Below are 57,671 nucleotides of genomic sequence, written 5' to 3' on the forward strand. Positions count from 1 at the left end.
CGGCCGTTGCCTGGTGGAAACCAAGCATACGGTTCGCACAATAGCCAAGGAGTTCGGTGTTTCCAAGAGCACGGTGCACAAGGATCTCACGGAGCGTCTGCCGGAAATCAATCCGGAGCTTGCCAATCAGGTCAAGCACATTCTGGAGTACCACAAGTCGATCCGTCACCTGCGCGGGGGAGAAGCGACGAAAATCAAGTATCGCAAAACGCGCAGCCCGAAATCGCAAGATAAGCTTGTGACGGTAAAGTAAACGCTCCCGGCGCGACGCGCCGAGGTGGGAAACCGCTGTACGGGCGAAGCCGAGTCACTGTCCTCTCTCCCGAACCAGCCCGCCCGTGAAGCGAGATTTGTCGAAAAACCATTTGCAAAAAAGAGGAATTTCCGATTTAACGTCGAAATTAAATAGGAAACGTATATCATTCGTAGTGCCGCTTCTATTAATGAAGGATGGACGGTTGGTTAGGGAGGATAAGATTGGAATGTTAAGTAAGGATATCGGCATAGATCTGGGGACCGCTAACGTCCTGATTCATGTGAAAGGTCGGGGCGTGGTCCTGGATGAACCGTCCGTTGTCGCGATTGAAAGCGAGACAAAACGGGTGCTCGCCGTCGGCGAAGAGGCCCGCCGCATGGTGGGGCGGACGCCGGGTAACATCGTCGCCATTCGTCCGTTGAGAGACGGTGTTATCGCCGATTTCGAAATAACGGAAATGATGTTGAAGTACTTCATTCAAAAAGTTGGCGGAAGAAAGTGGTACAGCCATCCCCGCATTCTGATCTGCGCCCCGACGAACATTACGTCCGTCGAGCAGAAGGCCATACGGGAAGCTGCCGAGCGGAGCGGGGCGCGGGAGGTTTTTCTGGAGGAAGAACCCAAGGCTGCGGCGATCGGCGCCGGCATGGATATTTTTCAGCCGAGCGGCAACATGGTCGTCGATATCGGGGGAGGGACTACGGACGTCGCCGTGTTGTCTATGGGCGACATCGTCACCTCCTCCTCCATCAAGATCGCGGGGGACAAGTTCGACTCTTCCATCATGAAATATATTAAAAGCAAGTACAAGCTCCTGATCGGTGAACGGACAAGCGAGGATATCAAGATTAAGGTTGGAACGGTACATCCGGACGGCAAACGGGAAGAGATGGATATTCGCGGGCGGGATATGGTAAGCGGGCTGCCGTTGACCATTACCATCGACTCGAAGGAAATCCAGGAGGCGTTGTGGGAACCGGTATCCTCTATCGTAACGGCTGCGAAGACCGTATTGGAACGGACGCCGCCGGAGCTGTCGGCGGACATCATCGACCGTGGCGTCATCTTAACCGGCGGCGGGGCCATGCTGCATGGTATCGATCAATTGCTGGCGGACGAGCTCAAGGTCCCGGTTCTGATTGCCGAAGACCCGATGCACTGCGTCGTCGAAGGGACAGGCATCATGCTCGACAACCTGGATAAAGTAACCAAGCGTAAATTCTAGGGAGGTACGGACCCCGATGTTAAGAGGCTTGTATACCGCTGCTTCCGGCATGATCGCCCAGCAGCGCAAGCATGATATCGTGACGAACAACATCGCCAATATCAATACGCCAGGCTTTAAGGGTGGGACAGGTATCAACCGCTCTTTCCCCGAGCTGCTTATTGCTCGGGTGCGCAGCGGTAAGGACGAGCCCGGTTCAGCTACGGTCGGCCGGATCAACACCGGCGTCATGGCTGAAGAGAACGTCTCTCTTCATGCGCAAGGGGATGTGCAGGAGACGAATAATCCGTTCGATTTTGCGCTTGTTTCGAACATTGTAGTGCCCGGGGCCACGTTCGACAGCTCGGGTAAATATGTCGATGAGAACGGACAACGCATCATTCAACCGCAGGCGTTCTTCACGATTCTGAATGCCGAGGGAGAGGAACGGTACTCGCTGAACGGGAAGTTCTCGCTGGATGCGAACGGGCAAATGATCGATTCCGAGGGTCATCGGGTGCTTGGCCGCGACGGTCAGCCTATCGTGCTGGTAGAGCCGGGGACCCGGACCCCGATCACGAACTTTCGCATCACGCAAACGGGCATATTTACGAACGTCGACGGACAACCCATTGCCGGGGAGAACGGAGACCCGATGGCGATGATGATTATGCGTATCGAGAATCCGAATGAACTGGTTCGCGAAGGGAACGGTCTGTATCGGTTAAGCAATCCCGATGAAGGCGGGTTCCGCCCGATAGATGCCGCCGACCAGGTCGAAGTGCGGCAAGGGTACGTGGAGCGTTCTAACGTCGACGCCGGTCAGTCCATGATCGACATGATGTCGGCATTGCGTGCGTATGAAGCGAACCAGAAGATGGTCCAATTTTATGATAAAAGCATGGAAAAAGCGGTTAACGAGATCGGGCGAATCTAGGATCCGCTGGACCTCCGCTTCCGGTTGGAGCCGGGCCTGACGCTTGATACGATTCAGGAGGATCACACATGAACAACTCGATGATTAATTCATCTGTTAGTATGCGTTCGATTCAGCAAAAGCTCGACTTGATCGCCAACAACATCGCCAACGTAAATACGACAGGCTATAAGCGCAAAGAAGCGTCCTTTCAGGACGTGCTTACTAGCGTGAAGCAGCAGCCCGGCAGCTTCCAGAAGGAAGGCCGTTTGACGCCGCTCGGCTATAATCAAGGCTGGGGGAGCAAGCTGGTTGAAGCGCATGTGAACATGGAGCAGGGCTCGCTGCAGGCGACGGACAACCCGCTGGATTTCGCGATCGAAGGCAATGGCTTGTTTGAGATCGCCGAGGTGACGCTCGATACGACTAACGTCCCGGTGACCACGACGCATTGGACGCGCAATGGGGCATTCGAAATTTCGCCTTCGATCGATCCTGAAGATCCGGACGGTTACTTGACGACCAAAGACGGGCATTACATCGTCGGCGCGGATAATAACCCGATTCGGGTGCCGAACAGCCACCGCATAGACGTTCAGCCGAATGGCGTAGTCTTGGCTTATAACGAAGTGGACAAGACCGCTATGCCGATCGAGATAGGACAGATCAAGACGGTTCGCGTCGTTCGCCCGCAGCTGCTTCAGCAAGTCGGCGATAACCTGTATGGCTTAGCGGCCGACATCACGCCTCAGCAGCGGGAAGAAATTTTACAGACGGTCACCGCAGATAACAACAACATCGACCCGATCACGGTACGGCAAGGATTTATTGAGCAATCCAATGTCCGGTTAGCGGACGAAATGACCGAGCTGCTGACGATTCAGCGCACCTTCACCTTGAATTCTCGCGCGGTGACCTCAGCGGATCAAATGACGAATCTGGCCAACAATTTGCGCGTATAAGGGCCATACGTAAAGTGAGGTAGGGCGCTTGAGCGATAACCGACAAAAGGCGACGCCCCCCACGAAACGATGGAAAAAAATAGTCATCGGCCTCATCCGATGGACTTGGATACCGATCGTATGCGTGGTGGCGCTTTTCATAGGACTTTCGATAGGGTATGTGTATATAGGCAAGCAGCCAATGAGCGAAGTGTTTGATTTGGCCACCTGGCGTCATTTGTTCGACCTGATTTTTGCTAGTACATAAAACGGCGTGATGATTACGAAGACTCCCGATATGGGAGTTTTATTTTTTAGGTGATAAAGGTATAATGAATGGAATGGGAACACCAAGGCCTGATTGCTCATAGGGGGAACGAGTGTTGTGTGGAATTTGCCCAATGTTTTGACGCTATCCCGCTTTCTGCTGATTCCCGTTTATTGGTTTGTATTTGAGGCTGGATTCGTCAAAAGCGCTTTTTTTGTGCTGCTCGCCGCCGGTTTGACCGATGTATTGGACGGGTATATCGCCCGGAAGAACAACCTCGTAACACCTATCGGGAGCATGCTCGATCCGCTGGCCGACAAGGCGATGCTGATTGCGGTGATTTTATCGCTCGTTCTGTCCCATATGATTTCATGGGAGGCGGCGTTGGCGATGTTTTTACGGGATGCGGGTATGATCATTGGATCGGCCGTCTCTCACTTCCGCGGGAAGAAGACGGTGCCGGCGAACGCAATGGGTAAGCTGACGACGGTATTGTACTACTTGGCCATCCTGATGATTGTCTTTGAGCTGCCGTATGCGCAAGCCTATTTGTGGTTTGTGATCGTCGTTTCCCTCGTAACCTCGATCATCTACATCCTGCAGTTCAACTTGTTAAATAAACGAAGCGTCAGCTCATGACATCGCTGCTTTTCAATATAAAGAGCTTATGTACGGGTTTGCTGCTTGCGCCGTAAACCTTAACATAAGCTCCCTTATATCAACCTTCATTACTGCAGATCATGAAGGGGACATCCGTTAGGGTATGTCGAACCTCGAATTATTATCCGAATGAACCGAAAATCGCTATGGAAGGAGCATCATCATGTTGAACGCCGAACAAGTGCAAGCTATTATTCCCCATCGGTACCCGTTCCTATTGGTAGATCGAATTTTGGAGGTCGAAGCCGGAGTTCGAGCTGTCGGTCTTAAGAACGTCACGATCAACGAACCGTTCTTTCAAGGTCATTTCCCGGGATATCCGGTCATGCCGGGCGTCCTTATTACGGAAGCGCTCGCTCAAGTCGGGGCTGTCGCCTTATTGCAAGCCGAAGCGAACCGAGGTAAAATCGGACTGCTTGCCGGCGTGGACGGCTTCCGTTTTCGGGATCAGGTGAAACCGGGGGACACGCTGCTGCTGGAGGTTGTCATTACCCGAATGAAGGGTGCGGTCGGCAAAGGGCAGGCAACCGCAAAGGTAGGGGATCGCGTGGTCGCGGAAGGTGAAATCATGTTCGCGCTAGCCGATAAAAATTGAGACCGATCATACTTTACATACATCGAATACATGGGTAGAGGGAGATGGGAGAACATGAGTACACAGACACGCGTACAGGAACAGTATGAATTGTGGTTGAACGATCAAGCGATTGACCAAGCAACGAAAGAGGAGCTTCGCTCCATTTCGGAAGACGCCAAAGAAATCGAAGATCGATTCTATCGCGATCTGGAGTTCGGAACTGGGGGACTTCGCGGTGTCATCGGTGCGGGAACGAACCGGATGAACGCGTACACGGTCGCTAGGGCTACGCAGGGGTTGGCGCAATTTTTGTTGAAGTCGGACGCGGCTGCGCCTTCGGTTGTGATTGCTTATGACTCCCGGAATCAATCACCGGAGTTTGCGCTTGAAGCGGCGAAAGTGCTGGCCGGCAACGGGATCAAAGCGTACGTGTTCGAATCGCTCCGTACGACGCCGGAGCTTTCGTTCGCGGTCCGGTACCTGAAGGCCGACGCTGGGATCGTTATTACGGCCAGCCACAACCCGCCGGAATATAACGGCTATAAAGTATACGGCAACGACGGAGGACAGCTCGTCCCGGATCAGGCGGAACAAGTGATTGCCGAGATTCGCGGCGTTCAATCTTTCGCCGACGTGCTGCGCTTGTCCAGAGCGGAAGCGGAAAGACAAGGTCTCCTTCGATGGATCGGCGACGACGTCGACGCGGCGTATATTCGCGCCGTTACGTCGGTTAGCCTGAATCCGGAGCTTGTGCAGCGGATCAGCGATGATTTCCGCATTGTCTTTACGCCACTGCATGGGGCGGGCAACCTGTCAGTGCGTGCGGCGCTGGCCACCATCGGATTCAGCCAAGTGCATGTGGTGTCTGAGCAGGAGCTGCCGGATGCGAACTTCTCCACCGTGAAATCGCCGAATCCGGAAGAGCGCGAAGCGTTCACGCTGGCCATCCGGGAAGCGAAGAAAATTAACGCCGACATTATTATCGGCACGGACCCGGACTGCGACCGGATGGGGGCCGTTGTGAAGGACGCGCAAGGCGAATATTTCGTCTTATCGGGCAACCAATCGGGTGCGATTATGGTCGATTACCTGCTGCGGAGCCTGCAAGAGCGAGGCGAGCTGCCGGCGAACGGCGTTGTCGTCAAAACCATCGTGACGAGCGAGATGGGTGCGGTTGTCGCGCAAAACTATGGTACCCAAGTCGTAAACACGCTAACGGGATTCAAGTACATCGGCGAAAAAATGACGCAATACGAACGGACAGGCGAGGCGCAGTTCTTGTTCGGTTACGAGGAGAGCTACGGTTACCTCGCGGGTACGTATGCGCGCGATAAGGATGCGGTCATCGCGTCCATGCTGATTTGTGAAGCGGCCGCTTATTACAAGAGTCAAGGAAAGACGCTATACGACGTGCTGCAGGAGCTTTACGGCAAGTACGGTTATTTCTTGGAGAAATTGGAGTCCCGTACCTTGAAGGGTAAAGACGGCGTAGAGAAAATCCAGTCGATTATGCAGGATTGGCGCGCGAATGCACCGGTCGAGCTCAACGGACTGCAGGTCGTGAAGGTCGAAGACTTCTCTCAAGGGCTGTACGGGCTGCCGGTAGAGAACGTCCTGAAGTATACGCTCGAGGACGATTCCTGGTTTTGCCTGCGTCCGTCGGGGACCGAGCCGAAAATTAAAGTGTATTTCGCCGTTCGCGGAACTTCCGGCGAGGGCGCTGCGAGTGCCATTCAAGGTCTCGTTCAAACCGTAATGTCCCGCGTCGATCAATTTCATTGATATAATTTGGGAGCTGACAGCGTGAAGGAAAGGTATTTGCGATTCAATCAACTGGCGATGAAAGGTTTGTGGTGGCTGGTCATCCTCGGGATGATGGCCTCCCTTCCCGTGGCGTATGAACGACATCAGACGGAGCAGGGATCAGGACGAAATGTAGAAGTCGTCTTCGACTATCGGGATTTGCTTGAAATATCCGATACGCAGCCCGATCCCCGCAGGTTTATCGAAGAACAATTGAAGCTTCTTGGGCAGCATGGCGTTCGCTCGCTTGCGGTGTATGAATCGACATTGAACGAGCTGAAGCTGGGCCGCCGTATCGAAGTATTCTCTTCCCACGAAGCGACTGCGCTGACCCAAACGCCGATTTCTCCGAATGAGAATTTTACGTACATTTTATTCACGGAGAAGGAATCGGTCGGGCAGCTGCAGCAAACCATCACGGAAGCGTTCAGTGCGCAGAATGTGAAGCTTCGTCCGTGGAGCTACAAGAATCAACCGGGCATGATCATTGAGATGGGCATGGAAGAAGCGCTCATGCAAACGATGGACCCGGACTTGACCACGATGAAGAAGTTGAAAGATCAAGGGTTCTCGTTAGTCGTTCGGATGTCGAATCGCCGGCCTTTCCAAACGAACCCGATGGACAAGCTGCTGGGCGAGCTTCAGAAGCTCGGCGTCAAGTGGTTTATCGTAGACGGGGATGCGGTTCCTGGCTTTGTCAGTGCGGAAGATACGGTGAATTTGGATAAAATGGGCGAGATGATGCGCAAACATCGCATCGGTTTAGCCGCCATTGAAATGCAGAAGACGCCGCAAAAGGGCTTTAATGGACTGGCGAAGCGTATTCATCACAATGTCGTTCGCCTGCACTCCTTTACAGAAACGGACTCGACCAAGCTGACCGAGAACATTACGCCGGAAGAGATGGACGGACGGATTCAAGGCGTAGCTGACCGGTTGGTCCTGGCTGTGAAGGATCGCAACATTCGCATGATCTTTCTAAATGCGCGAGCCGTGAAGAGTGCTGAGAAAGGCAAGATCGTCAATCCTCTGGATGCCATGTATCAGGCGCTCGACAGGCAAGAAGACGGCGCGCTTCCGCGCATAGAGGCCGCCGGGTATAAATTCGGAACGGCGCAGAGCTTCCAGCTCGTCCACTCGAGTTGGCAGACGGTGGCCAAGCTTCTCTTGTGGCTTGGAGCGGTCGCGCTTATTGCGCTTACGATATCGTATTTTATTCCGGAGATTGCCTTAGCGGTATTTGTGCTTGGCATGATCGGATCGGCCGGACTGTTCGTGCTGAGCTCAAGCTTGTTTGCACAAGCCTTGGCGCTGGGGGCCGGAACGTGTGCGTCTTCGCTGGCCATCATGTTCGCACTCCAAGCGGCCCGGCGCCGGCGGGAGAAGCCGGTAGGGTCGCGTCTGGGTTTTGCGATAGGACTGCTGCTGCGCTCGTCGCTTATCTCGGTTATCGGGCTGTTGTTTATCGTCGGCTTGCTTAACCAAATTACGTATATGCTTGTACTGGAACAATTCCGCGGAGTCAGCCTGCTTCATCTGGCGCCAATCGCTATCGTGGGCATTTACTGGCTGCTCTTCCTGGAACCGATGAATTACAGGGAACGAATCAAGCGGACTCGGGCACTGTTATCCAAACATATCAGCGTGCTGTGGATCATCGCCGCCGCGCTGGTGGCTGCGGCCGGATTTTATTACTTATCCCGGACCGGGAATGAAGGCCAGGCGTCGGCCTTCGAGCGATACTTCCGCTCGTTCCTGGAGAACACGCTGGGCGTGCGTCCGCGTACCAAGGAATTCCTGATCGCGCATCCGCTCTTCTTATTAGGCGCTTATTTAAGCTATAAATACAGGAACGCGTTGATTCTGATCATGATCGGAGTCATCGGACAAGCGTCGATCGTCGATACGTTCGCGCATCTGCATACACCGCTTGTCATTTCCTCCATCCGTGTCGTATACGGGCTTGCGTTCGGCACCTTGATCGGGCTCGTTCTGATCGCGGTTTGGGAGATTGTTGTAAGGAGTTGGCGTCGTTGGGTACCCCGGTTAAACGAATCGTAATATCCGGCTACTACGGATTTAACAACAGTGGCGACGAAGCGGTGCTTCAATCGATTTTGCTTGCTTTGCAGGAACAAGGAGAACGACAGGGTGTGCGCCTGACCCCTGTCGTTTTGTCCGTCAATCCGGAATGGACCTCGAACACATACGGCGTGGAAGCCGTCCACCGTATGAGGATTCGTGACGTCTGGGGGGCTTTGCGCAGCGCCGATGGACTCATTAGCGGCGGCGGAAGCTTGCTGCAGGATGAAACGAGTCCGAAGACGATCCCTTACTATATCGCCGTTATCCGACTGGCCCAGTGGCTGGGCAAACCTGTGTTTATTTACGCGCAAGGCATCGGACCGGTTCACCGCAAGCTGTTCTATGGCTGGATTCGTTCCGCTTTCCGGCGTTCCGAGGCGATCACCGTGCGGGATGAGGAGTCCAAAGCACTGCTTGGCCGGATGGGAATTAGCGCGTCCAGCGTCGATGTCGTACCGGATCCGGTTATGGGGCTGTCGCTTCGCGGCGGCGGGCAACCGACTGAAACCAGGTCGCTCGCTGCGAATCCTGTAATTGGCGTTTCCGTCCGATTCTGGAACGAAGACCGATCCGAGCTGCACGCGGCAGCGGATGCGCTTAGAACGGTGTTGGAGCGAAGCGGGGCCAGCATTCGTTTTCTGCCGTTCCATCTGCCGGCGGACGAACAAGCCTCCTTGTATGTGCAAGACCTTCTAGGGGAAATCTATAAACACCGGATTTCGGTTGTCCGGAATGTCACGCATCCGCAGGATATGCTGGCGGAAGTGGCCTCCTGCGACATACTTCTCGGTATGAGGCTGCACGCCTTGATTTATGCGGCAGGCCGGTCCGTCCCGATGGTCGGGCTGTCCTACGATCCGAAGATCGATCAGTTCCTGAATCGACTCGGTATGAAATCGGCCGCGAATACGAAACAACCGAACGCGGACGCTTTAGCCGCGGAGATGCTTCGCCTTTTATCTGAGCGCGAGGCCTGGCGGCGGGAGAAGCAGCCAGCGATCGAGCGCTTGAAACAAGAAGCCCAACGTCCGGCTGAACGAATCGCTGCATTTTATGCGAAAGGACGTGGGAACGTATGAGTTTTCCCAAAGTGACCATATTCGGCGTGCCGATCTCTAAGATGAATATGAAGGAAACGGTCGCCTACTTAACGAAGATCATTGAGACGGGCAAGCCGCATCAAATTATTACCGCGAATCCGATCATGGTCATGACCGCACTGGAAGACCCGCGTTATATGACGATGATGAAGCAAGCCGAGCTTGTCGTTCCGGACGGAGCGGGCGTTGTATGGGCCGCAGGGTATGTGGGCAATCCGGTGGCTGAGCGCGTGGCGGGTTACGACCTGATGCATGAGCTCATGAAATTAGGCGAAACCCGCGGCTGGAAAGTATATATGGTCGGGGCTTCTCCGGATATTATAGAGGCGGCGGCCAATCGTTTGAAGCAGCTGTATCCGGCTCTGCAGTTGGTAGGCTTCAGGGACGGGTATTTTGGTGAAAAAGAGGACAGCCGCGTTATCGAGGCGATTCGGGCGCTCTCTCCCGACATCCTGCTCGTCGGACGTTCGGCGGATAAACAGGAGCCATGGATCGCGCAGCACAAAGAAGAGTTGGGCGTTCCGGTCATTATGGGCGTCGGCGGAAGCTTTGACGTCTTGTCCGGGAAGCTGAAGCGGGCGCCGGTCTTCTTCCAAAAGCTGCGCCTCGAATGGTTTTATCGCTTACTGCAGGAGCCGTGGCGGTACAAAAGGATGCTTGTTCTGCCGAAATTCGCTCTGAAAGTGATTCGCGAGAAGGAAACGGTGCAGAAACCTTGAATAAGCTATGAAAACATCCTGAAAACGCCCAAATTCACAAAAAATGCGTATGGAGTTTCTCCGGCCGCACGAGTATAATTTGAAGTGTTTGGGGTTTTCATAGAAAAAGGGGTTGTGACCATACAAATGACTTGGTTATACGTAATCGGTTTTGCCGTAGCTATGCTGATCGCGCTGCTGATGACACCGCTGGTGAAACGATTTGCCTTTTGGGTAGGAGCCGTCGATGCGCCGAATCACCGCAAGGTACATAGCCGTATCATGCCGCGTTTGGGCGGACTGGCGATTTTCATCGCATTCGTTGCCGCTTACTTCGTTGTATCGCCTGCGATGGACGCGCTGAAATCGGACGTCGTTTTTGGCCTATTGGTGGGTGGAGCGATCGTCGTCGTGATCGGAGCGTTGGACGACCGCTTTGATTTATCGCCAAAGCTTAAGCTGCTCGGACAAATTTTGGCCGCAAGCGTTGTCGTTTATTCCGGCGTTGTAATCGATCTTGTCAACGTGCCGTTCGGCGACGGTGTTATTTCGCTCGAATGGTTGGCGGTGCCGTTAACGATCTTCTGGATCGTTGGCGTGACCAATGCGATCAATCTCATCGACGGTCTGGACGGTTTGTCCGCCGGCGTATCGGGAATCGCAACCTGCACGATACTTGTACTCGCCTTGATGATGGGGAATGTGACCGTGGTCTTGCTGTGTGCGGTCTTGCTAGGAAGCATCGGGGGATTCTTGTTCTACAACTTCCATCCGGCAAAAATTTTCATGGGCGATTCCGGCGCGTTGTTCCTCGGGTTTACGCTAGCTACGTTGTCCGTTCTGGGCTTTAAGCAAGCGACGGTCGTTTCACTGCTTGTACCGATCATGATTCTTGGCGTGCCATTGTCCGATACGTTCTTTGCCATTATGCGTCGCTGGGTGAACAACCTGCCCATTTCTGTCGCGGACAAAAGTCATTTGCATCACTGCCTGCTGCAGTTAGGATTCAGTCATCGCACAACGGTGCTGATCATTTACGGGATCTCCTTAGTGTTCGGAACGTCGGCGGTACTGCTTTCTTATATGTCCCAGCAGCAAACGCTGTGGGGAACGGTATTGCTCGTCACTGTGCTTCTGTGTATCTTGGTGTTAGGCGCGGAAGCGATAGGGATTATTAGTAAGACAAAGAAGCCGGTTCTTCAGTTCTTGAACAAAGCCATGAAGACAATGCAATTGAATACGAAATCTCGAAATAATTAATTTTAATTCCTTAGCGAATCCCAGGCCTTCCGCGGCTTGGGATTTTTTTGTAGTTGGAATTTCAGCGCAAACCTAAATTTTTCTGCTTCTTTAACCGATAAGTAAAGTACATGAGACTTTATACAGGGTTAGTGTGTCTAACCATGTAGAAATGCGTTGGAAGGAGGCACTTTCGGAACTGCTCAGACGTTCGTTATTACGTACCCATGCTTTGAATAACCAACATAACCATAAGCAAGCAAGGAGGAGATCAACTTGAAACGCCAGAACAACCGTGCGTTATCCGCATTACTTATTTTCGCCATGCTGCTAACGCTCTGGACGCCTCTTTCGGTAAGTGCGGCTGCGGTTTCCATCACCATCTCAAATTTGAATAACGTGTCGGCTCCGGTATCGGCGACTGACGATACCCCAAGCTCGGCGGCTACGGTGGATACGTTTACGACGAATCCCGTCACGGTGAGCGCCACTATTGCCGGAATACCGGATAACCAAGTCGCAGGCATTTACCTTCGGATTACGAATACGACAACGAAGAAGGTAACGGAAGACAAAGCCATTAAACCCGTTCAAAACGGCAGCGAAATTACATTTAATAATATTATGCTGTCGCAAGGCTTGAATAAAATCGAGATGAAACACGATTCCTTCGGATATACTTCCGTACCAGGGTGGGCGAACTTCTCGGCGGCCTTGTCGATCAGTGACCTGAAATTGAACGATCAACAGCTTAACGACAACTCAACGGTGAAGAGAGCCGGTACGCTTGAGGCCATCACAGGTACAGCGACGAATGCCGATGAAATCGTCGTTTATTTGAATGGTACGGCGTATTATCCGGCCAGCTTTTCGCGCAACAAATTTACTTTTTATTTTAATACCGGGCGGATCAGCGACATGAATCTGGAAGCCGGTAATAACGAGCTTACTTTTGTTTCGAAGCAAGGCAACAATACGTACTCGTTAACTCGCAAGTTCTTATATGATGACGGCAAGGCCTATCCATATGACGCAGTCATTAAAGGATTGGGCGCAGCCACCTCCCCGTTAGAGCTGCTCTATCGTCCGACGATTGAAACCAACAACGTCAGTGACGTCGAACTTCGTTTGAAGCTGAAGTCCAATGTAACAACGTCTGTATACCAATACGAGTATGCCGATTTGTACATATCCGGTACGGCAGGGAAATATACTGTCCGTTATGATTTTGCGTCGAACGGGTTTACCAGTACGGGGACCGATCCCGATTTGAACAATGATACGGCGGGTGTGAACACGTTTCATTCGGAGACGCCGGATGGCCCCGATTTTTCCATTCATGATATAACCGTACAGTTGCCTGTCGCGACAGGAAGCTCCAACCAGATTTTTGAGGTTAATTATGTCGATGCCGATAACCGTCTTCCTTCTTTTAAAAGACAGTTCTTTTTCGATTTTGTTGATAAAGACCAACCGTATATTAATCAAGACGTGCAATTGTTTGTAGATGCGACGAAGACGGTTGCGCTGAACAAGCCGAACGGATTCACGCAAATCACCCGATTTCCAGCAAAATTGAAGGTCCTGACCAACAACTCGGCGGGTGTCCTGGTGAAAATCAACGGCCAGCCGTATGACGATATGGACGCGGCCACAGCCAATACAGGCGGCATCTATCCGGTTACTGCTGTAACTCCGGCTGCACCGGCGACTCATACCGGGGAGATGACGGTGACATTACAAGGAATTCCGGACGGATCCGCTCTTCTGGAAGTTGTTCCGTGCGCGGACGCCACATGCTCGGCACCAAGACTGGCTTCGACGAAAACCTATAATCTGCAAATCTCCTCTTCGCCGTTGCTGCTCTTGGACAACGTTTATAACGGTATGGTGATTACAGGTAAGGATCAACTGAAATGTACGGCCGCGGCTATGCTGGGGCAGGTGTGTATTTCCGGACGTATTATTAATAAAGCCTCGGCAACGATGGAGGCGACCCTTAATGGAGAGCCGTTAACGATAGACTATCCGAACAGCCCGGCTGACATTGAAACGTTCCGAATTTCCGGGGCGGGATTGAACGTCAACAACGTGCTCAACACCGACGGTAAAAAGACATTGACGTTCAAAGTGAAGGTCAATGGTCAAGAGGTTACATTCAAATACGAATTTTTCATTATTTCCGATAACGGTCCTACCATTACCTTGTTCGATCTGGACTACAATGTGAGCGATCCGCGCTTCGTCAAGAACGCTCAGAGCTACATTACGACAGCTACGCAGATTGATTTGATCGGTCGTGTCACGAACGGGTTGTCCCACAATGCTGTCATTGATGTAACCGTACAGCTGCCGGGCAAGTCGACGGAAATAGCGATAGCCAAAACCATTACGACCGTAACTCCGGCGAATGGAGATCCTGCGTATGACGATGTGCGCGTGAACGATTACACCTTTCCTGCAGATACCTACGGGGAGTTTATATTCAATTTGAGAGTCAAGGCTGCAAGCGGGTCCGAAGTGAAGCAGCAAATTCGTATTACGAAGGAACCGCAGCCTTACCGCATCATTGATCCGTTATCGCTGGGCAATTCTACGGGCTTCCAAGACCTTGTATTGATTAAAAACTCGGACGGCAAGGCGCAGCTGAATATCAACAAAAACTATCAGACGCTTCTGATTTATGCGGAGAAAGCAACACAAGTTCTCGTCGGCAAAGAAGAGGCGCTGGAGCAAAAGGCATATCCGGGCGTGTTCCGTTATGAAGTGACAAATTTAAAAGCAGGCAAAAACGAAATTAAATTCACTGTCGTACGCGGTACGAATCAACAGGCGGGTTCTATCGTGTTGAACAATACGAATACAGCTATTGAAGGTCTTCAATACAAAGCGAAAATGGGCACTTCGTTTAAAGTATTCGAGGGGGATGTCAGCTTAACGTTCCCTAAAGACACGAAACTGATTCGTAACGATCGTAATGATAAGTTCATTACATCCGAGCGGAGCCTTCTGTTTGCGATTGCCAGCACGGTTGACGGACGTGTCGAGAAAACAGAAACACCGGCGTTCAAAGATTTCTTGAATGAAACGACAGGACGGTTCAGACCGGCAAGTAAACGTTTCTGGATCGATGCCGGTACGATTGAGAATATTGCCGACGGCGATCCAAACAAAGAAGCGCTTATGACGCAAGCTTTGACCAAGGGCGGCGGCCGTTTGCCGACGGAACCGTCCGACATTAATTCAAGTGTAGGTCAATTCCAGAATCGCGATATCAATTATTTAGTCGTTCCAAGCAAACCGGGTACGCTTACTCTGAAATACGATGCCGTAATCCGTGACGATGCATGGCGTTATCTCACCGTGTATCAATATAATGTATTTGAGAATTTGAATGGGAGTCTCACGCCTTCAAGACCAAACGGAGAATGGCGCAATATCGGCGGCGTCGTGAATCCGAAGAACAACACGATTACCGTTCCGATCGATTCATTCGGCTACTTCCAGGTCATGTACATGGACAATGGTTTTGGCGATCTGGATACGGCTACGAACAAACACTGGGCGAAGCTTTATATTGAAGCTTTGTATTCCAAAGGCATTATGCGCAGCAAGGATACGGAACCGAACCGTTTCTTGCCGGATGAGTTTATTTCCCGGGGCGAATTCGTGCAGATGCTCGTTAATATCTTCGATCTGCCGTTAGAAAACCCGGATACACGTGTCGATACCGGGGATCGCACTTATAACGGCATGTTTATCGATGTTCCGCGCGGCAGCGACTTGAGAAGCGGCTTTGGCCTGTATGACTTTAAGCATATTGAAGCGGCTGCCCGTGCAGGTATTATTCGTGGCCAAGCCGGCAATATCTTCGGGCATGACCAATCGCTAACGCGGGCGCAAGCGGCTCTGATGATCGCAAGAGCGGCGGATTTGAAAATGAACTCCGATCTCACGAAAGCGTCCCAAGCGCTTCAGAAAGCTTATACCGACGGGGTTAACATTACGGATCCTGAGTTTGTGCCGGCTATTGAAGCTATCACGAAAGCAAAATTGATGGACGGAATTCCGAATGATTTGCTTGAGGGACAAAGCAAACAAACAGTCCGCTTCGACGCTGGCTCCAACATCACCAGAGCGCAAGCTGCAACTATCGCTTATCGTGTCCTGCAGCAGCAAAAGAAATTCCCGAAATAAGAAATCACGACAAGAAACTATCTTCGCTGCAAGCAGCTGCAGACGAAGATAGTTTCGTTACATACAAGGGATGTCCAATGAGTATGGTGTATGGAAAATACTAAGTAATGACGAAAGTGATATATCGCGATATACTAAGTTTCGTAAGTGAGCGGCACACGAAATGATAGATAAAAGTGAAGCGAAGCTTGCGGGTTAAAAAAAACGACAGAAAAACAAAAAAAGTTATTCGAGAGGCGCAACTTTTTAAAAAACCTTGCGTTTAATACAGTGAATCACGCAAGGAACAAGGAAAGAGCATTAAACATTGGATAATATTCACAAAATTTGCTCTTTACCTTTGGTCGCATGTCAGTGTATAATGTTAAATGGCATGCGAGTCTCTAAGTAGGGACATTATTAGTGTTTACTAGTTTCTGCAAACTTATACGTTGCAGACTTAACTAAGTTAAAATCATTTTTGCTCTAAACTCTGGGAAGGGGGTGAATCGGCTAATGAGGGAAATGAGCTATAATTTATCTAAAGAAAACTCTCAACAACCGAAAGATATTCGAGGAGGAGAAAAAAGGTTATGAAAAAAAGTTTATCTGCAATTTTGTCCTTGGCTATGGCATTCTCGATGTTTTCTTCCGTTGCGTTCGGCGCTGAAGCTGAAGCTAAGAAAACATCTGCTGACTTCGACGATCTGAAAGATCTGACAGCAGAACAAAAAGTAATTTTCGATGCAATGATCTCTGGCGGCATCTTCGACGGCGTAGGCGAAAAAACATTTGGTCTGAAAGACAAAATGAACCGCGCTCAATTCGCTAAAGTTGCAGCTTTGATCTTTGATCTGGAAGTTGACACTTCCTTGAAAACTTCCAGCTTCAGCGATGTTAAAGCAGAAGACCCAGCTAACGGCTACGCTCTTCCTTACATCGAAGCTTTGAAAGCTGCTGGTTTGACTGACGGTTATGCACCTGGTGAATACAATCCTGCTGGCGAAGTTACTAAACAAGAACTCGCAACTTTCCTGGTTCGCGGTCTTGGTTGGGAAGCTGAAGCGAAAGCAAGCGCTGGCGTAAGCGACAAAACAGTTTCCGACTGGGCTAAAGGTTACGTTGCAGTAGCAATCGAGAAAAAAATCTTGACTAGCGGCGAAGACGGTACTTTCGGTGGTACTTCCGCAGCTACTCGTGACTTGCTCGTATTGTCTTCCTACGCTGCTGACAAACAATACGTTCCAGCTGGTAAAGTTAGCGTAACTGAAGCTAAAGCAACTGGCGTTAGACAAGTTACTGTAAACTTCAACAAACCAGTTGATACTGACAAAGCTCAAGTAACACTGAAAAAAGGCAGCCTAGCAATTGCTACAACAACTAAGTTCTCCGAAGACAAAAAATCCGCAATCTTGACTTTGGATGATGTTAAAATTACTGCAGGTTCTTACTCTGTAGCGGTTACTGGCTTGGATGCTGCTACAATTGATAAATCCACTGCCGAATTCACTGCTGAAGACGAGAAGTTGACTAAGCTGAGCTTCGTTAACCCAAGTGAAAAAATTGCTAAATCCCCTAGCGTAATCGTTAAGGTGAAAGCTGAAAACCAATACGGTGAGAATGCTTCTATCAACGGCGGTAGCTACACGGCTATGGCGGGCGGCGAAACTAAAACCGTTAAGAGAAATGATGATACAGGTTTCCTTGAAATTGAGTTGGACACTACTAAAAACTCTGCAGGGACTCCAACTACAAGTGAGCTTGATGTTGTTCCGATCAACATTTACCTGACGAACTCCAACATTTCCGCTCAAAAAACATTCAAAATTGGTACAGAGCCAATGGTTTCCAAAATTGAGCTTGGCGCACCGGTATATTCCACTGGATCTACAACTTTGAATGGCGAAGGCGAGTATGTAGAACTTCCAATCACAAGATACGATCAATATGGCGATGTCTTCAAAGACAACGATAAATTTACGGGCGCATTTGCTTCCTTGAGCGATCGTACGAAAGCTGATGTTATCATCACTCCTTGGAATGATGAAGCGTTGAAGTTTGATGCTACTACAGCTAAGAAAGATAAATTGAAAATCAGCTTGTCCAAAAACATTGATAAAGCAGGCGAATATACAGCGACTGTATATGTTAGCGGATCCTCTGCTACTGCAACAATCTCTGTTAAATCGACTAAGCTTGCAACTAGCGTAGACTTTGGTTCTTTCAACGGTGTGTTGGCAACAGGCGATGTAAATAAATACATCCCAATCGTGGCCTATGATGCTAATGGCGACCAATTAAGCGCAGATGATATCGTAGACAATGCTAAGAACAAGCGCTTTACAATCTCCGTTTCTGGAGCAAACATCGCAACCGCTCCATTGGGTAACGGTAACGATGCAATTGTTACAAGCGGTGAACACAAAGGTAAAATTAAACTAGACTCCATTACTGCTGGTAAAGGCGGAGTAGTTTACGTTAACCTTGGTATCTACACAGCAAACGTACAAGTTAATAAGTATCAACAATACACGGTTCAAGACCAACGTGTAGCTGATACGATTAAACTCGTAAGCGCTGAGCCAGCTCACAAAGCTACTAACGGCGGTGCTTCCAAAGTTAAATGGCAAGTGCTTGACCAATACGGCGAGAAGTTGGATACCCTTGGTTCTAACGCTGCTAACTACAAACTTGCTGTTAGCGTATCTAACGCAACATATGGTTCTGTATCCGGTCCAGTAGCAGATGGAGTAGATATTCCTAGCACGAACTTCAAAGCGTTTAACGGTAAAGAAATCAAGTTGACTGGCCAAAATGTAACGAACGCTGCTCAAAAAGTGAAGCTGGAAGTTAAACTGTTGGAAAATAAAACAGGCTTCACGGATGCAACTAAAACAGTTACTTTGAAAACTGTTGACAACGAAGTTGAAGTGCTTCCAAGCACTACTGAGCTGACTTACAGAATCGAACCGGTTAAAGACCTGTTTGCAGTATTGGATAGCGGCATGACTAATAACTTTAAAGATACTGATGCAGGAAAGTATTATAATGCTCTTGGCAGAACAATTTCGATCAAAGCAAAAGATAAATCGGGTAATGAGGTTGCAATTCCTGAAAACCTGATTACAGCAGTAACTTCTTCTAACACTAGCGTAGCTCATGCTGTATACAATAACGGTTTCGGATTTGAATTCGATGAAAATGGAAAAGCAGTTCCAACTGTTAACGCTGCTGATGCAGGTAAAGCAGCAATCGTTGGTAACAAAGCAGGCACTGCAACGATTACTATTGCTTACACGAACCTTAAAGGTGAGCAAAAAACAGAAGTTGTGAACGTTAATGTCAAAACGGATCCAGTATCTGTAGCTTCCTTGACAGCTGGTAACAGCTCCTATGACGCTGCTAAAACTGGTAATACTCTGAACGACAATGCGTACACAATCATGGATCTTAAAGTAATCGACAACTACGGTATTGAGTACACGAAAGAAGAAATCTTCAACTTCAGACAATTCACAAATGTTCTTTACACTGTGTCTGATGTAATTGGTGGCGGTACTGTAACTGTTGCTGGTAATGGTACAATTACACTTAATGGTAATGTTACAAGCTTCGTACTGAAAGCTACTTCCGGTACTAAATCTGTAACTACTGACGTTACTGTGACTCCGTAACAGAAGCTTACCGTAACAGAAGTTTATAAGAGAGACCCGAAAGGGTCTCTTTTATTTTAAGAACCTATCCAGAGGTGATTATATATGTTGAATACATTCAAGAAAAAGTTAATGCTTTGTATGGTCCTGATTTGCACGAGCACCATATACATAGCCAATGCCAGCAGTTCTGACACGGCAGTAACACCAGGCTCAGTCAACGATCCTGTCATTACCAAAAGCTACTTCGATCAACAAATCGAGAAGAAAATTACAGAGGCCCTTGCGAATCATACAAGCAGCGGCGGTAAAGCGCCGGATCCTTCTACTCAACCTGCTCCATCTACGACTAACCTCACTATCGTTGAACTCCAGCAATCGCAAGCTCTCTATGGCGGCTCAGGCACCGAAATCATTGTTCGAAGCGGCAAAGTACTCGTCACCAGCTCGGATGAAAGCGGTATCGCTGACGTTACCATAGGTAAAGATATTACGAATGGCGCACCGGTCGAGCTGAATCATTTGCTTATTGTTCCACGCGAAGGACGGGGAATTAAGCCGGATCCAAAAAACAAACAAGACATATTCGTCATGGTACGCGGAAGCTATTCCATTTTAAATGCCGACGGTACAAAAGCTACTCCATAATTTTACCCTTGCGACCAATCATTTATACGTTTGACTTCCTTCGGAGCGGTCATACTAAGCCCACATCCCGATGAAGGAGGCTTTCGATTATGTCGAAAACAAACAAGAAGGTCGTACCGGAGAGCGGAAAAGCGTTGGATATTCTGAAGTATGAAATTGCGGCCGAACTGGGGCTACCGGTAGGTAAACAGATGGCGAGCATGAATGTGGAGTTTGCGACAGAGCTTGGTTCAATTCCGTCCCAACAAGTGAAAGAGGATTATTGGGGGCATATCGCATCTCGTGATGCAGGCGCTGTCGGGGGAACGATTACTTCCCGCCTAATTAAAAAGGCCGAGGAAACGTTGTTCGGACTCTAGCTGGAAACAATTTAAAGCACTAATTGTTAATTTTTTTGAACAAGTCCCGAATTCATTGACAGTGTTGGACAAATCCAGTAACATACAGAATGAAGGTAAACATTAAAGAAACCTTTTCCACTCGGAAAAGGTTAATTTTTTGCATGTAGACTTATTCATTAATTAATACTAGCAGTAGGAGGTTGTTCTAATGTCCAATTCAACCGGTCGTCGCTTGTTTACATCCGAGTCCGTTACCGAAGGTCATCCGGATAAAATTTGCGACCAAATATCCGACTCCGTTCTGGATGCTTTTCTTGCTAATGACCCTAACGCGCGTGTTGCGTGCGAAGTTTCCGTTGCTACAGGTTTAGTGCTTGTGATCGGTGAAATTTCAAGCCGTTCGGAGTTTGTCGATATCCAATCGATCGCACGTCAAACGATTAAAGATATTGGCTATACGCGAGCTAAGTATGGTTTTGACTCGTCCACTTGCGCCGTGCTTGTTTCCTTGAATGAGCAGTCGCCTGACATCGCACAAGGGGTAGACCAAGCCCTCGAAGCACGCGAAGGTCAAATGTCAGACGATCAGATCGAAGCGATCGGAGCGGGCGACCAAGGGATGATGTTCGGTTTTGCAGTCAATGAAACTCCTGAATTGATGCCATTGCCGATTTCTCTTTCTCACCAATTGTCCCGCCGCTTGTCCGAAGTTCGCAAGAACGGTACGCTTGGCTACCTCCGTCCGGATGGTAAAACGCAAGTTACTGTCGAATACGATGGAGCAAAGCCGGTTCGTGTCGACACGATTGTCGTTTCTACCCAGCATGCGGAAGAAATTACGCTGGAGCAAATTCAAGCTGACATTAAAGAGCACGTCATCAAGCCGGTTGTACCGGAACACTTGATCGATGCCGATACCAAATACTTCATCAACCCGACGGGGCGTTTCGTTATCGGTGGACCACAAGGGGATGCAGGTCTCACAGGCCGTAAAATTATCGTCGATACGTACGGCGGTTACGCTCGTCACGGCGGCGGCGCTTTCTCCGGTAAAGATCCGACGAAAGTTGACCGCTCCGGCGCATATGCAGCACGCTATGTTGCGAAGAACATTGTTGCCGCAGGTCTTGCCGACAAGTGCGAAGTACAGCTTGCCTACGCAATTGGTGTGGCTAAGCCGGTATCGATCTCCGTCGATACATTCGGTACAGGTACAGTGAGCGAAGAGAAGCTGGTCGAAATCGTTCGCAAAAACTTCGACCTGCGCCCTGCAGGCATTATCAAAATGCTCGACCTGCGTCGCCCGATTTACAAGCAAACGGCAGCCTACGGACATTTTGGCCGTACGGATATCGATTTGCCTTGGGAGCGTACGGACAAAGCGGAGCAGTTGAAAGCAGACGCACTGTAATATATCAGCGTTTATGATCTGTCTAAGCAAGACGATCCGATTCGATTCGGATCGTCTTTTTGACTTTGTCGAATATTATACTATGCAATGAACGTAACTTTTCTCATAGAATAAGAGTCTAATAGAAAGGAGAGTGAAATAGAGAGGAGATTAATAGCGTGATTTTGCACAAGAAGTGGCGAAAGTTGTCGTATGTCGTACTAGCAGCTAGCGTTATCCTATCATCTTGGTCAGCGACAACCGCTGCCTTTGCACAAAGCCAACCTGTTCTAACGATGGTGAACCAAGAAATTTTAACGTCAGGCGCTATATTGAAAAAATACACTTGGCAGACGACCCGTAACAATAAAGACGTAAAAGTGAACGCGAATGTAGTGGAAGTGGACTTGACGAATTCGAACGTCAAATTGGATGTGATGACGGGTACCAACAATCAGTTTACGAAAAAGCAGACCGTGCTCGGAATGGCTATAGAGACGAAAGCCGTAGCCGGGGTGAACGGAGATTTCTATAACACGCAGGCTGAAGGGGTACCGATGGGCCCGCAAATAAGTAACGGACAGCTTATGGCGACTCCGCCGTATTTACCGGGCTTTTACACATTCGCCCTCGATCAGAACAATAAACCGATTGTGGACTTATTTACTTTTAAAGGAAACATCATAGCGAAAGATGGAGCGAGCTATCCGCTTGGCGGGATTAATAAGACGTATTACTGGTTTGAGCCGGGCGGGGAGCATAGTCATATCGACGGCCTCTTCATGTACACGAATGCCTGGGGGCAGGTGGACCGCTCCAACGACGGAGTGACTTATCCGACCGAAGTGCTGGTGCAGAACGGCATCATCACGCAGATCCCGGAGAACGGCGTTGTGAATATGATTGCTCCCCAAGACGGGTATATTTTGCGCGCATCGGGCAAAGCGGCCGAGTTTGTGCGTGCCCACCTGAAGGTAGGAGATCCGATAAAGGCGGACTATGAAGTGCTTGCTCAGGACTCGAATACGAAGTACGACGTGACCAAGTTCAAAATGATGATCGGTGGCCACACGATTCTGGTGGACGGCGGCCAGCCCGCAAAGTTCTCGCGTGAAGTGGCGAGCTTGTGCTGCACCCGTTCCCGAACGGCGATCGGGTACTCGAAGGACGAGAAAACGGCTTATCTCATTACAGCCGATTACAGCGGCGAAAGCAAGGGTTTGAGTATGACCGAGCTGCAGCAGTTTATGATTCAGGTCGGCGTATGGAAGGGATTGAATCTCGACGGCGGCGGCTCTACGCAAATGGTCGCCAGACCGCTCGGCGAATTCGAGCCGGTGCTTGTCAACAAGACGGAAACCGGCATACAACGGAAAGTTGTGAATGGTGTAGGCGTCTACTCCATTGCCCCTAAGGGGCAAGTAAAAGGTTTATTCGTCCAAGCCCCTAACGTATTGTTCCTCGGGGAACATTCGCCGCTTAGCACCAAAGCTTACGACGAATACTACAACCCGATGGAAGCGGGTACGATGACCGCCCAGTGGAGCGTCGCCGATCAGAGGGGCACATTTAAAGAAAACGTATTTACACCGACCAAGGCGGGTATGGCTAAAGTAACCGCCGTATCCGGCCAAGCAAGCTTTACGGCTGACGTGGAGGTTGCCGGAAGGAACCAAATCGCCAGTATGAAGATCATGACCGATAGCTTGGCTTTGTCCGAAGGCGAGACTTATAAAATCCCCGTAGTCGCGACAACCGTCTCGGGCAAAACGAGGGAGATTCCGGCGGAACTCATCGAGTGGGAGGTTCTCGGCATTAAAGGTCAGGCGGCTAACGGGAAACTGACGGTTGAAAGCCTCAACGGCAGCACTGGCGCTCAACTGATCGCCCGTTATGACGGTTATAGCACAATGGCGACAATTCCGGTCGGGATCGACAAAACCTGGTATGACCTCGACAATTTTGCTGTCATGACGATGTCCGATCAGAAGCCCGCGGAAGTTAAAGCGTCCGTACAGATCAAGCCGAGCGAGACGAATAATAAGTACCTCGAGCTGCAGTATGATTTTACGCAGGGGACAGGCAACAAATGGGCTTATGCGACGCTGGATACCGGAGTGCTCATTGAAGGTCAGCCGCAAATGCTGAAGGTAAAAGTGAACGGTGACGAGAGCTTAAACTGGCTGCGGGCCGAAATTCTAGATAACAGCGGAAAAATCCATTACGTCGATTTGGCGCGCAATATTAACTGGAAAGGCTGGAAGCAGTTGACAGCCGACTTATCCGAATATAAAATGAATTATCCGATTCGTGTGAAAAGCTTGTATTTGGTTAATGAAGAAATCGGACAGGACGAACGGGCGGCGAAAGGCAGTATCGGAATCGACGATATCGCCTTTACTTATCGCGGCAGCGTCCAGCAGCCGGCACAAAATTCGGTAGGGTTGACGATTAACAAGAAGGCGGTTACGGTGAACGGGAAAAGCCTGACTTTGGAGCAGGCGCCCTATATTACGGAAGGAAATACATTGATTCCGATTCGTTTCGTAACGGATGCGCTGGGCGGTACGGTTCGTTGGGACGAGAAGGAACGCAAAGTTACGGTCATCCGGGGAACCAAGATGATCGACCTATGGATCGATCAGAAAGACTTGCTTGTCAACGGTCAGCGCATCACAGCCGAGGTAGCGCCTGTCATTAAAAGTGATATAACTATGGTTCCACTCCGGATTTTATCCGAGAATTTGGGCTGGAAGGTGACTTGGGACGCTAAGACTCAGCAAATCACGATGCAATAATTAGTGCTTCAAGCTCTCACATTCTTTCGTGATTATGGTACTATATTGCTAGAACGAACGAGAAAAATGGCGAAGGAGCACTGTCCGGATGCAAGTCGACGTCTTTGACCGCGTCATCAAGAATGCCATTAATGTGATGGAGAACAGCAAGTACCAGATATTTGAGATTTGTGAGAGTGTCCGGGCTGAACGCGAAGCGCTTAACAATGAGCTGCAGCTTGTCATTGAAGAAACGAAGAAGATGATCGACACGGTGGATCGTTTTGAGGTCGATTACCGGCGGTCCCGCGTCCGATTGACGGAAGTCAGCCGTGATTTCAAACGATTCAATGAAGAAGATATTCGCGCCGCGTACGAAGCGGCTACTCAACTCCAGGCCCAATTGGCTATTCACAGGGAAAAGGAACTGCATTTAAAACATCGCCGCGATGATTTGCAGAAGCGAATCAAGAATGTAGATAAACAATTGGAGCGGGCGGAAACGTTAGTGTCTCAATTCGGCGTCGTTCTGGAGTATTTGTCAGGAGACCTGAACCAGGTGACGCGCATATTGGAATCCGCCAAGAACCGCCAACTATTGGGCTTGAAAATTATATTGGCACAGGAAGAAGAACGTAAGCGCATTGCCCGGGAAATTCATGACGGCCTGGCGCAAAATATGGCTAACATGGTGCTTCGTACGGAAATTACCGAGCGGATGTTGGCCAAGGAAGCCTATAACGCGGTAAAAAATGAATTAAGCGATCTGAAGCTAAGCGTGCGGAGCGGAATTGAAGAGGTTCGGAAAATCATCTTCAACCTCCGCCCCATGGCGCTTGACGATTTAGGCCTCGTGCCGACGCTTCGTAAATTCGTCCAGGATTACGAAGAGAAAGCGAAAATACGTACCAAGTTCGAAATGGTGGGTAAAGAAATTCGTCTGCCTTCGGGCATGGAGGTTGCGATCTATCGACTCGTGCAGGAGACGTTCTCTAATGTCCACAAGCACGCACAGGCTACTCATGTGACGCTCGAGCTGACCTTCCAACAGCAAATGGTCAAATTGACGGTGAGTGACAACGGCATGGGCTTTTCGACCGAAAACATAGATAAGAAGATTGCCAATGGCACACACTACGGATTGATGGGCATGCGGGAACGCGTAGAGCTTCTCGAAGGCAGAATGGATATTGAATCGACGGTGGGCGTAGGAACGAAAGTTTCCATGGTCATACCAATTAAATCGGATTCCAGAGAGGAGTAAGAATTATGGATATCATGGGCAATGTCAAGCGCCCGATAAAGCTGGTTCTTGCGGATGACCATCAGTTGTTTCGCGAGGGAGTTAAGCGGATTTTAAATATGGAGAGCGATTTGGAAGTCGTCGGCGAGTGCGGAGACGGTATTCAGGTTCTGGAATTATGCAATACGCTTCACCCGGACATCGTCCTGATGGACATCAACATGCCGGTCGAGAATGGCGTCGTCGCAACGGAGAAGCTGAAAGATATTTTTCCCGATATTAAGGTGATCATTCTCTCCATTCATGATGACGAAAGCTATGTGTTTGAGACGCTTCGTAAGGGAGCTTCCGGTTATTTGCTGAAGGACATGGAAGCAGAGTCGCTCATTAACGCGATTCGCTCGGTTGTCGCGGGACATGCCTACATTCACCCCAAAGTGACAGGCAAGCTGATCAATCAACTGCGCCGAATGACTTACTTGGACGAGCAAGGCGTCTCCGGTACCAGTACCGCGGCCAAGGAAGCCGGCGTGAAATATGTGCATATGGACAATAGCCCGCTGACGCGCCGCGAAGCGGAAGTGCTTCGTCTTATGGCGGAAGGCAAGAGCAATAAGATGATCGGCGAGTTTCTTTACATAAGCGAAAAGACGGTAAAAAACCATGTAAGCAGTATTCTGCAAAAGATGGAAGTCGATGATCGGACGCAAGCGGTCATTATCGCTATTAAGAACGGCTGGGTAACCCTGTAAGCTGCCGGACGACAGCAGTCTTTATTTAGATTCCCAAGGCACCAACCTTATGGAAGCGGCATATACTGCTCTTAAGGGAGGGAGCCGCTATGATGATAGGCTTGGTTTGGATCATGGGCTTTTACGCTGCGGGAATCGCAATCATCCATACGCTTCACTGGCGTTGGAAGCGGCACGGAAGCCACCGCATCACGCATTATGTGCTCCGAACGAGGAATAACGGACGCGATATTGAGTGGTATTTGAGGTCACTGCATTTGTTCTCCTGGATAAAGGGTAAATCGATCGAGGTGACACTTGCCGACGAAGGATCTACGGACGAGACGATCGCTATTGCCGAGCGGTTAAGCAAGGAACATCATCTGAACATTCATACGCGTGTGGAAGACAATTGGGACGAGTGGATGTTGAAGCACGAGCATGAGCAGATTGTGATTGTCCAGCTTAATCAAGCAGATGGTTTAGAAACCGCCTTCAAATATATGTGATCATCGGATAAAGGAGTAGCATGAAAGCATTCGTCTATTTGCTGGATAGTGCGAAAGAGAAGTCCTGGCACGTTTCTTTGGAACTGCGGGCGGATCGGGATCATTCGGTTCGGGTACACGGTCGAGATTTTCGTCTGCGTGTGCTGGAACCGTCTTTGTCGTTCGGACAAGCCTACGCTCTTGTGAAGAGCTTGAACGGACGGAGGGGGGACGACTTGGCCGCGTTGCGGCGGGCAGCCGCCGGGTTAGGTTGGAAGGCTTCCGCTACGGACCACTGGAGACTTTGGTCTTGGCGTCCGCAAGCAAGCGATGAGGTGACCAAAACAGCTTGGATCGAAACGGATCGTCTAGTGTCGGCTTTAGCCCAGGGGGTCGAAGGAAGAAGCTTATTGCTGGAGGAGCTGGAGGCGCTTCTGAAAGAGAAGTCCTGGGGGCAAGCAGAGTCTCATGCAGGCTTACCCTATTTGCTCCAACTGGCATGGCTGCAAAAGCGGTTGACGCTCCACCCGGGTATACAGGCAGGGAACGTTCGTCACGCCCTGGGACTAGCCGGTTGGCGTAGGGCGCAGGCGCGCTGCCTGCGGTGCGGGAGCACAGGCATACAGGGGAAGCCTGAGGAAGCGGGGCTTGTTGTATGGTCGGGCTGTCCGTCGTGCGGGACCGATTGTCCGTATTGCGAGGGCTGTTTGACGATGGGCAGGGTTCGCTCTTGCAGCCCGCTGGTTCAGGGCATTCGAGCGACCGGAATGAAACGCGAGGTTAGCAAGGGTCCGCTACAGTCGAAGTCTAATACCGCTTACCTTGAATCATGGGGGCTAAGCCCGATACAAGCTGCCGCATCGGAGGAAGCATTGAGTTTTTTGAAAGCAAATAAATCCCTTACCAGTGAAAAAACGGGTATGGGCCGGTTTTTAATTTGGGCGGTCACCGGGGCGGGAAAAACCGAAATGATATTTCCGATGATCCAGTACACGGTCGAATCGCACGGCAAGGTGGCGGTCGTGACGCCGCGGAGGGATGTCGTTCTGGAGCTGAAGCCGCGGTTGGAGAAGGCATTCCCGCACATTCGTGTCGTCACGCTGTACGGCGGCAGTGAGCAGCGCTGGGAGCGAGGCGAGCTTACCTTGGCGACGACGCATCAGATGATGCGGTTTAAGGAAGCTTTCGATCTGGTTATCGTGGACGAGATCGATGCTTTTCCATATCACAACAATCCTATGCTGCTCTATGCGGTGGAACAAGTATGCTCGCCGGGCGGATCCTTTATCTTGCTATCCGCCACACCTCCCGAGGCGCTGCAGCAGCAGGTGCGCGCAGGCCTCCTGCCGCATGCCCGGGTACCTGCAAGATACCATAGGCGCCCGCTGCCCGAACCGGTATTGCTCCGATGTTCTCCGATAAAGCGATTGCTGCAGGAACAGCGGCTGCCGGCACGTTTACAATCGGCGATTCAGAGGTCTCTGACTCGAGGCGCGCAAGTGTTTGTGTTTGTGCCGAATATCAAAACGGTTGATTCCTTTGTTACTCTGCTTCGTAGTGCGTTCCCGGGTTATGGAATAGAGGGGACGTCCTCGAGGGATGCTGAGCGCGCGGAGAAGGTGGTCTCCTTCCGTTCCGGGGCCATCCGGCTGCTGGTGACGACGACCATTCTGGAGCGAGGCGTGACGATTCCGAAATCCGATGTGTTTATTCTGGAGGCCGGGTCTTCCATGTTCGATGCCGCTTCGCTGGTCCAGATGGCCGGTAGAGCGGGACGCTCTGCGCAGGACCCGAACGGATTCGTTTATTTTGCCGCTGAGGAGAAGACCAGATCTCAGGTTCAGGCCGTCAAGCAGATTAAGGAGATGAATGCGCTAGCTCGAAAAAGAGGATATATCGACTAGGGCGTTAGGAGGAGGATCTGGACATCATTCAACCGTGGAAAGAACGATGGTTTTCTTTATGGAAACGATGGGTGCGAGGTATGGAAGGGCAGCTCGCTCCGCGCGCGCGAACTTGCTTGGTATGCGGCAATGCGAGTAAAGGGAGCGTCTCGGCGCAGCTGCAGGTGTGCCGCTCCTGCGAGGCGGCAATCCCATGGATACGAAACGTACAGTGTGCGCGCTGCGGCCGGCACGAGCGCTGCCCGGATTGCACAAGGCGGGAGGAGACCTACTTCGTGCAAAACCGCAGCTGCGTTCGTTATGACGAACAGATGAAATCATGGCTGGCGCTGTACAAGTACCGTGGCAAAGAATCGCTCAAACGCGTGCTCGGAAATATGCTGGTCCACGCGTATCATCTGCATCGGCTCGCGCTCGAGCAAGAGGCTTGGCCAAAGCCCGATCAAGCCTATATGACCTTCGTTCCACTAAGCGAGGAGCGTTACGGGGAGCGGGGATTCAATCAGGCTGAGCAAATGGCTGTCGAAGTAAGCCGCTTGACCGGCATTCCGGTGCTTCCTCTACTCCGTCGTACCCGCCATACCGCGAAGCAAAGCTTTAAGGGCAGAGCGGACCGGTTGGACGATATGCAGGGAGTGTTTGAGTTGATACCGGAGGCGGTCAGTCAACTGCTTTCGTACACTTGCACGCAGCGTACGCACCTCTACATTGTAGACGATGTATATACGACCGGAAGCACCTTGAACGAGTGTGCCCGGGTCATTCGCAAGTCCTTGCCCGTGCAGGTATTTGGTCTTACTTTTGCCAGATAAGACATGTGTGAATCTTACCACTTTTTCGAAAAAAGGAAGTGCATTGTCCTATTGTTTGAGCTAAACTAGGGGTATAGAGGTTGGCTTATAGACAAGGAGGTATGTCATGAGTCTGAATGTGGCAAACTGTTACCGGTGTGGTAAAATATATGTGAAAAACATGCACGGCCTATGTCCGAACTGCATCAAGGACATTGAAAGCCAGTATGAGAAATGTTTGAAATATCTCCGTGAATATCGGACATGCACGATCCATGAATTGAGCGAAGCAACGGAGGTACCGGTAAAGCAAATCACGAAGTTCATCCGTGAGGGCCGTATCTCCATTAAGAATAACCCGAATATGTCGTACAGCTGTGAGGTTTGCGGGACAGCTATAAAGGATCATACCATTTGCGATTCCTGCCGTACGCGGCTGGCGAAGGATGCGAGCAATATGATGGAAGACGATCAGCGAAAGAAAGAAAAGCAGGAGGGCAAAGTAACCTTCAATATTAAGGATCGATTACACGAGCGGCATCAATAAGGAATTGTCAATCACATATAAACTTTTCATCTCCCCCCACCGATAAAAGTAATAAAGCTTTTACTGGTGGGTTTTATTATTTGTATGGAATGTGAATGAGGTGATATTGATGAAAATCAATGGTAGTAACCCGGTCGGCGCAGTTAATCAATATAAGAAGAACCAAGAATCGCAGCAGGCCTCGACAGGCCAGAGGATAGGCAAGAAGAAAGATCAGGTGGAAATTTCGAGCGAAGCGAAGGAGCTTCTGGAGACGCGGGGGGCGAGCCCGGCTTCGAGAGAGAAGATTGAAGCTTTGACAAATTCGGTGTCGTCAGGGACGTATCATGTCGATGCGCGGACGCTTGCGGAGAAAATATTTCCATTTCTTAAGTGATAAACAACGAGGGTGATGAGCATGGCATTTGAGGCTTTGATACGAATTATGGCGGCACTGAACGATGTCCATCTCTCCTTGCTGGAATTAGCGGAATTGAAGAAAGCTGCGCTAATCCAAAATGACGTTGAGGCTTTAACGCAAATCGTCACGAAAGAAAATAAATGGATCAAGCAGATCGGAGAGCTTGACGCGGACCGGGTAGAGGCGATAGGCCAGTTCATGATCGAGAAGAATTTTAAGCCTAACAAGCGTGTAACCGTAAGCGATCTTACCAAGATCATCTTTGATGCCGAGGATAAGAAAAAGCTGATCGAGGCCCAGAGGCAATTGTTGAATACGATTCGAAAATTAAGAGAGCAAAATCAGTTGAATCAGCAATTGATTGAGCACTCGCTGGCGTTCGTCAACTATTCTTTGGACCTTATCGTAGGCCCGCCGGAAGATGATGTCCTGTATCACAGGCCACAGCATCAGCCTTCCGGTTATAAACGTCCTGGACTTTTTGATACAAGAGCATAAGACGCGGTAGCGAAAGGGGTTTCATTTCATGCGTTCTACCTTTGGCGGGATTGAAATTGCAAAGCGCAGCTTGTTTACACAGCAGGCGGCTTTGACGACCACGGGTCATAATATTGCGAATGCGAATACGAAGGGATATTCCCGGCAAGTGGTCAATATGGTAGCTTCGCGTCCGATCGAATACCCGGGTCTCATGCGCAGTAATGTGCCTGGGCAAATGGGACAAGGTGTGGAATTCGACCACATCAAGAGGGTTAGGGAACGATTTTTGGACGATCAGTTTCATAATGAGAATAAAAATTTAGGCGATTGGTCCATCCGGAAGGATACGCTTGAGAAGCTGGAGGCGATTATTAACGAGCCTTCGGACACCGGGATACGCCAAACGATTGAAGGTTTCTGGAATGCATGGCAGGAATTGAGCAAGACGCCGGAAAATACGACCGCTCGCGTGCTTGTGAAAGAGCGGGCGCTTGCCATGACGGACGCTTTCAACCATATGTCTCGTCAATTGAAGGATTTGTCCGGTGACCTGACGCAGAACATCGAAGTGAAAGCAAGCGAGGCGAACCAGATTCTAACGCAGGTTTCACGTCTGAACGATGAAATTTACCGGATTGAGGGCCTAGGTAACGACGCTAACGACCTTCGCGATCAACGTGATCTGCTGATGGACAATCTCTCAAAAATTATGAATGTCTCTTATACCGAAGAAGACAGAGGCTATAACGTCAGGCTTGGAAATTTGCAACTGGTAAGCGGCAACCAAGTGTCTACCACATTTACAAGAGAGTCCTTGGAGGCTGCGGCCGTGTCGGGAGATTTGAACTCGGGCGAAGTGAACGGGATGATTCAATCCCGTGATTACTATGTTTCCAATTATCAATTTCAACTGGACAGTATGCTTAAGGTACTTGTTGAAGGCGAAGTCAAAGTGACCTTGCCCAAAGATATGGTCGTTCCGGAAGGAACCACGCTGAACATCGTAAACCCGGATGGCACAACGACGCCTAAAATATATACGGGGTCGATTGCAGACCGTACGCTTGGGGATAACGTGGATGTGATTGTCAACGGATTTAACGGTCTTCATCAACTCGGTTACGGGGGAAATTCACCTTTGAGATCCGGTACGGCTTTCTTTGCGCTTAAGCCTGGATATACCGAATTTAATGCGGAGAGCGTTACGATTAATTCCGTCATTTTGAATGACGTTGCCAATATTTCGTCCTCGGCACGGACCTACCTTGATGCAGGTCAAGAAACAGTGGTCAAAGGCAACAACGATATGGCCCTTCTTTTGGCTAATATGCGCACCAAGCGTATCAACTTTGACCCGAGCGCTACTGGAAGGCCGGTGCTGACCGACGGGACATTTGATGAATTTTACCGATCGATTGTCGGCGAGCTGGGCGTTCAGAGTCAGGAGGCTACGCGTCAGGCAGCAAATCAGCAGATTCTCGTTGATCAGGTTGAATCGCGCAGGCAAGCGGTCAGCGGTGTTTCGTTGGACGAAGAAATGGCGAATATGATCAAATATCAACATGCATACAGCGCCGCGGCGCGTTCCCTTACGACATTTGATGAAATGCTTGATAAAGTGATTAATGGCATGGGTGTGGTCGGCCGTTAATAAGTAACAAGGGGGAGGATCACTCATGACTACTCGGGTAACCCAAGGGATGTTAAATAATCAACTGCTTCGCAACATTAATACCAACTTGACCCGTATCAATAATCATCAGAATCAGCTATCAACCGGACGTCAAATTAATAAAGCCTCGGATGATCCGGTCGGTATTACTTTCTCTCTTCGTTATCGAAGCGAGCTTTCGGCGAACGATCAGTATGAGACTAATGTCGATGCAGCGGTGTCCTGGCTTGAATATACGGACACGATGCTGGCTCAGTCCGGAGAGGTGCTGCAGAGGGCTCGGGAGTTGACGGTCAAAGCGGCTACCGGGACGAACCCTCAACAGGCTCTGAACGCGATCAAGAGCGAAATCGACCAATTGAGAGCCCAGCTAGTTAACATCGGAAACAGCGAGTTTAATGGCAAGTACGTATTTAACGGCCAGTTGACCGATAAGGCGCCTTATGAAGAAGCGACTGCGGCGGGAGCTACCGTGGACCACGGTGAAATCAAGTTCGAGATTGGCGTAGGCGTTCGAATTGCGGCGAATATGCCGGGTAACAAAGTGTTTGGCGAACCGTATGATCCGAACGATCCGGTTAAGCAAAATAACGATAACCTTTTCCGCGTGTTGGACGATCTTTCGAAGTCGCTGGAGGATGGCAGCATTCCCGGTATTGAGAATGCCTTAGGCCGCTTGGATACCCGTATGGATGTATTCCTCGAGGCTAGAGCGGATGTGGGAGCGAAGCTGAACCGGATTGAGCTTGCCCAGGCTCGAATTCAAGATATCAATACGAATCTTCAGACGCTCCAGTCGAAAACCGAAGATGCGGACATAGCCGAGGTGATCACGAACTTAAAAACAGATGAAAATGTGTATCAAGCCTCATTATCGGTAGGGTCGAAAATCATTAGTACCAGCTTGGTGGATTTCCTTCGCTAGGGGGGCTATTGGTGGATATTCCCAGAATTCAAATTAGGCAGGAATACGGAAAGCTGGGTATCGATGCCGATTTGGGACGGCAGCATATGAGGCAGCCGCGTGCCTCCTTGGAGATTACCACTTCTCGTCCGAAGCAAGATATTCGTGCGGGTGAGGGGAAGCTCTCGATTGATCAAAGCAGGGCTTTTGACGCCGTCGGACATGGGCCCTTTCTTACGGTCATGAATCGGATATATAGTCAATCCAAGGGCATTGCTTTACAAGGAATTGCGAAGATTGTAGCGGATGGCAACCGAATGGCGCAGATTACTAATCCTGCAAACGCATTTGCAGAAATCGCCCGTAATCAAGCGTTTGATTTTTTTGAATTTAAAATCATGGGCGAAGCTTCTTTCGACAACGTCGATGTAAAATACGATGCAGGACCGTTAGAGATTGAGACCAGCGAAGGGTCTGTAAACATAGAGACGCATCCTAATCGTCCGGAGTACAATTATTATAGAGGGAAACTGGATATTTATCTTGCACAGTATCCAAGCGTTGAGATTATACCTCCTCGGCTGGATGAGAGAATGTAATCCTATCCTTTCTAGCGCATAATAAAGCTGTAGACATTGGTTCTATGGCTTTTTCGTTTATACGGAAGATGAAATTCAGAAAGAACAGGAGATGCGTAGCATTGGTCAAGGTGGAAACAGTCTTATTTGGAGAGATCGAAATTCGTGACGATCAGATCATTCGCTTTCCGGGCGGCATTCCGGGATTTGAAGATCATGAGAAGTTTACGATTATTGAACCCGATCCGAGTGTACCTTTTTCTTATCTGCAATCGATCGAAGATCAAGAGCTTCATTTTATATTGGCAGACCCGTTTGTATTTTTTAAAAGCTATGAATTTGAGGTTCCTCGAGGTGTTCAAGAGGAGATTGAGATTGACAGCCCGGAGGTTTTGGCCATTAAATCCATTGTTTCGGTTCAAGATAAATTGGAGGAGGCGACGGCCAATCTGCTTGCTCCCATCGTGATTAATACGAAGAAAATGCTTGCTAAACAGGTGGTTCTTCACGATACGGTGTATACAACCAAGCATAAGCTATTTGAATTAGCTGTTTCGGAATAACTGCCAAAAGAGGTGATGAACCGTGCTAGTGCTTTCGCGTAAAAAGGGAGAGTCCATCATGATCGGGGACCAAATCGAGCTTGTTATCCTTGGTACCGAGGGGGAATCCGTTCGAGTCGGGATAAGAGCGCCAAAACACATTCAGGTATACCGTAAAGAGGTGCACTTAGCAATTAAGCAATCCAACGAAGAAGCATCCAAAAGTGCTGTGAACTTAGACGCTTTGAGCGCGCTCTTCAAGAAGCGGGACCAGTAACAAGGTTTTACATTCATCAACAAATTTTTTCTAAATTGCTATTAACATTTTAAAATCGACCTCCGATATAATACGTAGGGCCTAATTTTGAGAGGGCGGCCGACCTTATCAATAGGCACATAGATTCCACATGGATGTGGATGAAACTTACCTTCAGGGAGGAAGAATGAAATGAGAATTAACCACAACATTGCAGCATTGAACACACATCGTCAATTGGGTACGAACACAGTTGGCGCTAACAAATCTTTGGAGAAGCTGTCTTCCGGTCTTCGTATTAACCGTGCCGGCGACGACGCAGCAGGTCTTGCCATCTCCGAGAAAATGCGCGGCCAAATCCGCGGTTTGGACCAAGCTAGCCGCAACGCTCAAGACGGTATCTCCTTGATCCAAACGGCTGAGGGCGCATTGAACGAGACTCACAGCATTCTGCAACGTATGCGTGAACTTGCTGTTCAATCCTCCTCCGATACGAACACGGACCAAGACCGTAAAAACCTTCAAAACGAAATGGATCAGTTGACTAAAGAGATCGACCGTATCCGTGACACCACACAGTTCAACACGAAGAGTCTGCTGGACGGCAAATTGGCTTCTAAGCATGCGGCTTCCGGCGGTAATGTATCTGCAAACACAGCTATTAGCGGTGGTGCTTCTCCAATAGCGGCCACCACTGCATTCAGTGCGTTGACAGATGTCAACGGTAAGTCCCTGGGAATCAGCGGCGGCAGCACCATTCAAGTATCCTGGGTTTCCAGCGGTACTTTCCACACTGCGACCCTCAATGGTTCGGATACCTTTAATACACTCGGAACAACACTGAGCGGCGCTACGGTTGCTGTTGATAGCAATAGTAACATCTCCCTTACTTCCAACACAGGTCTTGCCAATGCCATCCATGGTTTGACTCTTACTGTCAAGGACAGCAGCGGTAACATCAATTCGGCAGCTACTAAAGCATTGTCTTCCTTCACGGAAACTTCCGGTGCGTTCGACAAGCAAGTAAAAGACGGCAGCTTGCTGTTCCACATCGGTTCGAACACGGATGAGAATGTCTCCTTGTCTGTTAATGATATGGGCTCGATTGCACTTGGTGTGAAAGACCTGAAAATTGATAAGCAAGATAGAGCTAACGTAGCCATCAAAGCGATTGACGAAGCTACGCAGAAGGTATCTGCAGAGCGTTCCAAATTGGGAGCTATGCAAAACCGTCTGGAGCACACGATCAATAACTTGGGAACGGCATCCGAGAACTTGACGGCATCCGAATCCCGTATTCGCGATGTAGATATGGCGAAAGAGATGATGGACTTCACGAAGAACAACATCCTTACGCAAGCGGCTCAAGCTATGTTGGCACAAGCGAACCAACAACCACAAGGCGTTCTGCAATTGTTGGGCTAATGAAAATTATTACCAAAGAGATCCTAGTATGGCTAGGATCTCTTTTTATATTCCGGATAATACCTCTAACATTTTGTTTTCAAAAATCCGATAATAGTAGCATCGAGCATTGCAAAATTTGATATAAAACGACGATAAAAGACATTTATGGGGGAGTCATGTTGGAACTGATATTTCAGGAGTTGAGTATTAATTATGACTCAAAGGCGGGATCCCTTAAAGCATTATTCCAAGATATGGAGCGCCTCCTAGCAGAAAGAAACTTGGTCTTGTATGGGATAAAAATTGACGATAAAGAAATATTTGACGATTACATACAACACTTAGAAGAAGAAGTTGGCCGGTATAGTACGATTAAACCTATGGTTGCTACCAGAAAAGAAATCAGGGATAATTTATTGCTCTCTACAGAGCAATATTTAATGCGGGCAAATCCGGCTCTAAAGCAAATGTCGTCGCAGTTCTACCGAGAGCCTTCGGAAGATACCTGGACACTGTTTCAGCAATGGTCTGAAGGGTTTGAATGGATACAGCGCATGCTAGAGAACATAACGATTTCTTGTCACCTGCCGATTGGTTGGGATCAATGCAAACAAACTTTTTTTGAAACTCACCCTTTTTTAGTTGATTTGGAACAAGCGATGGAACATGGGGATTGGACACTGGTTGGCGATATTTTAACCCATGAGATTTTGCCTCGATACGAATCTTTACATTTTCAAATAAGCATGATTATTGATCAAGAGGTTGTGCGTGATGATCTTAACTAAGAACATGAAGTGGCTGGAAGAAAATTTCTACGGGGCAATTGCTAAACTTCAAGAGCCTTCCGAGAATGAAGGTTCGTTTCATCTGGAATCCGCAAAAAATGGAATAAATACAGTTGTATATGGTGCTAATGGGCGGTCCATTTATTTACACAGCAAATACAATCCGCTAAATGAATCAGAACAGTTTATCAAACAATTTGAGCAACTGGACGAATTTGAGCATGTTTTTTTCTATGGAGTAGGGTTGGGGTACCATGTTGATTTGCTGTTAAAGAAATTTCCTCACTTAACGTTTACTTTATATGAGCCTGAATTTGAAGTTTTTCGTCTATATCTGTCTCAAAAGTCTCTTGCAGACTTACCGATTAAACGCCTGCGCAAAGTTTATATTGCTAGAGACGAGCAGGACCAAAGCATATTTATACGAGATTTCGTTTCTAGTGTAAGCGGTAAGACGTTGCTTGTAACTTTGCCAAGCTATGAGCAACTAAATCCAGTCCGTTATATGAGCTTTGTTAATCAGTTTAGAGAAGCTCTAAATCTTCAAATGTTTTCTTTTTCAGCCGATTTCAGGTTTGAAAAGCGATGGACCGTGAATTGCCTAAAAAATCTGCCTTACACTATAAAAACCCCCAACATTATTCAAGATTTTAAAGATAAGTTTAAGGATAAGCCGGCTATTGTTGTAGCGGCGGGTCCATCCTTAGAAGAGGATATTCCTACAATACGTTATATTAGGGAGAACGGTCTCGCTTATATATTTAGCGTAGGATCAGCCATAAAAGCGTTAATCGGACATGGTATATACCCGGATGCAGCGTGTACATATGATCCGATGCCGTGGAACCTCAATGTATTTGAGGATGTAAGGAAACATCAAATTACCTCGATACCGTTGTTTTACGGAAGCAGTGTAGGATATGAAACTCTCGAACATTATCCTGGCCCGCTAGCTCATATGATTACGAGTCAGGATACTTTGGCCACGGTTTTTCTTAATCGAAACGATGGCAGGCCATTAGAGCAAGTGTCGGATGCACCAACGATTGCAGTAGTAGCTTTAGAACTGCTTCACAAATTAGGATGTAACCCGATTATTCTAGCTGGACAAAATTTGGCGTACAAAGGAGATCAGTTTTATTCCAAGGGTATCGGTTACGAATACAGACCGTCAAGTTTGACAGAAGAAGAGTTAGCGAATGCTAAATTGATTAAAGACGTACACGGTAATGATATTTATACTAGTCCTGGCTTTGATCGAATGAGAACTCATATGGAATCGGTAATCAGATTGCATGGCATGACTAATATTTATAATACGACAAAAGGCGGGGCCCATATTGAGGGAACCACCTTTATCACGATCGATGAGCTGGTAAAGGAACGATTGCAGCATAAGCAGGTTGTGACGGATTGGTATCAAAATAAACAAAGTTATTCGCTTCAACTCGTAGTAGAGAGAGTGCAATATATGGTTCAACAGCATGAGCGGGTTGGCGAAATTTTAGAATCTCTTGTGGCTGTTACGAAGACTCTAAAAAGCACGTACATATTGTCTTCTCCCAATAAATTAGATAGAAAACTGGAAAATTTCGAATTGCTAATAAAGGATTTGGAGAATAACGCTTTTTACAATACTATCGTAAAGCCAATGAACCGACTTCAGAACGACTTATTAATAAGGGCGCTCGAGGCTAAGGCGGTACGGTTAGAGAAAAGTAAAGTGATTAAAGCCAAAGCCATCGCTGAACTATTTAAGCCTTATCTAGACGGATGTTTAGAAGATGTTCGAGAAGTAACACCGATGTTTAACGAAGTCACGGAAAATCTATTGAATCAATATGGAGCGGCAGTATGATCTATCATAATAAAAAAATACTTATCATCGGCGGTACAGGAACGATAGGCTATCATCTGACTAGGCGGTTATTACAAGACAATCCGAAGGTAATTCGTATTTTTAGCCGTGATGAATTCAAGCAGTATCAAATGAATATTGATTTTCAGGATCAACAAGAAAAGCTGCGGTTTCTAATTGGAGATGTTAGGGATTATCAAAGAATTTTACGGGCGATGGAAGATATTGATTACGTGTTTCATCTTGCCGCGATGAAGCATGTGCCGGCCTGTGAATATAATCCGTTTGAGGCTGTTCAAACCAATGTGATTGGAACGCAGAATGTTATACAGGCGGCCATGCAGTCTGGCGTAAAGAAAGTACTGTTTACCAGCTCGGATAAGGCTATATCTCCAACTAATACTTATGGTGCGACCAAATTAACTGCAGAGCGATTAATATCCGCTGCAGAGTATCAAAAAGGCCCTAAATCAACGGTCTTCTCATCGGTGAGATTTGGGAATGTGATGGGATCTAGAGGATCGGTTATCCCTTTATTTAAAAAACAAATTCTTGAGAACAGATGTGTTACTGTAACGGACTTAAATATGGTTCGATATATGATGACTTCCTCTCAAGCCATCTCGTTACTGCTTGAAGCTAATGCATTAGCTAGTGGCGGAGAGGTGTTTGTTTTAAAAATGCCTGTAGTAAAGTTGTCTGATTTAGTAACTGTAATGATAGAAGAACTATGTGCGAAAAACAATCTTCCCGTACATGATATTAAAATCAATGAAATCGGCCTGCGGCCAGGGGAAAAGATGTATGAGGAATTAATGACGGAAGATGAGTCAAGAATTGCCCTTGAAAAAGCAGAGATGTATATCATTCCTTCGCTTTTTGCCGGAAAGCAATGGGGCAGTGGCAACATCGTTTCTAAACCAATGCCACAAGAGAATAGCTCTATTCCGCAAAATTTATTAAGAGACTGGCTCCTTACGGAAGTATTAATATAATCGGTTAATTTTGGGGGATGATTATGAAGGCAGTCATTTTAGCTGGAGGACTGGGAACCAGAATAAGTGAGGAGACATCCGTTCGTCCCAAGCCCATGGTGGAAGTAGGCGGAAAGCCTATACTATGGCATATCTTAAAGATTTATTCTTATTACGGGATAAATGATTTTATTATTTGTCTTGGTTACAAGGGATATCTAATTAAAGAATATTTCGCAAATTATTTTTTGCATATGTCTGACGTGACATTTGATATGAAAAATAATCGTATGGAAGTCCTTCAGAATAATTCAGAACCATGGAAAGTCACTTTGGTTGATACCGGAGAACAGTCTATGACAGGTGGGCGTCTTAAGAAAGTTAAGAAGTTTATCGGAGACGAAACTTTCTGTTTTACTTATGGAGATGGATTATCAAATGTTAACATAAGTGATTTAATACATTTCCATAAAAAACAAGCTACATTGGCAACCTTAACAGCCGTGCAACCCCCAGGCCGATTTGGGGCACTTGATTTCAGTGAAAACAAAATTACAAGTTTTCAGGAAAAGCCGAAAGGTGACGGTGCATGGATTAATGGAGGTTACTTTGTTCTTGAACCAGAGGTACTGGATCTTATTCCTAATGACATGACCGTATGGGAACAAGACCCGTTGGAAAAGTTATCCTCCAGTGGTCAATTATCTGCTTACAGACACAATGGGTTTTGGCAGCCCATGGATACTTTAAGAGACAAGATAAAACTTGAAGAGTTATGGAGTTCAAACCAAGCCCCTTGGAAATTATGGTAGGGATGGTGAGAGGGACAAATGCTAGACAAACAATTTTGGAATGGAAGACGGGTATTAGTTACAGGCCATACTGGCTTTAAGGGCTCATGGCTCTCGATTTTGCTCCTTTCATTAGGGGCTGACGTCATGGGTTATTCGAAACAACCTGCGGCAGAACCGAATATGTTTAACGTCTGTAGATTAAATGCTCTGATACCAACTGTAATTGGGGATATAGCAGACAATGATTTGTTGAGAAATACAATACAGTCATTTGAACCTGAGGTTGTGATTCATATGGCGGCACAACCCCTTGTTCGTGAATCGTATATTAATACCCTGGAAACCTATAGTGTAAATATTATGGGAACCGTGAATTTATTGGAGATCCTAAAGACTAGTAATCATTTAAAAGTTATTCTTAATGTAACCACTGACAAGTGTTATGAGAATAAAGAGTGGGTTTGGGGTTATAGGGAAGTAGATGCTCTAGGTGGACATGATCCATACTCGGCAAGTAAAGCTTGTTCGGATCTTATTACAACTTCGTACAGAAAATCTTTCTTTGCAGAGAGAGGTATAGGGGTAGCGACCGTTCGTGCCGGAAATGTGATAGGTGGGGGAGACTGGTCAACCGACAGATTGATTCCCGATTCTATAAAGGCATTAATAAAGGGAACCAAAATTATTATTAGAAAACCACATGCAGTTAGGCCGTGGCAGCACGTATTGGAACCATTATTCGGATACTTATTGTTAGCGGAGAAATTATATAAAGATGATCATAAATACTCAGGAGCCTGGAATTTCGGTCCAAGAGATTCTGATGTTATTTCTGTTGAGAACGTAGTTAGAAAGCTTTCTGAAAAATGGGGATCCGGCAGCTTTGAAATTCAAAATGATATAGAATTACATGAAGCAACTAATTTAAAGTTAGACTGTTCTAAGGCATCTATTATTCTTGACTGGACACCTGTTTGGGAGATAGACAAAGCCTTAGATAAAGTGGTTAATTGGACAACGGCTTGGATTGAAGGTAAAGACATGCACACCTATACACTGAGCCAAATAAATGAATATTTGATGGGAAGAAATAAGACGAACTAAATTCGGGAGTGAATTAGAGATGTCTGATGTTTTTGTAAGTTATAGAGATAGTTGTAGGGTATGTAAGAGTACGAATTTAAAGAAGTGGGTACATTTACCTCAAATGCCTATGACAGATGATCTTAGAAAGCAGGTCAACAAAGAGGTTTTTTTACATGATATCAACATTTATGTGTGTTTGGACTGCCAAGTTAGTCAGACACTTCATGATATTGATTACGGATCATACTACAAAGAATATTCATATACAGTTACAAAATCCGGTTTTGCGAATCAATTTATGCAGCAGCTTGCCACAAATACGATAGATAAGTTTAACCTCAAGCCAGGGTTGAAAGTAGTTGAAGTAGGTTCTGGTGATGGCAGTCAGCTGTTAGAATATAAAAAATTGGGCGCAAATGTATTTGGTTTTGAACCGTCAGAGCTGTTAACGGAGATTAGTAGGCAACGTGGAGTTCCGGTATATACGGGCCTTTTTGATAATGATGCAAGTAAGTATATCCCCAAAGAATTTTCAAGTGCTGATGTCATTCTTTTAACTTATACTTTTGACCATATTCCAAACCCGGTTGATTTTTTATTATCCGTAAAAGACATATTAAACCCTGATAACGGATTGCTCATTATCGAAGTTCACGACTTAGATCAAATCATAGCTAAGCGAGAATATTGCTTATTTGAGCATGAACATTCCGTTTATTTATCGTTGAAAACAATGGAACAACTACTAAAACGCTGTGGCTATAAGCTAATTACAGATAATTTAGTTCCTCTTCAAAGCAGAAGAGGAAATTCACTGCTGATCGTTGCGGCTAACGAAAATTCAAAAATTACTTATGAATCTGAAACTCAAGGTGTACATCAAACATTGGACGATCTCAATAGCTTCTCCAATCGATTAGAAACCGGGATAAAAGAGCTGGATCTTTTTATTGAACAAGAAATTAAAGCAAATAAAAAAATTGCCGGCTATGGGGCAGGTGGCCGCGGAGTTATGACATTAGCTGCTTTAAATAATGCGAAATACTTGAAATATTTGTGCGATCAAAATCATAATTTTCATGGGAAGTTTACACCTAAAACGAACATTCCCGTTGTTCCGACAACCTTTCTGTCAGAACAGCCGGTTGATACTCTAATCGTATTTAGCTATGGATACATGGATGAAATATCAAAACATGTGAATGCACTTCCTAACCCTCCTAAGAGCATAGTATCTCTATTGGAGGTACTATGACAAGCAAAGCTGTTATAGTTACAGGGGCTACGGGCTTCATTGGTTCCTGGCTGGTAAAAAGTTTATTGAAAAAGGAATATAAGGTTGCTGTTATTACCCGAAAAGAAAGTAGTTTAGAGCGTTTGTCTAATCATAAGAATATTATATTAGTCCCAGGGAATTTAAATGATGTTAGTGGATGGTATAAACAGCTTTCCAATTTAGATTTAAATTTCAGGTGTTTTTTTCACCTAGCTTGGGATGGAGTTAGCAATCTAGAAAGAAACTCTATTCAACAGATGAATAATGTCCTTTACAGTCTCGAAACGTTACGATTGGCAAAGTCCTTAAACTGCACGAAGTGGATTGGTACAGGTTCTCAAGCTGAATACGGTCCTCTTAATAAGAAGATCAAAGAAACGGATGTTGCTCATCCGACAACAATGTACGGGGTTGCTAAATTGGCAACCTGCAATTCTTCGCAAATATTGGCAAGGGAAATAGGCATTGAGGCAGTATGGGTTAGAGTTTTCAGTACTTATGGACCATATGATAACAGTGGATGGTTATTAACAGATACCATAAAAACGATGCTTGATAATAAAACACCTGCGCTAACCCTGGGGGAACAGCTGTGGGATTATCTTTATGTTGAGGATGCTGCTGAAGCATTAGTAAATTTATCGGAATCTAATACAGCTTCAGGCGTTTATAATTTGGGTTCCGGCCAGAGCTTGCCTATAAGAAGCATTATGGAACAAGCAAGAAATTTAATAAACCCAAACCTATCACTTGGGTTTGGCCAAATTCCATATAGACAAGATCAAGTCATGCATTTAGAAGCGGACATTGAACGTATCACGAAGGACACAAGTTGGAGACCTAGGACTGAATTAAGAGTCGGTTTAGGCAACTTAATTAATAGCCTGAAAAAAGATAATTGGAGTTGAGTATCAGTGAATTGTAGAATATGTGATTGGCATATGGAGCTATTCCTAAAGGTGCCTGATAGTGCGAGAGAAGTCTCGAAACTATATGATACACCAACGGCATCAAAGGGTGTAGATTTAGATTTATATAAATGCAACAGGTGTGGGCACTATCAAATCCCGGATGTTAATATTGACAGTTATTATGAAGAGTATCTCATGACAGCCAGTTACTCAGAGAAAATGCAAGATCATCAAAAAAAACAAGTGAATGAACTTTTCAAGTTATGTAAAGTGCCGGTCAATTTCTTGGAGATTGGCTGTGGGGATGGCAACTTCATGGATCACTCAAAAAATAAATTTTCTAACGTTGTCGGTGTTGAGCCGTCAAAAACATTTTTCTTTGAGTGCGAAAAAAAAGGACTTCAAGTAATAAATGAATATTTAACAAGAGATATAAAATTTAATTATTTATTTAATGCTTTTGTATCCCGACAGGTATTCGAACATTTACCTAACCCATTTGAAATTTTATCGGTTGCGTATGATTTAATGGATGATGATGCGGTGGGATTAATTGAAGTTCCAAATGCTCAAAAAATGTTGTCGGAGGGCAGATATTTTGATTTGTTTTCGGATCATTTAAATTATTTTACATCTATGAGTTTATGCTACTTGGCTGAAAGAGCAAATTTTAATGTGATTAAAGTTCAAGAGAGTTTCCAAGACGATTATTTAGAGATTTACTTAAGGAAAAAAGAAAAGAAACCGAATTTAACCGAGAAAAGAGTGAATGACTTTAAGTATATTATTGATCATTCCAAGACATATAACCACATTTCTGCTTGGGGAGCCGGTGCAAAAGCACAAGCTATTCTAACCGTTATTGGTCAGGATTTAAATTTGAAACATATTTTTGATTCAGATCCTCATAAGCACAATAAATATATCTGTAATAGTTCGGCCCTAATCGTTACGCCAAGCTTCGAGGCCATTAATGACAATGAGCTAATTATTATTTTTGCTGTCTCGTATCAGGATGAAATCATCTCGCTGTTAAGGAACAAATATATGTTTCAAGGAGATATTATGTGTTTGGGAGGTGAACCATGCATCTTAAAAATATCAGAGAATCCATTATTTATATGACCCACTATTCAAAATCGTCGCATGTCGGCACATGCTTATCGATAGTAGAAATTTTATACGTTCTTTACTTCAAAATAATGAAAGTAGATCCGGAGAATCCGCTAAAGCCGGATAGAGACAAATTCATATTAAGTAAGGGGCATGGAAGTGCTGCCCTATACTCCACTTTGGCGGAGAGGGGTTTTTTTTCGAAGGAAATTTTAAATCGGTATTATATCGATGATGGAATTTTACCGGGTCACCTCGATATGAAAGCTGTGCCTGGCATCGAGCTGTCAACGGGGTCTTTAGGTCATGGTTTATCTGTTGGTGTGGGAATGTCAATCGCCAATATGCTGGATAATAATCCCGGGAACATTTATGTTTTATTAGGCGACGGCGAATGTAATGAGGGAAGTGTTTGGGAAGCGGCTATGTTAGCGTCGCACAATAAATTGAATAATATTACAGCAATTATTGACTGCAATAAGCTGCAAGGCTTTGGAAACACCAAAGATATAATTAACCAGGAAAATCTAGCCGAAAGATGGAAGTCCTTTGGGTGGGATGTTCTTGAGGTCGATGGTCATTCCATATTTGACCTCGAAAGCTGCTTTAATCAACCGGCAACCATGAATCCAAAAGTCATTATTGCTCATACTGTAAAAGGCAAAGGTGTTAGTTTTATGGAAGATAAACTTGAATGGCATTATAAATCGCCCAATACTCAAGAATTAGAAAAAGCCCTGAAAGAGTTGAGCCGTGCATTATGAGAACTACCTTTCTAGATACATTAATGCAACAAGCCAGAATAGATGACAGAATCTATCTAATCACTCCAGATTTGGGGTTTTCTGTCCTAGAGAAATTCAGGGATGAGTTTCCTAAGCGGTTTTTAAATGCAGGGATTGCTGAACAAAACGCTGTAGGTGTTGCATCAGGCCTGGCCCTTTCAGGAAAAATTGTCTATGTTTACAGTATAGTGCCTTTCGTAACAATGAGATGCTTTGAGCAAATTCGTATTGATGTCGCTTATATGAATACTAATGTAAGACTGGTTGGAGTCGGGGCTGGGTTATCATATGGTCCGCAAGGCGCAACCCATCACGCTATAGAGGATATTGCAATTATGCGGGCGCTTCCTAATATGACGGTTTGCGCTCCGGGTGACCCATTGGAAGTTAGAGAACTGACTAATGCAAGCTTTTATCATCAAGGCCCTATGTATATTAGACTTGGTAAAAATAATGAGCCTCAAATACACAGTCCTGGCACTAAAATCTCTTTAGGAAAAGCGATTGAAGTAACAAAAGGTGATGATTTAGTTTTAATAACGACAAGCAATACGTTGGAATTGGGTTTGAAATGGGTCAAAGAATGGGACGAACAAAACGTAAAGGTCAGACTTATAAGTATGCCAACCGTAAAGCCAATTGATGTGGAAATGATTAATAAGATCATTGAAGAGGGACTTCCCATCCTAACTTTGGAAGAACATAACATTGTAGGAGGCCTAGGGAGCGCAGTTGCAGAGATTGTGGCAGAAAGTGAGAAGAAAATTAAGTTCAAGAGGATAGGGCTACCTGATGTGTATTCGCATTATGTCGGCAGTCAAGATTTCTTAAGAGAAAAACTTGGGTTAGTTAGACCTTCTATTTAAGAGTTGGAGGCACAAATGAAAAAACCGCTACTCACTATCATTATTCCTACTTATAATAGGGCGTCATTACTTGAAAAAGCGCTCAAATCTCTGTTGCCTCAGATTAAAGATCTGGAAGATGTGGAGCTTGTCGTTTCAGATAACGCGTCAACAGATCAAACGGAAGAAGTAGTTAGGCAAGCCCTTCAAACAGGAAGCTTTAAATATAATAGAAACAATGAAAATATGGGTGCCGTAGGAAATATATTTACAGCAATCGAAGAAATCGCAACAGGGGAATATTGTTGGGTTATAGGCGACGATGATATGGTGCGGCAAGGTAAGGTCAATAAGATAGTAGAGATCATTAAAGAAAATAAATTGATTGATTATTTTTTTATCAACTATTTTACAAAACAAATCAAAGAGAGAGACGACATTATTGATAATTTTAATTCAGCTTATACTCCTAGTTTGAAAGAGTGTTTGTCAAAAGATTTGACAGAAAAACAGCTAAATAATTGGGAGCATTTGCTGGGGATTGATACGGATTGGCCTTCTTATTTATTTACTGCCATCGTATCTAGTATCTTTAGAAGAACGACTTGGCTACAATATTCAAATTGTATTCAATTTGATAAAATAGCGGATAATCAATTTTCCAGATTGGATATGACCTATCCGCATTTAAAAATTGTTGCTATTTCCATGATTAACAAACCTGTTTATTATATTGGAGATCCCATCGTCTTATTAGGACAAGGGAGTCAAGAATGGTCAGGGCATTTGCCTAAAATATTATTACTAAGACTGAAAGATGTCATTGAACTTTATGAGGAAATAGGTGTTTCGGAAGAGTATCTTCATATTGTCCGTAATCATTATCTAAAGCAATGTGGAACTGTTTGTTTTAAACTCCTTGAAGAGTCTAACGATCCTTCTCACTTTAAAATGGTTATGGAAGCTATGCAATGGGCAAATGATAATAAAATATTTTTTAATTCATTTATTGAAGAGACAAGACATTTCGTTCAAAGATTAAAGACATACCAAGAATATCTGGTTGAGATGCTTGTATCAACGATAATAGCATATTCAGATAAAGATGATATCTCGATTGCTGTATGGGGAAGTGGAGAAATTTGCAGGTTGTTATACACGAGCTCAGACAACCTCGCACGTAAGGTCAAGGTAGTTATTGATAATAATAAGACCTTGCAAGGGACTGTATTTCAAAATAAGTTTATTATACGCTCTCCTGACTATTTAAAGGAAAACCATGTCGATATAATTGTTATTGCATCAATAAAATATGTTGATGAAATTATAGATCAAATCAGAAACCAATTAAATATAAATACAAGAATATTAAGTTTAAAAGGGTTAAGTTGAAAAACGACTATCGGGTTTGCAAAATATCCAGCAAAATTAAGAATCCCACTTAGGGGCTGAAAGTACACATGAGGGTCTTAATGTTTCGCACAGCACCAAAACCGATATGCCAGGCGGCGCTTGATTATTTGAAAAAGCATTATGTGGATGTGGAGATAGATTATATAGGGAACGTAGATTGGGATCGTGAAGAAAAGCCGTTCCGGAATTATTACTTATTGGAGTATACAGGCTTTTTGGATAAGAAGAAAATCCCCGGCCAATTGTTAGAAGAGCTTAGAGATAACAAATATGATCTGATCTTGCTCCCCTATAGCTTATATGGTTCAACCACATATAAAAACTTGCTGCGGATTGCCGATCAAATTAAGCCGCTTCATATTTTACAATACCATGACCATGGTCCGGAAAAGCTAAAAACAATAACGGAGCTAAGGATTCGTTTATGGATCCAATCCGTGATTTTTATACTAGCAGTAATTCCTGTATTTCTAATCACCCTTATTAACTATATCCGAGCACTTCTTGTAAAATATTATAAGGCAAATCGGACAAGTCGCCCATTGGATTCTGTTCAGGTTATCGGAGGGACTACACGACTTCAAAAGGTTAGAGAAATCGTGCAACCGAACGATAACGGCGTTGTTAAGATTGGATGTATTGCAAGGTTGGATCCCATTAAAGGTCATCGTTATTTATTAGAGGCTGCTCAATTATTGATACAAGATCAACGTCAGTTTGAAATTTTACTAATAGGTGGAGGACCTGAGACTGAGTCTTTAAAATCTTTTTGTGAACAAAAATCCTTGACATCGTTTGTGCGATTTCTGGGGTTTCAAGCTGATATCAAACCTTTCCTAGAGCAATGTGATATTTTTGTATTGCCGTCTTTAAATGAAGCCATGCCCATTTCCTTAATTGAAGTTATGGCCGCGCAAAAACCATTGGTTGCAACAAAGACGGGAAGTATTCCCTACGTAATACAACATGGTCATAATGGCTTGTTAGTAAGTCCAGCTTCTTCTGTTGAACTGGCAGCGGCTCTCAAACGTTTAATGGATAATCCGGATGAAAGAGCTCAACTAGGAATGAATGCATACCGATATTATAGAGAGAATTTGTCACCGGATGTCTTTTGTAAAAAGCACATGGAGATTTACGAGACAGTTGTCGATGCACCTAATCGGCCTATCCGAACAATAGTGACCACAATCTTCGATATGACGATAGGAGGCTTGCAATCTTATATCGAATTACTGCAGACTTGCTCCAGTCATACGGGTTTTCAGGTACAGGTAATGTCTCTCGGGATGGTAAATTTAAACTTAAGAGTAATGCTATTAATTCATTTTCGCAAAATCTTTGCGGCCATATTTCCTAAAAGCGGGGAAATCGCTGCATTCACTTGTCGCCAAATGTTACTCCGTTATTTAATGTTGAAGATCTTGAGATCAGACCAAAAGCCGGATGTGATCCACGTCCATGATGTCATGGGATACCATGCGTTGGCCCCACTATGCAGATGGTTTTCGGTACCTCTCATATTAACGAAACATGGGGACTTGGCTAAAGAAGTGGCGGCATATGAGAAAGTAGACAAAAATAGCTTTGTCTTTCAATACTTTGATTATTTGGAACATAAGGCTTATCGAGAAGCAAAGCACCTCGTAGTTGTTGACCAGGAGTCTAAAATCAGAATTGAGCGGAGTGAGAACTTCAAATCATGAAGGTTGTCCAAGCCTTTCCTTACCATGGGGTAACAGGTGTAGATCGTTACGTTTCTGTCTTAAATGGCGGGCTGCTTCAATTGGATTCCGACATAGAAATCATTAATTTAATATTTTGTTCTAGTCAAGAAGCAGTAAAACATAAAGAGATAGATCATCCAAGGGTTCATTATCGATTTATAGAATGTGATATGGGCATGAAGCTCAACTATGATCCTCTGAAAGATTGTTTTGCCGATTCAGTCATAACCTCTAAATTTGAGCATTTTTTAGATGCGGAAAAGCCGGATGTTATTAATTTTCAGCATCTATCCGACCTAGGCGTTTCATTACTGGGAGCAGCCAAAGAAAAAGGAGTTTCGACGGTGGTCACTTTACATGACTACTGGTCCATCTGTCCCAGAAGTTTTCTTATAAACTCGGATTTAAAATTGTGTGACGGTCCCAACCTTGGCACAAGATGTATCCGGTGTTTCGATTCAGCCCATCAACATGTTGGAACTGAAGTAATGCCATTTGTAGCTAGATACCAATTTATCACAGACGCATTGGACAAGAAAGCAGATCTAATTGTGACTGTATCCGATGCTATAAGAAATAGATTATTACAAGAGGGGCTAGATGACAAGAAGGTTGTTTCCATCCATACATCTTTAGATTCTTTGGATAGAACAAGTTTGAAAATCAACCATGACAAGAACGGGGTTACCTTTGGATTTATTGGCAATTTGCTTGTACATAAAGGCCCCCATATTCTTCTAGAGGCATTTCGTCAATTGAATGATCCTCATTCAAGATTGGTCATTTATGGATCCATTGATCCGTTATATCGGCCAACTATTGAAAAAATAATGGGCAGTATACCTAATGTTTTTTGGAAGGGCTCATATCAGTCCAACGAGCTAGAGGCTATTTTTGATGAAATAGATGTTCTGGTTGTTCCAACGATTTGTCCGGAACAGCCGCTAGTCATCCTAGAAGCACTCCAGTATCATACTCCGGTTATAGGGTCAAATTTGGGAGGCATTCCCGAAATGATTGGTCCGGAGTTCGGGGCTTTGTTTGAAGCGGGAAATATAGAACAGTTGCTTTTGCTAATGAAAAAAATCACCGCTTTTCCTGAGACATTAACATCTTGGTCGAAACAAATTCCGGTATTGCCGTCGGTTGAGACTTTTTGCAAGAAAGTATACGATTATTACAAAGTAATTGCCCGGCATCGTACTTCGCCAGGTGTTGTAAAACCGGATCACTTATCTCTTCTAGGACCTCAGGATAAAGGTTTCTTAAGAAAACCAATGATACCAAGGCAAATCAAGCGTATAGAGGCGCATTTACATACTGTTGGTGCAAGAAAGGTAGCTATATTCGGTACTGGACATCTTGGACTAATGATCTGTCGACATTTAGCTATACGAGATGTAAAGATTATCGGTTTTATGGATAATGATCCAAAAAAATGGGGTCAAGTCATTGATGGCATACCAGTAACGTCTCCGAACCAGATCATAGATATTGTCGGTTTAGAAATGATAATTATCGTGTCGGATTGGGAGATAGAAATCATGGAGCAACTGGAGAGTATGGAATTGAATGTTCCAGTTATAGGGTTTTATAGCTACTAACTAGGAAACGAGTGGGGGAAATATGACATCCGTTCAATGGTGGGACAAGCCGTTCGATGATTCGCTTTGGAAAAGAGATCGATACCTAAATACAATCATCGGCTATGTCAATAATATTAAAGTCTTGAGCTTAGATGTGTTTGATACACTCTTATTAAGAACATGTGAGAAGCCTGCTGATGTCTTTTACCTGGTGGGACAGCAAGCCATTCAAATGCAGCTTGTAAGAAATGGATTAACGGCAAAAGAGTTTCAAGAAATCCGAATATTAGCTGAGAGAAAGGCAAGATTCAGACTCAAAAAAGAAGCAGGGCATGATGAGGTTACTTTCGAGCAAATATATGAAATGCTGCCGCAAAATATAGGCGATCGAGCTAAGATTATGAACCTTGAATTAGAAGTGGAGAGGCAAGTCTGCTATCTAAATCCTAATATCGAGTCACTAATTAAGAGTGTTAAAAAAAATGGAACCAAGATTGTTCTTCTATCGGATATGTATCTTTCCTCAGAGCAAATCAAGAGACTTATCAGTTCGTCAGGACTAGAAGAATCGTTGATTGACTTCATGTTCGTTTCCAATGAAGAGGGGGGGGGCAAGGCTAATGGGAACCTCTTTCATCAAATGGTGACGCGTTTTCCTAATGAAAATATCGATGCGTATCTACATATAGGGGATAGCGCAGATGCGGATGTATACGGGGCAATCCAGTTTGGTATCAAGGCTATTCACTATAAAGTAATACCATCTGATTTTGAAGGTGTTTTTGAATGGGAGAAAGTTCGACATCATGATATTTTGCCCCAATTACAATCGATTCGAAAGCTAGCTGGAGCAACATCGGCTGAATACCCAGAGGATGATCAATTTTGGTTTCGATTCGGGGCTGAAGTATATGGGCCTTTTTTAGCAGCCTATTGTGACTGGATACTGGACATTTGTGTTCAAGAGCGAAGAAAGGCCATTTATCCATTTCTCAGGGAGGGAATATTGCTTACCGGCATGCTCAAGAAGGCGGCGCAAATGCGGCGGCTTGATATAAAAATCGAACCTTTGTACGTTTCCAGACAAGCTACTTTTTTAGCGGGGCTGGATGCGTTCGATGAGGAGCATTTCGGTAATTTATTCGAGAGAAATCATTTTACTGTGGCGGATCTCATACGAATGCTTGAATTAGAAAAGGAACTGCAAGCTTACCTAGAATTTGCTCATATACCATTAAGTGAATCGGCAAAAATTGTTTTGCCGCAGGGCGGCAATTTGAAGCAGAGCTTGAAGAATGTACTGACAAGCTCGGTTGTGCAAGAGAAAATACGGGAAGTTATTGATAAAAGAAGAAATGATTTAGTTCAATACTTACAACAAACCTGTAATTCTTTTGACGGCATCGTGACCGTTGATTTAGGCTTTAAAGGAACAATCCAAAGATCTATAAATGCTGCATTGAAAATATCAGGCATTCCTTTCGATATAAGTCATCTTCTTGCCGTTGGCGGCGAAGAAACGAAGCATCATCTTCTAGCGGGGCTCGATATTCGCGGGTTTACGGGAAATAGTGGGGAAAACCACGATTTAATCAAGACTATTATGAGAAGTCCTGAATTTTTGGAAGAGTTGTTAATGGGTGAAATAGGCTCCACATTAGGTTATGAACAACACCAAGGTGCCTCAAAGCCAATATTAGGGGAATTAAAATATGGAGAAGAAGAAATTAGAAATAAACAAATCTGTCAAGAAGGTGTAATGGCCTTTCAAGGTTATTGGTACTACTTAAAAGAGAAAAAATCACAATTGATGAAAATTCCAGACGCGTCAAACCGTGATTTTGCTAAACTTATTCATAGAGTTATTGACATGCCAACAGCCGAAGAGGCTCATCATTTTGGTGGTTTGACACATGATGATAACTTTGGAAGTGAGCATGCAAGCAGCATTTGCACAAAAGAAGATTTAGAATTATGTAATCGATTAGGTTCGGAGCATTTTTTAGAGCTAGGCCGCTTTGGATTTAAAGCTACTGAGGTTTACTGGCCTCAAGGTGTAGTCACACGATCTGACCCTGCTGTAATTTTTCGGCATTATTTGAAGCATAGCACTGCCCATGGATATCTTTACATGATGAGTCATCTTGTATCCAATCTTCGACAAGCCCATATTCATGAAATTACGATCTACGGGGCAGGTGATGTAGGACAATCATTACTGAAAATTGCCCGTCTAAATCAAATTAAAGTAGCTTACTTTGTAGATAGAAAACCTTCCCTTTGGGGACAGAAGATAGATGGAGTAGAAGTGATCTCGTTAACATCGGCTTTGTCAAAAAACATTGATGTTTTTGCAGTTGGCTCCCTTTCTTTTATTAGCGATATTATCATGGATATCAGAACAAAATTTCAAGATGTCGGTAGATCGCCGCAAATATTTAGCCTTCAAATAGGCAAGGAGGCCCAGGGATGAAGGAGCCATGCGTGAGCATCGTTATGCTTTGTTGGAACCGCAAAGAAGATGTATACGAAAGCCTGCGGCGTATTCGTGAGATCGAATATGGAGCTTTAGAGGTCATTGTAGTAGACAACGGCTCAACGGATGGAACACAGACGATGGTAGAACAGGAATTTCCCGAAGCGCGATTAATTCGCATGTATAAGAACCTAGGGATCGAGGCTTATAACATTGGGTTTGAGAATGCAAGCGGTGAATATATCGTTATTCTAGATGATGATTCTTTTCCTGCTAAACAAGCTATCCGTCGAATGGTTGATAAATTTCAGAAAGATCCACAATTAGGCGTGGTAGCTTTCGACGTTCGAAATTACTTCAACTATGACGAAGTAAAAACGATGGAAGCGGAAAGTGGAGATGTTAACACGGCTGCAATCACAAAAGATTATCTGATGTCTTTTAACGGAGCTGGAGCTGGTGTTCGAAAAGATATATTTAAAGAAGTTGGGTTCTACCCTGAAGATTTTTTTCTTTATAATAACGAACTGGACGTCGCTTTCCGTATTTTAGACTTGAACTATAAGATCGAGTTTTTTTCAGATGTGGTTGCTTATCATAAATTCTCGCCACAAAATCGAGCGTCGTGGAGGGCGCCTTATTATTACACTAGAAACGCCTTTTGGATTGTGTGGAAGAACTATCCGATTAGAGCGGCTGTAAAACAGACTCTCAAGTTAATCTATGATTGTTTATACGCATCCATGGAGCAAAGAACAAATGTATATCTCAAAGCTTTAATTGCCGCCTTCAGTCAGTCGGACGCAATCCGAAACAAGCGAAAAGCTGTTCGGTCTGATATTGTTCAGCGCCTTCGGGTCCCCTTTGATGTCTTTTTTACGTTTTATCGGTAATCGAAAGGTGGTTGGTCAATCTGAAAAATGCTCTAATTATACGTTCGGCAAGCTTTCAACAACTGGATAAAAATTTTCCGGCGATAGAGGAGGCACTGCCCGATCATCGGTTTCAAATGTTAACTCATGAGCATGGTGTTAAGCTAGCCGAGAAATATAAATTGTTAAGTAAAATATATGTGTATCCTTATAAACAAAGCTTTTCTTTTTGGCGTCCAGTGCAAGAATTCAAAGATCAGAAATTTGATTGTGTCATCGTTCCGGTATCCAATTTGACAGGAGCAGGTTTTTTAAATGTACTTCTGTTTTCATTAACGATAAATGCTAAGAAACGCTATATTTGTAATCTCATCTCTGATTTGCGCCCAGTTAGCATGGTCTCCATTATCGGTATGGGAGCTCGCAGCTTATTGATTTCGGCTATTTCAGTGCTAGTTACGGTTCTGCTTGCGGTTCCGTTAACTATTGGGTTGCCGATGATGCTTAGAAGATTGAAGAAGAAATAAGGTTTAATGGAGGTCTCCCTATGTTCGACTATATCATCGTGGGCGCGGGTTTTTCCGGCTCAGTCATGGCAGAACGGATTGCCAATGAATTGAACAAGAAAGTACTTATCATTGAGAAACGTCGCCATATCGCCGGAAATGTCTACGATCGGTATGATGAATCGGGATTGCTCGTCCATCAATACGGGCCGCATATTTTTCATACAAGAGTTAAATATGTATGGGATTATCTGTCTCAATATACGGATTGGTATTTGTATCATCACCATGTTCTGGGAAGCGTTGACGGGAACAAGGCTCCTATTCCTTTTAACCTAAATACACTATATACGCTTCTGCCGACTCACACAGCGGCCAAGCTGGAAGACAAGCTTCTTCGAGCTTTCGGTTATAATGTGAAGGTGCCGATCCTGAAGCTGCGGAACACGGATGATGTGGACTTAAAATGGTTGGCGGAGTTCGTCTATGAGAAGGTGTTTCTGAACTACACCACCAAGCAGTGGGGAATGAGGCCTGAGGAGCTCGATCCCTTAGTTACTGGAAGAGTTCCCATTTATATCTCTAGGGATGACCGTTATTTCCAAGATGCTTACCAAGGCATGCCCCAAAAGGGCTATACGGCGATGTTCGAAAGGATGTTGGGCCATCCGAACATCAGGATCATGCTGAATACCGATTATAGGGAAGTGATCAAGGCTGATTGGGAACGGAAGGCTGTGACACTTTTTGGGGTGCCTTTTAGGGGCAAGGTTATTTTTACCGGAAAGATTGATGAGCTTTTTGACTACGAGTATGGGGAACTCCCGTATCGCTCGCTGCGTTTTCAGTTTGAAACGCTCCATCAAGAACGTTTTCAGAATGTCGGCACGGTTAACTACCCGAATGAGTATGATTTTACGCGAATTACCGAGTTTAAGCACTTAACCGGACAGCAGCATGGATATACAACCATCGTGAAAGAGTATCCGCAAGCCTATATCAAAGATGTGGAAGGGCAAAATATACCTTACTACCCGATCCCGCGCCCTGAAAATCAAGAAAGATATGAAAAGTATAGGGATAAAGCGAAGGAATTTGATCAATTCGTCTTGCTCGGACGACTTGCCGAGTACAAATATTATGATATGGATGCGTGCGTGGCTAGGGCATTGCGGTTGTTTGAAGAAAAAGTTAAAGGTGGAACCCAAGAATGAAGATTATTCTGATTATCCAGGCACGTATGGGGTCGACCCGACTGCCAGGAAAAATCTTAAAGCCTCTCGGGATGACCACGGTACTGGATTATGATGTAACACGCTGCAGACAAATCAACCAAGTGCAGGATGTCATCGTGGCTACCTCAACCTTAGAGCAGGATGAACCTATCGTAGAGTGGTGTGAAGAAAACGGAGTGACTTGCTTCCGTGGTTCTGAGGACGATGTGCTTTCCCGGTATTACGAATGCGCTAAAGCGTACGCACCCGATTATGTGATTCGAGTCACCAGCGATTGTCCATTTATCGATTATCACTTGGGAAATCAAGTGGTGCAGGTGATGGAAGAGAATCCCAGTGACATCGTACTGCTTCAAGGCGCCCTGCCGCGAGGCTTGGCCATCGAAATGGTTTCATTCCAAGCCTTAGAATACATGTATCATTACGGCAAAGAGCACCGGCATCGTGAACATGTGACGTACTACGCCTACGAATATCCGGAGCGGTTTAAAGCGGCTTACTGTAAGATACCCGAGTCCTTACAGCATCCAGAGCTTCGTATTACGCTAGATACTCCGGAAGATTATGAACTGCTTAAAGCTATTGCCAATCATTCTCAGGACAAGCTGATTTCTTCGCAAACGGTAGTACAATATTTACTTGCTAATCCAGATGTAGCGGCAATTAATGCCCATATCCAGCAGAAACCGGTCGTTTAGACAAGACAGGAGTATCTAGTTATGAAATATCGTTGTTTAAAAGAATCATTCTA

General features: G+C 46.0%; 51 protein-coding genes (2 of these 51 running past the window's edge). All 51 read left to right on the forward strand.

Features of this window, described 5'->3' with window-relative positions; translation table 11 throughout:
- Positions 1-253: the 3' portion of a sporulation transcriptional regulator SpoIIID gene (gene spoIIID / locus JMF85_RS04980; protein ID WP_054796282.1), read on the forward strand. 35 nt of this gene lie to the left of the window's left edge; the window shows 253 of its 288 coding nt (coding positions 36-288); its start codon lies beyond the left edge, outside the window; the stop codon is at positions 251-253.
- A 229-nt stretch (positions 254-482) separates the two neighbouring features.
- The gene (gene mreB / locus JMF85_RS04985; RefSeq protein WP_201317839.1) at positions 483-1,481 is read left to right on the forward strand and encodes a rod shape-determining protein; all 999 of its coding nucleotides are present in this window, start codon (positions 483-485) and stop codon (positions 1,479-1,481) included.
- Positions 1,482-1,497: 16 nt separating this feature from the next.
- Positions 1,498-2,397, forward strand: coding sequence for a flagellar hook-basal body protein (locus JMF85_RS04990; protein WP_155615192.1), 900 nt, complete (start codon positions 1,498-1,500; stop codon positions 2,395-2,397).
- Positions 2,398-2,465: 68 nt separating this feature from the next.
- The gene (locus JMF85_RS04995; protein WP_155615193.1) at positions 2,466-3,338 is read left to right on the forward strand and encodes a flagellar hook-basal body protein; all 873 of its coding nucleotides are present in this window, start codon (positions 2,466-2,468) and stop codon (positions 3,336-3,338) included.
- Positions 3,339-3,465: 127 nt separating this feature from the next.
- Positions 3,466-3,585, forward strand: a complete 120-nt coding sequence (locus JMF85_RS28620) for a DNA-directed RNA polymerase subunit beta (protein ID WP_373423915.1) — start codon at positions 3,466-3,468, stop codon at positions 3,583-3,585.
- 117 nt (positions 3,586-3,702) lie between these two features.
- Positions 3,703-4,224, forward strand: a complete 522-nt coding sequence (locus JMF85_RS05005; RefSeq protein WP_141335939.1) for a CDP-alcohol phosphatidyltransferase family protein — start codon at positions 3,703-3,705, stop codon at positions 4,222-4,224.
- A 184-nt stretch (positions 4,225-4,408) separates the two neighbouring features.
- Positions 4,409-4,840, forward strand: a complete 432-nt coding sequence (gene fabZ / locus JMF85_RS05010) for a 3-hydroxyacyl-ACP dehydratase FabZ (protein ID WP_054796284.1) — start codon at positions 4,409-4,411, stop codon at positions 4,838-4,840.
- Between the two features lie 54 nt (positions 4,841-4,894).
- Complete coding sequence (locus JMF85_RS05015; RefSeq protein ID WP_155615195.1) at positions 4,895-6,604, forward strand: phospho-sugar mutase; 1,710 nt, start codon at positions 4,895-4,897, stop codon at positions 6,602-6,604.
- A gap of 21 nt (positions 6,605-6,625) precedes the next feature.
- Positions 6,626-8,686: a DUF5693 family protein gene (locus JMF85_RS05020; RefSeq protein ID WP_201317840.1), complete on the forward strand. Its 2,061-nt coding sequence runs from the start codon at positions 6,626-6,628 to the stop codon at positions 8,684-8,686.
- Positions 8,659-9,789 (forward strand): polysaccharide pyruvyl transferase CsaB, encoded by a 1,131-nt coding sequence (gene csaB / locus JMF85_RS05025; RefSeq protein WP_127609038.1) that lies wholly within the window; start codon positions 8,659-8,661, stop codon positions 9,787-9,789. The genes JMF85_RS05020 and csaB overlap by 28 nt, the downstream gene beginning before the upstream one ends.
- A complete protein-coding gene (locus tag JMF85_RS05030; RefSeq protein ID WP_141335943.1) occupies positions 9,786-10,529 on the forward strand; it encodes a WecB/TagA/CpsF family glycosyltransferase in 744 nt (247 codons plus the stop codon). Before csaB ends, JMF85_RS05030 begins: the two co-directional genes overlap by 4 nt.
- A 126-nt stretch (positions 10,530-10,655) precedes the next feature.
- Positions 10,656-11,768, forward strand: coding sequence for an MraY family glycosyltransferase (locus JMF85_RS05035; RefSeq protein WP_054796286.1), 1,113 nt, complete (start codon positions 10,656-10,658; stop codon positions 11,766-11,768).
- A gap of 255 nt (positions 11,769-12,023) precedes the next feature.
- Positions 12,024-15,944, forward strand: coding sequence for an S-layer homology domain-containing protein (locus tag JMF85_RS05040; RefSeq protein WP_201317841.1), 3,921 nt, complete (start codon positions 12,024-12,026; stop codon positions 15,942-15,944).
- 572 nt (positions 15,945-16,516) lie between these two features.
- Positions 16,517-19,597 (forward strand): S-layer homology domain-containing protein, encoded by a 3,081-nt coding sequence (locus JMF85_RS05045; RefSeq protein WP_201317842.1) that lies wholly within the window; start codon positions 16,517-16,519, stop codon positions 19,595-19,597.
- Positions 19,598-19,681: 84 nt separating this feature from the next.
- A complete protein-coding gene (locus JMF85_RS05050) occupies positions 19,682-20,224 on the forward strand; it encodes a hypothetical protein (RefSeq protein WP_201317843.1) in 543 nt (180 codons plus the stop codon).
- A gap of 89 nt (positions 20,225-20,313) precedes the next feature.
- Positions 20,314-20,583 carry an alpha/beta-type small acid-soluble spore protein gene (locus JMF85_RS05055; RefSeq protein WP_054799369.1) on the forward strand — a complete coding sequence of 90 codons (270 nt, stop codon included), beginning with the start codon at positions 20,314-20,316 and terminating at the stop codon, positions 20,581-20,583.
- A gap of 190 nt (positions 20,584-20,773) precedes the next feature.
- Positions 20,774-21,976 carry a methionine adenosyltransferase gene (gene metK / locus JMF85_RS05060; protein WP_141335947.1) on the forward strand — a complete coding sequence of 401 codons (1,203 nt, stop codon included), beginning with the start codon at positions 20,774-20,776 and terminating at the stop codon, positions 21,974-21,976.
- 158 nt (positions 21,977-22,134) lie between these two features.
- Positions 22,135-24,753 carry a stalk domain-containing protein gene (locus tag JMF85_RS05065; protein ID WP_201317844.1) on the forward strand — a complete coding sequence of 873 codons (2,619 nt, stop codon included), beginning with the start codon at positions 22,135-22,137 and terminating at the stop codon, positions 24,751-24,753.
- Between the two features lie 88 nt (positions 24,754-24,841).
- Positions 24,842-25,996 carry a sensor histidine kinase gene (locus tag JMF85_RS05070; RefSeq protein ID WP_127609046.1) on the forward strand — a complete coding sequence of 385 codons (1,155 nt, stop codon included), beginning with the start codon at positions 24,842-24,844 and terminating at the stop codon, positions 25,994-25,996.
- Positions 25,997-26,001: 5 nt separating this feature from the next.
- Positions 26,002-26,727 carry a response regulator gene (locus JMF85_RS05075; RefSeq protein WP_141335950.1) on the forward strand — a complete coding sequence of 242 codons (726 nt, stop codon included), beginning with the start codon at positions 26,002-26,004 and terminating at the stop codon, positions 26,725-26,727.
- A gap of 89 nt (positions 26,728-26,816) precedes the next feature.
- The gene (locus JMF85_RS05080) at positions 26,817-27,215 is read left to right on the forward strand and encodes a glycosyltransferase family A protein (protein ID WP_054796301.1); all 399 of its coding nucleotides are present in this window, start codon (positions 26,817-26,819) and stop codon (positions 27,213-27,215) included.
- 20 nt (positions 27,216-27,235) lie between these two features.
- On the forward strand, positions 27,236-29,098 hold the full coding sequence (locus JMF85_RS05085; RefSeq protein ID WP_201317845.1) for an ATP-dependent helicase ComFA: 1,863 nt from the start codon (positions 27,236-27,238) through the stop codon (positions 29,096-29,098).
- Positions 29,099-29,178: 80 nt separating this feature from the next.
- The gene (locus JMF85_RS05090) at positions 29,179-29,910 is read left to right on the forward strand and encodes a ComFC family protein (protein WP_201317861.1); all 732 of its coding nucleotides are present in this window, start codon (positions 29,179-29,181) and stop codon (positions 29,908-29,910) included.
- Between the two features lie 106 nt (positions 29,911-30,016).
- On the forward strand, positions 30,017-30,436 hold the full coding sequence (locus tag JMF85_RS05095; RefSeq protein ID WP_054796305.1) for a hypothetical protein: 420 nt from the start codon (positions 30,017-30,019) through the stop codon (positions 30,434-30,436).
- Positions 30,437-30,545: 109 nt separating this feature from the next.
- Positions 30,546-30,812, forward strand: a complete 267-nt coding sequence (gene flgM / locus JMF85_RS05100) for a flagellar biosynthesis anti-sigma factor FlgM (RefSeq protein ID WP_054796328.1) — start codon at positions 30,546-30,548, stop codon at positions 30,810-30,812.
- A gap of 21 nt (positions 30,813-30,833) precedes the next feature.
- A complete protein-coding gene (locus JMF85_RS05105) occupies positions 30,834-31,334 on the forward strand; it encodes a flagellar protein FlgN (RefSeq protein ID WP_155615204.1) in 501 nt (166 codons plus the stop codon).
- A gap of 28 nt (positions 31,335-31,362) precedes the next feature.
- Entirely contained in the window at positions 31,363-32,967 is a 1,605-nt protein-coding gene (gene flgK, locus JMF85_RS05110) for a flagellar hook-associated protein FlgK (protein WP_201317846.1), read from the forward strand.
- Positions 32,968-32,992: 25 nt separating this feature from the next.
- A complete protein-coding gene (flgL, locus tag JMF85_RS05115) occupies positions 32,993-33,913 on the forward strand; it encodes a flagellar hook-associated protein FlgL (RefSeq protein ID WP_127609052.1) in 921 nt (306 codons plus the stop codon).
- 11 nt (positions 33,914-33,924) lie between these two features.
- Positions 33,925-34,491 carry a DUF6470 family protein gene (locus JMF85_RS05120; protein ID WP_236595739.1) on the forward strand — a complete coding sequence of 189 codons (567 nt, stop codon included), beginning with the start codon at positions 33,925-33,927 and terminating at the stop codon, positions 34,489-34,491.
- 110 nt (positions 34,492-34,601) lie between these two features.
- The gene (gene fliW, locus JMF85_RS05125; protein ID WP_236595743.1) at positions 34,602-35,033 is read left to right on the forward strand and encodes a flagellar assembly protein FliW; all 432 of its coding nucleotides are present in this window, start codon (positions 34,602-34,604) and stop codon (positions 35,031-35,033) included.
- A gap of 28 nt (positions 35,034-35,061) precedes the next feature.
- On the forward strand, positions 35,062-35,289 hold the full coding sequence (gene csrA / locus JMF85_RS05130; RefSeq protein ID WP_397375737.1) for a carbon storage regulator CsrA: 228 nt from the start codon (positions 35,062-35,064) through the stop codon (positions 35,287-35,289).
- Between the two features lie 171 nt (positions 35,290-35,460).
- Positions 35,461-36,693: a flagellin N-terminal helical domain-containing protein gene (locus JMF85_RS05135; RefSeq protein ID WP_201317847.1), complete on the forward strand. Its 1,233-nt coding sequence runs from the start codon at positions 35,461-35,463 to the stop codon at positions 36,691-36,693.
- 158 nt (positions 36,694-36,851) lie between these two features.
- Positions 36,852-37,463, forward strand: coding sequence for a DUF8042 domain-containing protein (locus JMF85_RS05140; RefSeq protein ID WP_155615208.1), 612 nt, complete (start codon positions 36,852-36,854; stop codon positions 37,461-37,463).
- Positions 37,450-39,321 carry a motility associated factor glycosyltransferase family protein gene (locus JMF85_RS05145; protein WP_127609056.1) on the forward strand — a complete coding sequence of 624 codons (1,872 nt, stop codon included), beginning with the start codon at positions 37,450-37,452 and terminating at the stop codon, positions 39,319-39,321. The genes JMF85_RS05140 and JMF85_RS05145 overlap by 14 nt, the downstream gene beginning before the upstream one ends.
- The gene (locus JMF85_RS05150) at positions 39,318-40,316 is read left to right on the forward strand and encodes a UDP-N-acetylglucosamine 4,6-dehydratase family protein (RefSeq protein ID WP_201317848.1); all 999 of its coding nucleotides are present in this window, start codon (positions 39,318-39,320) and stop codon (positions 40,314-40,316) included. The genes JMF85_RS05145 and JMF85_RS05150 overlap by 4 nt, the downstream gene beginning before the upstream one ends.
- A gap of 23 nt (positions 40,317-40,339) precedes the next feature.
- A complete protein-coding gene (gene rfbF, locus JMF85_RS05155) occupies positions 40,340-41,107 on the forward strand; it encodes a glucose-1-phosphate cytidylyltransferase (RefSeq protein WP_127609058.1) in 768 nt (255 codons plus the stop codon).
- Between the two features lie 18 nt (positions 41,108-41,125).
- Positions 41,126-42,193, forward strand: a complete 1,068-nt coding sequence (gene rfbG / locus JMF85_RS05160; RefSeq protein WP_127609059.1) for a CDP-glucose 4,6-dehydratase — start codon at positions 41,126-41,128, stop codon at positions 42,191-42,193.
- Between the two features lie 19 nt (positions 42,194-42,212).
- Positions 42,213-43,430 (forward strand): class I SAM-dependent methyltransferase, encoded by a 1,218-nt coding sequence (locus JMF85_RS05165; RefSeq protein ID WP_127609060.1) that lies wholly within the window; start codon positions 42,213-42,215, stop codon positions 43,428-43,430.
- Positions 43,427-44,359 carry an NAD-dependent epimerase/dehydratase family protein gene (locus tag JMF85_RS05170; protein ID WP_155615209.1) on the forward strand — a complete coding sequence of 311 codons (933 nt, stop codon included), beginning with the start codon at positions 43,427-43,429 and terminating at the stop codon, positions 44,357-44,359. The genes JMF85_RS05165 and JMF85_RS05170 overlap by 4 nt, the downstream gene beginning before the upstream one ends.
- Positions 44,360-44,410: 51 nt before the next feature.
- A complete protein-coding gene (locus tag JMF85_RS05175) occupies positions 44,411-45,487 on the forward strand; it encodes a class I SAM-dependent methyltransferase (protein WP_201317849.1) in 1,077 nt (358 codons plus the stop codon).
- Complete coding sequence (locus JMF85_RS05180) at positions 45,448-46,239, forward strand: transketolase (protein ID WP_230876231.1); 792 nt, start codon at positions 45,448-45,450, stop codon at positions 46,237-46,239. The genes JMF85_RS05175 and JMF85_RS05180 overlap by 40 nt, the downstream gene beginning before the upstream one ends.
- The gene (locus JMF85_RS05185; protein ID WP_155615211.1) at positions 46,236-47,126 is read left to right on the forward strand and encodes a transketolase family protein; all 891 of its coding nucleotides are present in this window, start codon (positions 46,236-46,238) and stop codon (positions 47,124-47,126) included. The genes JMF85_RS05180 and JMF85_RS05185 overlap by 4 nt, the downstream gene beginning before the upstream one ends.
- Before the next feature lie 15 nt (positions 47,127-47,141).
- Complete coding sequence (locus JMF85_RS05190; RefSeq protein WP_201317850.1) at positions 47,142-48,497, forward strand: glycosyltransferase family 2 protein; 1,356 nt, start codon at positions 47,142-47,144, stop codon at positions 48,495-48,497.
- An 80-nt stretch (positions 48,498-48,577) separates the two neighbouring features.
- Positions 48,578-50,224: a glycosyltransferase gene (locus tag JMF85_RS05195; RefSeq protein ID WP_201317851.1), complete on the forward strand. Its 1,647-nt coding sequence runs from the start codon at positions 48,578-48,580 to the stop codon at positions 50,222-50,224.
- Positions 50,221-51,849 carry a glycosyltransferase gene (locus tag JMF85_RS05200; RefSeq protein ID WP_201317852.1) on the forward strand — a complete coding sequence of 543 codons (1,629 nt, stop codon included), beginning with the start codon at positions 50,221-50,223 and terminating at the stop codon, positions 51,847-51,849. Before JMF85_RS05195 ends, JMF85_RS05200 begins: the two co-directional genes overlap by 4 nt.
- A 22-nt stretch (positions 51,850-51,871) precedes the next feature.
- Positions 51,872-54,304 carry an HAD family hydrolase gene (locus tag JMF85_RS05205; protein ID WP_201317853.1) on the forward strand — a complete coding sequence of 811 codons (2,433 nt, stop codon included), beginning with the start codon at positions 51,872-51,874 and terminating at the stop codon, positions 54,302-54,304.
- Positions 54,301-55,200, forward strand: coding sequence for a glycosyltransferase family 2 protein (locus tag JMF85_RS05210; protein ID WP_201317854.1), 900 nt, complete (start codon positions 54,301-54,303; stop codon positions 55,198-55,200). Before JMF85_RS05205 ends, JMF85_RS05210 begins: the two co-directional genes overlap by 4 nt.
- Positions 55,201-55,211: 11 nt before the next feature.
- The gene (locus tag JMF85_RS05215; protein WP_236595740.1) at positions 55,212-55,706 is read left to right on the forward strand and encodes a hypothetical protein; all 495 of its coding nucleotides are present in this window, start codon (positions 55,212-55,214) and stop codon (positions 55,704-55,706) included.
- Positions 55,707-55,726: 20 nt separating this feature from the next.
- The gene (glf, locus tag JMF85_RS05220) at positions 55,727-56,899 is read left to right on the forward strand and encodes a UDP-galactopyranose mutase (protein ID WP_201317855.1); all 1,173 of its coding nucleotides are present in this window, start codon (positions 55,727-55,729) and stop codon (positions 56,897-56,899) included.
- Entirely contained in the window at positions 56,896-57,618 is a 723-nt protein-coding gene (locus JMF85_RS05225; RefSeq protein ID WP_054800139.1) for a cytidylyltransferase domain-containing protein, read from the forward strand. The genes glf and JMF85_RS05225 overlap by 4 nt, the downstream gene beginning before the upstream one ends.
- 21 nt (positions 57,619-57,639) lie before the next feature.
- Positions 57,640-57,671, forward strand: the 5' end (the start) of a protein-coding gene (locus JMF85_RS05230) for a GNAT family N-acetyltransferase (protein WP_054797834.1). The gene runs 544 nt beyond the window's last position; 32 of the gene's 576 nt are visible here — the first part of the coding sequence; it begins with the start codon at positions 57,640-57,642; its stop codon lies beyond the right edge, outside the window.

It is taken from the genome of Paenibacillus sp. EPM92 (assembly GCF_016586185.1).
GTDB lineage: Bacteria > Bacillota > Bacilli > Paenibacillales > NBRC-103111 > Paenibacillus_G > Paenibacillus_G validus.

Bases quoted from the DNA above. Each gene is read 5' to 3' on its own strand.
- mreB (WP_201317839.1), top strand. From the start codon at position 483: ATGTTAAGTAAGGATATCGGCATAGATCTGGGGACCGCTAACGTCCTG.
- JMF85_RS04990 (WP_155615192.1), top strand. From the start codon at position 1,498: ATGTTAAGAGGCTTGTATACCGCTGCTTCCGGCATGATCGCCCAGCAG.
- JMF85_RS04995 (WP_155615193.1), top strand. From the start codon at position 2,466: ATGAACAACTCGATGATTAATTCATCTGTTAGTATGCGTTCGATTCAG.
- fabZ (WP_054796284.1), top strand. From the start codon at position 4,409: ATGTTGAACGCCGAACAAGTGCAAGCTATTATTCCCCATCGGTACCCG.
- JMF85_RS05015 (WP_155615195.1), top strand. From the start codon at position 4,895: ATGAGTACACAGACACGCGTACAGGAACAGTATGAATTGTGGTTGAAC.
- JMF85_RS05030 (WP_141335943.1), top strand. From the start codon at position 9,786: ATGAGTTTTCCCAAAGTGACCATATTCGGCGTGCCGATCTCTAAGATG.
- JMF85_RS05035 (WP_054796286.1), top strand. From the start codon at position 10,656: ATGACTTGGTTATACGTAATCGGTTTTGCCGTAGCTATGCTGATCGCG.
- JMF85_RS05045 (WP_201317842.1), top strand. From the start codon at position 16,517: ATGAAAAAAAGTTTATCTGCAATTTTGTCCTTGGCTATGGCATTCTCG.
- JMF85_RS05050 (WP_201317843.1), top strand. From the start codon at position 19,682: ATGTTGAATACATTCAAGAAAAAGTTAATGCTTTGTATGGTCCTGATT.
- JMF85_RS05055 (WP_054799369.1), top strand. From the start codon at position 20,314: ATGTCGAAAACAAACAAGAAGGTCGTACCGGAGAGCGGAAAAGCGTTG.
- metK (WP_141335947.1), top strand. From the start codon at position 20,774: ATGTCCAATTCAACCGGTCGTCGCTTGTTTACATCCGAGTCCGTTACC.
- JMF85_RS05070 (WP_127609046.1), top strand. From the start codon at position 24,842: ATGCAAGTCGACGTCTTTGACCGCGTCATCAAGAATGCCATTAATGTG.
- JMF85_RS05075 (WP_141335950.1), top strand. From the start codon at position 26,002: ATGGATATCATGGGCAATGTCAAGCGCCCGATAAAGCTGGTTCTTGCG.
- JMF85_RS05080 (WP_054796301.1), top strand. From the start codon at position 26,817: ATGATGATAGGCTTGGTTTGGATCATGGGCTTTTACGCTGCGGGAATC.
- JMF85_RS05085 (WP_201317845.1), top strand. From the start codon at position 27,236: ATGAAAGCATTCGTCTATTTGCTGGATAGTGCGAAAGAGAAGTCCTGG.
- JMF85_RS05090 (WP_201317861.1), top strand. From the start codon at position 29,179: ATGGAAGGGCAGCTCGCTCCGCGCGCGCGAACTTGCTTGGTATGCGGC.
- JMF85_RS05095 (WP_054796305.1), top strand. From the start codon at position 30,017: ATGAGTCTGAATGTGGCAAACTGTTACCGGTGTGGTAAAATATATGTG.
- flgM (WP_054796328.1), top strand. From the start codon at position 30,546: ATGAAAATCAATGGTAGTAACCCGGTCGGCGCAGTTAATCAATATAAG.
- JMF85_RS05105 (WP_155615204.1), top strand. From the start codon at position 30,834: ATGGCATTTGAGGCTTTGATACGAATTATGGCGGCACTGAACGATGTC.
- flgK (WP_201317846.1), top strand. From the start codon at position 31,363: ATGCGTTCTACCTTTGGCGGGATTGAAATTGCAAAGCGCAGCTTGTTT.
- flgL (WP_127609052.1), top strand. From the start codon at position 32,993: ATGACTACTCGGGTAACCCAAGGGATGTTAAATAATCAACTGCTTCGC.
- JMF85_RS05135 (WP_201317847.1), top strand. From the start codon at position 35,461: ATGAGAATTAACCACAACATTGCAGCATTGAACACACATCGTCAATTG.
- JMF85_RS05140 (WP_155615208.1), top strand. From the start codon at position 36,852: ATGTTGGAACTGATATTTCAGGAGTTGAGTATTAATTATGACTCAAAG.
- JMF85_RS05145 (WP_127609056.1), top strand. From the start codon at position 37,450: ATGATCTTAACTAAGAACATGAAGTGGCTGGAAGAAAATTTCTACGGG.
- JMF85_RS05150 (WP_201317848.1), top strand. From the start codon at position 39,318: ATGATCTATCATAATAAAAAAATACTTATCATCGGCGGTACAGGAACG.
- rfbF (WP_127609058.1), top strand. From the start codon at position 40,340: ATGAAGGCAGTCATTTTAGCTGGAGGACTGGGAACCAGAATAAGTGAG.
- rfbG (WP_127609059.1), top strand. From the start codon at position 41,126: ATGCTAGACAAACAATTTTGGAATGGAAGACGGGTATTAGTTACAGGC.
- JMF85_RS05165 (WP_127609060.1), top strand. From the start codon at position 42,213: ATGTCTGATGTTTTTGTAAGTTATAGAGATAGTTGTAGGGTATGTAAG.
- JMF85_RS05170 (WP_155615209.1), top strand. From the start codon at position 43,427: ATGACAAGCAAAGCTGTTATAGTTACAGGGGCTACGGGCTTCATTGGT.
- JMF85_RS05180 (WP_230876231.1), top strand. From the start codon at position 45,448: ATGCATCTTAAAAATATCAGAGAATCCATTATTTATATGACCCACTAT.
- JMF85_RS05185 (WP_155615211.1), top strand. From the start codon at position 46,236: ATGAGAACTACCTTTCTAGATACATTAATGCAACAAGCCAGAATAGAT.
- JMF85_RS05190 (WP_201317850.1), top strand. From the start codon at position 47,142: ATGAAAAAACCGCTACTCACTATCATTATTCCTACTTATAATAGGGCG.
- JMF85_RS05195 (WP_201317851.1), top strand. From the start codon at position 48,578: ATGTTTCGCACAGCACCAAAACCGATATGCCAGGCGGCGCTTGATTAT.
- JMF85_RS05200 (WP_201317852.1), top strand. From the start codon at position 50,221: ATGAAGGTTGTCCAAGCCTTTCCTTACCATGGGGTAACAGGTGTAGAT.
- JMF85_RS05205 (WP_201317853.1), top strand. From the start codon at position 51,872: ATGACATCCGTTCAATGGTGGGACAAGCCGTTCGATGATTCGCTTTGG.
- JMF85_RS05210 (WP_201317854.1), top strand. From the start codon at position 54,301: ATGAAGGAGCCATGCGTGAGCATCGTTATGCTTTGTTGGAACCGCAAA.
- glf (WP_201317855.1), top strand. From the start codon at position 55,727: ATGTTCGACTATATCATCGTGGGCGCGGGTTTTTCCGGCTCAGTCATG.
- JMF85_RS05225 (WP_054800139.1), top strand. From the start codon at position 56,896: ATGAAGATTATTCTGATTATCCAGGCACGTATGGGGTCGACCCGACTG.